Source organism: Paenibacillus sp. 01T424 (assembly GCF_056398745.1).
The window spans coordinates 1-57,671 of sequence record NZ_JBFTPZ010000040.1 but is presented as its reverse complement, the minus strand read 5'-3'; the positions used below and the strand labels follow the sequence as shown (position 1 = coordinate 57,671).

Here is a 57,671-nt window from a genome sequence, read left to right as displayed (position 1 = left end):
CGGAATACCAGGTTGGCAACCACCGTTGGCTCGTCCGTACCAAGTGCAGCATCAGATACACTTGCGAAGCTGACTGTACCAGGTGTTGCTGTATTGGTAGCGTTTGTTTCCTTAAACTTCGTTAACTCAAATGATTCTAGTGTCAGCAGTTCTTCATCATAACGAATGACGCCTTCAAGACCAACGAGATCAGATGCCTGCTCTACGTTAACAGGTACCTTGAAAATACTACCCTTCGTAACGGATTGATCCACGGCACTCAGTTGCATCCCATTCTCGCCGGGATTCGGTTCATCGTCCGGATACAAATTAAGATCCATAGCGAATTGGTTTTTGTCGCGGAACAGTTTGTCATTTTTGACGGAATACCAATTCACATTCACATTGTTGCTGCCTTCCTTGAACGTCATCAGCATAAGCATGCCTAAGTCTCGCGGCTGCATGAATTGGGCATCCACCAGCATTTGCTGGACTGAATTTCCATGTTCGCCGATATCCTCTCTCACAACAAGATCCGGATAGCCAATATGCCCCGAAAGTACCAGCACAATGTTTTCGTGTTTGCTTACGAATTCATTCCACATATCATCGCCGTTATTTGCGTCATTGATATAAGCGGTCGGGTAATCGATATGGCGGGTGCTAATAAGCTCTCCGTTGTGATACACATAATTATGAGTTTCGACGATAATTCGTTTATCTGGGTTTTCAGTCGCGATTTGATTCGCCCATGCCAATACGTCATCGTTTGGAGCAAACTCCATCGCAATGACCATATACTCCACGCCGCCTATATCGAAGTAATGGTACGTATTCTCCATTTTGCCTTCTTGAAAAGCTCCTCCGAAGGTGGATAACTTGGAATATTTGCTGTACGGAAAGTAATTGTTGTAATTCGTGTAATTGCGGGTCAAATTCGTTTTATTCAAAATCACGTCGTGATTGCCTGGTGGCGCCACATAAGGTACTATGCCATCCAAATACGAATACGCTTCAGATGCGACCGCCCATTCTGCTGTGCTCGATGCCGTATCTACGATATCGCCCACGCCTATCGCCAGCTTGATATTCATATCGTCAGCATGATCCTTGATCCATTTCATATATTTCTTCATCTCTTCAGGATGCAATCTCGTCATATACTGGGTGTCAGGAATAACAGCGATCGTATAATCACCTTCTGCAAATTCGGGCTCTAGCCAATTAGTCGATTCATTATCGTAGATGATTCCATCGTTCTTATTGGCGGAGACATCCGGATACACGCCATTAGCGGCTTGATTGAGCTTCCAGTTCCCCATCAATCCCGCTTCATTTCCTTGCAATGAAACCTTATAATTCGTTTTTATCTCTTCGTCCGTTCGGATAGTGGACCATACACGAACATCGGCGATTTGACCATTGAATGTCATCAGCGGCTTGCCGTCTGTGCCATATCCTCTAAAATCCGAACCGATCTTCAGCTCGCGTGCGGTCCTGTCGTTCGGAATCTTCGCCTTCAAAACCTCCTCTTCTAGTTTTTCTCCATTGATATAAGTACTCGCTGTATTGTTCTTGTCATCCAATACCATAGCTACATGAACCCAATCGCCGACATTTACGTTAATATCCGAATAGTAATTGATTTCACTGCTTTTATCGGCTCTCCAGTACAATTTCGGATTGCCGTTGCTGCCAATCTCAAAGTTAAACCGGGAAACATCACTATAATATTGATCTTCGTAATTCCCCAAAACTACTCCAACTGGTTGATCCTTCGGTGTATTGGCCGGTACATTTACCCAAGCTTCAACCGTACGAGGGGCATCCGATAAACGTTCCTCAGTCATTAATTCCAATTGTCCATTGGTAAAATCAGTGCCAGTTCCTTCAAATTCGCTTATGTAAGGCGTTTCGATCTCATAAGCTTTTTTGAAGCCAAGCGCTGTACCGTTAATTTTACCAGCTTTATCGACTACCATATTCGTAAGAGGCACAGAGCTGTCCAGTGACCAAGCATGCATTAAGCCTTCTTCACTGCCCTTGATTTCTATATTGACATTATCTTTAATCTCATCCAACGTACGGACATCACTCCACAATCTAACCTCTGCGACCTCCGCTCTAATGTGCATGGAATTCCTTGTGTCCTTTCCGATGCTGTGTACGTACTGAGGAGTGACCTGTGCAGCCAAATCCAGATTTTCAAAGGTGGCAATAACAGCTCCATCTTGGATAACGGTTACTCTCTTATTCACAACGTCTCTGGTCACCGCCAGATGCGTCCATTTCCCCGTCGCAATATTTGCGCCTTGGGTCGATTTATCGATCAGCTTTGAATTGGATAGTTCATAATAACGGAATTGGTTGTCGGCTTTGAGTTCAAGGTTAAATTGAGTGCCTGCATTCGCGTTGTAATTCCCGAACAAAACCTGACGCTGATTGGGGTTAACTGCAAATTTAGCGCGCATCTCAAAGGTGGACGGTACATTGCTCAGCTTCTCATTAAGTTCTACAGCGTTGCTTTTCGCCGCATTAAAGACCAATCCGTAAGGGTCGCCAGACTCCTCAGCTTGTACCGGAGTCATGAAGCCTTGCATAACCATCATGACGGCTAACGTCAATGTAATGAATAACCTTCTTTTTTTCACAATTATCGCCCTTTCTGCCATTTGATTAAAAAGATAAAATTAATACCGATCCGCATCCTGAGGTAAGGTTATCTTCTGCTTGCTTTATCGAATTGACCATTGCCTTATACGTAACCCATCCTCTCAAATCAGTTTGTCATTCCCCATCGCCCGAATCGAAGCATACTGTTGAACTACAGCAAGGTAAATTTAAGCACCTATGGTTCATGCTTTTTAAAGTATATAGAAATAATGCATTTTAAAGCAATATATTTTGCTGTTTTTAACAGTAACTTAATACTTTATGCAGTATATTAATTTTAAAAATGCAAATTATATAAAAAAAAGCCCTTCCCACTGTTAAAGTGGGAAAGGCTGCCTTGGCGATTCCTGTTCTGTCCGTCCATTACCGGTTAACTCTGTTTGTAAACGACTTTCATTCCTGAATGTTTATACTTTTTCACAATATCTTCATTAATTGAAGAGTCCGTAATAATCATATCAATCTGATCCAGCGGACAAACATTCAAATAAGAAACCTTCTCGAATTTGCTGGAATCGGCCGCAACATTAATCTGCCTGGCACTTCCTATCATCGCCTTAATAATATCGATTTCATGAATACGGAAATCAGTTAAACCTTTGTTAACCGAAATCGCATTAATCGAAATAAATACCTGGTCAATATTGTATCCGGCGATATCCTCTTCACACTTCTTCCCATATAACGCGTATTCTTGTTGGTCCAAAATGCCGCCTGGCACAATGACAGTGAAGCTCGCCTTGTTGGAGAATTGTTCGATAATACGCAATCCGTTCGATATAATCGTCAGCCTTTCGAAATTTTCGGAGAGCTTCTTGGCGATCTCCAAAGTTGTCGTCCCCGCATTTAAAGCAATGGCTTGGCCTTCGGATACATATTCGCATACCAACTGAGCGAGCTCTATCTTTTTCTCTTTGTTTCTATTCTCTCTATAAAAAAATACACTCTGGTCTCCGTGATCGTCAGCTGGAATAGCGCCTCCATGGACGCGCTTAAGCAGCTTCTTCGATTCCATATTTTCCAAATCCCGTCTGACTGTATCAATCGAAACATTGAGAACATGGACTAGATCGGTTACTTTAACAGAATCGTTTTGCTTTAATATTTCTTGTATTTTTTTGTAGCGCTCTTCTTGGAGCATGAATCCACCCGCTTCCGACAATCTGACAATTGTACAATCAATTGCAACATCAATAGTATACATTTGATAATGCCAGTTCTCAAGTGGTTGGTTCTTTGACAATCCTATTTTTTGCTTTATTTTGCGTGATAAATAAAAAAAGCCGAATCGTTACACATTCATCTTCAATTTCTTCTTGATTATTCTCGCCACAATTTCCAGAATAATAGCGAATGCCAAAATCATGTACGTAATCAGTCCGATTTCCCGTACATCGAAATAATAATTGCTGGCCATAAACATATCATAGCCGATGCCTCCAGCGCCTGCCGCAGCGCCCATCGCTAACGCAACTGCGAAGTTGATCTCGAAGCGCATAAACGTCCAAGAGATCAGATACGAGATTGAAGAGGGAAGGACAGCCTGAAACACAATCTGCCACCAATTAGCTCCGCTGGCTTTCATCGCTTCAATAACACCATCCTCCATTTCTTCGAAAGACTCGGAATACGCTTTAACCAAGTAACTCACGGAGTGGAACGTCATGCCTATAACAGCGGCCACACTCCCAAGCCCTGCCGCTACAGCAAAAATAAGTACCCATAATACCGTGGGAACCGCTCTTATGAAGGCAACGATGCTTCTGATGAGCAGCGATACTGCCGGACTCGATAGATTACGCGCAGCAAGTAAGCCAAGAAATAGAGCAATTACCCCGCCAAACAGCGTCGTTAAAAAAGCAAGCCCTAGCGTGATGACCACTTGCTTCAGCGCCTCGGCTAAAGTGAAATGCTTTGCCCTTGCTTCTAGGAACATGGTGCCGAGCGTATCGCCCGTGCCTTTCACTGCCTCCAAGAGATTTAGATCCTTGTAGTCAAACGTGAAAAACCCGAATAACGAAAGCGCTGCTAGCGTCATTAAAGTTAGTCGAATTACGAATGAAGCTTTATTAAAGGGCTTAACTATGCGATTCATGTTACATAATCACTCTCCTCACATAGCTTGATACAGACTCGATAATCATGATGGCAATGACGATGACGACTACGACTAAGGAGGCGGCACCGTAGTTCAAGCTTTTGTAATACAGATTGAATAAAAATCCAATGCCTGTCCCAGTTAGAATACCAATTAAAGTCGCTTGTCTAATATTCGTTTCGATCGTGAACAAGATCCAGCTCAGCAACTGAGGAATACTCGATGGAATGACAGACTGTGCAATGATAGCCAGATAACTCGCACCTGTAGCCCTTAACGCTTCTACGGAGCTGTTGCTGACTTCATCAATAGACTCCATGAAAGCCCTTGTAAGAAAACCGAATGAGCCGAAAAACAAAGCCAAATAACCCGTCAGCACGTTCATCCCGAAGGAGAACAGCAATATCATCGACCAAGCTGCTACGTCGATATTACGGAATATTGTCGCAATCCAGCGGCTTGCCAGGCTGAATACCCCGTTTATACCTGTCGTCTGCGAGCCTAGGACTGCGAAAGCCAGTGCAAATACCGATGCCGTGGTCGTTGCCGCGATGGAAACCAATAGCGTCTCTATGAGCTTTTCCAGTATATCCGGCAGTTTCATCATCGATTTCTCATCCGGATAAAAGTTGCTGACCGCCCATTGCACCGCTTTAGGAATAGAAGTAAATCCCTTTATCACATCATACTCCGTAATTATTATCGCCAGCATCGTAGCGCCAAGCATCAGTGCGCAGAACAACAGGGTGTTCAGTCTTTTTCGCAGAAAAAAGTTATCCCGCATTAAGGCCACCGTTCGAATCAAGCAACACATCCAGCTCCGAGCCATATATGTGATGAAGACGCTCCTTCGTCAATCCCTCTGGAGTACCATCGTATACGACCGTTCCTTTGTTGACTCCAATGATGCGATCCGAATATTTCAGTGCTACATCGACTTGGTGCAAATTGACGACGACAGTAATTCCCATAGTGGAGCAAATATTGCGAAGATGCTCCATAATGACTTTGGAAGCATTCGGATCCAATGATGCGATCGGCTCATCGCATAAGAGCATCTTCGGATCCTGTATCAGTGCCCGCGCAATGCCTACGCGTTGCTTCTGGCCGCCGCTTAACTGATCACAGCGTTTATAGACTTGCYCCTCCAAGCCCAGGATCTGCAGAACACCGTACGCCTTCACCTTCTCCTCCTCAGTATAAATACCGAGCACGCCAGCCAAGGTAGACTTATACCCAAGCCTTCCATGTAGAACATTCTCGAACACACTCAACCGGTTAACCAGATTGTAATGCTGAAAAATCATTCCGATTCGAGTCCTTAGCCTCTTCAGCTCTTTCTTATTTATTGCTAACACATTCTTGTTATCGAATAGGATCTCCCCGCTGCTTGCTTCAATCATTCGATTAATGCAGCGAAGGAGAGTCGATTTGCCCGCCCCTGATGGTCCGATGACAGAAACGAACTCCCCTTCATTCACAGCGAAGTTAACATTCGATAACGCCTTTGTATCCGAGCCGTATTGTTTCGATACATGCTTGAATTCCAATAACGTTGTCATGAGTAACTCCTTTTCTCTTTCCCAGTTGTTTTAAAAATGGCCGTATGACGCGATGCCGAATAAAATTTCTTATTTAGCCATTTCGCGAACCGGGTTGAAGAAAGCGTCGTCCACCGGTACAAATTTCTCTTTACCCGATTTTTTCTTAAAGATGCTCGTTCCTTCGCCATCTTTCGGAAGGAAAATTTTCTCGTTATTCGTTACAGCGTCAGATGTGAATATTTCCAATAATTTCTGTTGGTCCTCTTCACTAAGTGTGTTTTTGTTAACTGCAAAAGGCTGGTTTAGAACAGGCGTAACAGAGATTAAAGTGAACTCTTTGTTCGCTAGTGTATTGAACGGTTCTTCCGCACCTTCTTTCACTTTGTATACTGCACCTGGTTTATTCGCATCGCCGGATACAAGCTCTACATAGTTCTCCACGCAAGTATCGCAGAATGCTGCAATGTCGGCTTTGCCGGACAAGAGGTTGACTGCCGCTCCTTGGTGCGATCCGCCAAATAAAACCTCACTGAACAATTTGTCGTCTCCGCCTTGCAGAAGATCTTCAGTCGTCAACGTCTTGTACTTGTCCATTTTGCTGAAGTAGCTGATAATGCCTGCCGATGGAACCTTGAATCCGGATGTAGAGGAATTCGATACGAATGAAAATTTCTTGCCTTCCATTTTATCGAGAGCGAAATCGCTGCCATTCATGTATTCAGATTCTTCGCCTTTGTTAACTGCGAGCCAGCTGTAATAAACAGCATCATCGAGCGTTCCGGACTCACCGCTTTGCACAAATAAAGACTGAACCTGATCGTTCTTTGCGTTAGCATCAATGTAGCCTTGCGCTCCCATGTAACCAATATCCGCGTTGCCGTTTGCGATGGCTTCAATCGCGATAATATAGTCGGTCGTCGTTTGGTGTTCTACTTTTTTGCCTGTTGCTTCTTCAATAATTTTCGAAAACTCGTCGCGTGCGTCTTTCAACTCGGCTCCCGATTCATTCGGATACCAGACCATCGTAATGGTGTCTTTCGATTTCGCCGGTTTCGAACTGCTGCTGCCATTCTCCGCTGAGTTATTGCTTCCGCATGCCGCAAGAACAGTAATTAGTACAAAAGTAAGAACGATCGATAATGCCTTTTTCATCATCTAACACTCCTTTGTTTTTTGTATATCGAATGCTTATATCAAGCGTAGCCGGCTGTTCTTTGCGTAATGGAAGTACAAGCCAAACATGACGCTGAGAATTTAAAGCAGTGAAACGAGCATATGCTTCAGTTCTTCAGGCGAAATAGGAGCGGGGTTGTTGTCCATTCTTCCTTTTGTGTATGCTTGGGCGATAATGGCTTCAATTCCTTCTTCAGTAACGCCGTAATCGTTCAGATTGCCCGACAAGCCGTATAGTTCATAAATGGATTGAACAAACCGTTGCACGCCTTGAACATCCTCCGCTCCGAACGCATGAAGAAGCTTCCTCGGCTCTACTAACGTAGAATAGTTATGCTTTAGAACAGTGGCTAACGTCACGCTGGCAGCAATACCATGATCAATGCCGTAGGATAATGTCAACGGATAAGAAATGGAATGGCAAGCGGTCGTTCTCGTATTGCTGAAGGCCAGACCTGCAAGCACGCTGCCTAGTGACAATTGCTCTCTGCAACCAAGCTGCTCAGGACTTTCTTTCAGCAATGGCAGCGCATTCCGAATTCGTTCAATCGCTTCCAGAGCATACAAACGGGAGATTTCGTTAGTATGAACGGACCAATAGGCTTCAGTGGCATGGCATAACGCATCCAGAGCCGTTGAAACGCTCAAGCGGAGCGGCATGGTCAAGGTTAGCTCAGGAAGAATCAAAGCCGCGCTTGCAAACAAACGTTGATCGGATACCGAATACTTGCAGCCGAGCTCCTCATCCCATATCGTTGCCCAGCTCGTTACCTCAGACCCCGTTCCGGAGGTAGTCGGAATGCCGATCCATGGCGCGAATCCTGTTTGTTTACTATATTGCTCGCCTGTGATTGCCTTCCTAACATCCTCTGGGCAGTCCAGATTTAAGCGCTGCAGTGCCGCTAACGTTTTTGCTGCGTCCATTACACTTCCGCCGCCAATCGCGACAATCAATTCATAATCGAATGAATTAACCTGCTGAATAAGTTGATAGATATCCTTAATGTCGGGATTATTCAATGTGACTTCATGAATAAAAACGTCTTTCTCGGTTAAAATGTCCTGAACAGGCTTCAAACATTCGGATTTATCGACTTCAAACCCTCTAGTTAAAAGCAATACGCGCCGTACCCTAGCATACTCGTGCTTTAACTTATCGCAGAGCGCGCCAAGAGATGCTTCGCCGAAATAAATAGATACCGGATTAAAGTAATGATTCATCGGAGCTCCCTCGCTAGACCGCTTAGTTCAAGTTCTTTTATAACGGCTGGAAGCTGGGATATTGAATTAATAATGAAATCAGCTCCCGCTTTTTCGAACGATTTTCTCGTCTCGTCCATGCGCGCTTTCAGCGCGCCTGCGTCCATCATCTCTACCTCTGATTGTGTCAGTCCGAGCTCACTGCTGCCCGAGATGATAGCCACTGTCCATACGCCTGCGTTCTTTCCTTCATAAATGTCAGATACCGTGTCCCCGACCTTCATCACTGAAGCGGGAGGAAATATCCCGAGTTCTGTCATATTACGGAATATCATATACGGATAAGGGCGTCCCGCTTTCACCTCATCTGAAGCAATCATGAAGTCAGGCGAATATCCTTTGCGCCTTGCCTCAGGCACGATAACATCCATCATTCCTTTGGTGTAGCCTGTAGTCGAGCCAATAACGATCCCCGCTTCACGGAGAAGACTAATCGTCTCCAACACTCCTGGTATCGGATCCGTATACGCTTTTAACGACTCCATCAAGGTCGATTCAAAATCGGAATATAATCGATCGATATCTTCTTTAACAGGTTCAGTACCGTACTTGTCAATCCATTGTCCCCGTACCCTATCCATCTGCAATATCGCTTGAATATGATCCCACTTCAACATGCCCATAGGTTCTCTTGCTTCCCGATTTGTGATGGGCACTCCCGCTTTATCGAATGATTCCAAAAATGCGTGCATTGGGGCAAAGCAACCATAGTCAATGACCGTTCCTGCCCAATCGAAAATGACCCCTTTAATGCGCTCGTTATTGTTGTCCATTACGTCTCCTCATTTCATTAACTTCGTCGAACAACTCTGATTATAGAGAATAATTCAAAAAGCCGCAATATAATTTGCTTTATTTTACGTACTTTTAACAATTCAATGCTTTTTTATGCTGTTTTAACATTGCGAAAACATAAAAAGCTGCAAAACGTGGGTTAAAACCACTCAATACTACATTTTCCTGATCAAGTGCTGCAAAAAACTGAGTAGTAATTAAGGCATCATAGGGAAGAACAAGCTTTCTTCCTGAGGGTTGTTGGTTATTGCCATCATTTTTTTCAAATACAACATTATGATTTATCCATTTATTATTAGAATGGAAAGGCTATTAGCTAGAACTAGAATGCTTAAGAATATAAACAAACAAAAAAACCTCCCCGCAGTACCCTGCAGAGAGGTCCCCTCTCATAAAATATCTTCTCATCTCGCTTATCCTTAAGTATTTCACGACTTCCAGGAGCCGCAGCGAATGCATAATCTCACGCTCCAGCAGATACTAAAAGCTAACCTCATTCTTTTGTCTAATTTTCTTGTCATCCAACATCGAACGCCCTGCCACGTAGGTATAGTCTCCGAAACACTAAACACAAAAAAGCCGCGATTTACGCGGCACTTAATGAGATAAAGTTGTTGTCAACCGACACATGGCTGTGACAAGTCAGGTTATGAGATACTAATGAGCTCTTTGCATTTATAAAATTAAAACGTATTATAGATATTTTCACATTCTTCTCCGGTCGGTTCATAAAAGCAGTGCTTCTTCCATCGTCCTGCGAGCGGCTGATTATACCAAGTTGGCGGACATGGACCGGGATTTTCGAACGATCCTGGACGGAAATACCATAAGGAGAATTTGGCTGGCCAATTCCGCTCCCCATTCACTGCCCGTTGCGCCAGACGGCGTTCCCTGTCTCTTGCATTTTGATAGTACAAACTATGTTGCAACGCTTCGAACGCATGCTCCTGGTTGATCATTTGAGGAATTGTCCGGATATCTTTAAAATCGGAGCAATTCCCTCTTATTCGGTTAATGCCAACATTTCCAACAAGCAGCATTCCCATTTCGCCTTCGGTCTCAGCTTCAGCTCGAAGCAACCTTGCCAACATGTTAATATCCTGTTGCCTTGCTTTTACGACTGCCATTGACTCACCTCTTTAGATTTCTAGACTCATCATATTGTAGGTGAAGCGAATGTGTTACTCTGGCATAAGAAAGAGCGATAATAAATTGCCCACCACACTCTTCTGCCCGTTAGTTTAATGAAATATTGGTTGCTTGTTAAGATCTACAGTCCACTAATTATAAAAAGGATTACGTCTATTTCCAAAAGGTCCAGCTTGGCTGACAATCACTTTCTTAACTGCAACCCATTCAGTAGACTGATGAATTGTTTTTTCGTCGATGCCTCTTTATCATGCTTCGAGAATTCCAATACATATATTATTTTTTCTTGAATAGGTATGACTGCGAAATAGACGTCATGTGTGCCGGTCAGGCCAGAGGCGGCCGTACCGTTATCCGTGTCGAGCGTATAGAGCTTGCCGCTTCCGATGGAAGTATCAATTACTTCTTCATCTGTAATTTCACTATGGTTCGGCTTATACATGTTAAAGCTGAAATCGACAGTATACGGGTACGTGACAACACTTCCGAGATTGATTCCATTCTCGTCGGTGAGGGATGCGCCAAAGTGGTCTTCCGTATTCAGGCTCCATCCCTTCGGCAGGGTCAATTCCAAATTGGAGATGCCGTTTTCGATCATTGAATTTGGTTGGCTTGATTTCGAATGTTCCCCAGAATCAATGGTGTTTTCGATATTCTGGTTTGGCGAAACAGATAAGTTGGTATGGTTATTCTTTGAGGCGATATCTTCCTGGTTATCAGAACAACCAGCAAGAACGAAAACCAGCAGTTGAACAACCAATAGCAGTTGCGTTTTTGTCATTCTTAGACTCCTTTTAGTTATTGAACTCAAACTAGAAGTAGAGATGGTGGATAAACAAATACATAATTTACATATTGGAAATATTCTGCCGTTAGTATGGATAAGGGTCGCCATGTAGTATCTCTTCTAAAATTGAACAATCGTTCTCCATTAGTACAACCCATTTTAATTCCTAAAATTCAATCGGTTTATTGTTTTTGTCAAAATACTGAATACCGCCAGTTCCTGTAGGAAATATAAAGCACTTCTGATTTGGTTCTTTTGTAAAGGTTCCTATTCTGGTTGTATAAGTGTTTATTTTATTTAAAATACTCTCATCGATGATAAATTCAACTAAGTATTTGTCAGAAAAACCTCCAATGAATCGCTGTGGAATCTTTGTCCCCTCTACATTCTCCCAATGTTTCGAAAATGTTCCATTACCTGATTGATCCMAGTAGAAACCTACCTCTGTATCGTTCTTATATGCAATTGCTGTGTACTCCTTGTACTTCACCAACTCAATTACGTTAATGTTATTGTCACTAATAAAGGCCTCAATAACTTTATCATCTGGTCTTACTGGTTGTGATATACATCCAATAATGAGGGTAGCAACAACTATCATTGTTAGAATTAATTTTATAGGAAACAGTTTACCCACCACCCAAATGATTTGCATTTGGCCTTTAATTTTTATCAACAATTGCATCACTCTTAGTTTAATAAAAATGAACAGGCTAACACTCACCTGCTCAACATTAAGTATGATTCAACTATCGTTCTCCGTCAGTAAAACAAGAATCCAACATTTTTTTATTCGAGCACTCCTTTCCAAAAAGACCGTTAAAACAAGAATTAACTCCCTGTACTAGAGATCATTGTTCCCGTAAATATAGACGCACATCGATAATAAAAGGTTCCTTTTTTTTAAAGTTCAATATTAAGTTGTACTGCCCTTTATTTGAGTAACAGCGGCTAATATTCTAAAAAAAGTGCCTTTAATTAATTGGTCAAAAAGCCGCTATAATGACCACCTGATAGTCGGGATAGCCAAATTTAGAAACCAGCATCTGTAGCTATAAGGTGTATGCTTTTAGTGTGTTTGGACTAAATCCCTTAATCTGCTTTTCGACTACATACAGTTTCCTTAATTCACCAAAATTCATAATAAAACTTCCCATTAGACCTAATAATTCTAGAGTTGCTTTTAATGAGAAGTTTTAATATAATTTGCGTTCCCCATTAGCACAATGATTCTCTTAAATCGAAGTTTGATCTATACTTCTCCCCAAAATATTTCAGTTTCATAATCGAATAGAACAAAACCATCCTAATTATTCCTATCAAATAGATTTCGCAGATCCGTCATCATCGGTTTGTAATTGGGATGCCCAGGTACAGGGCTGTAGGAAGATGATAGCAACCGGCCTCTCAAGCCCTCGAAATCAAACTCCTGGCTCATTCTGAATCGCACCTCATGCATCGTACCTTCCTTGAAAAAAGAGTGAAGCATCGACTGAGAAATGTTTTTATGATTAACTTTTACGTAGTCGGTTCCGTATGTATGGAGCAGTTGATCGTACTCTTCACGAAATGTAGTACCGCTTGTAAGACGGGAATTCCAGATTAGTATTACTCTCCCGCCCGGCTGTAGAATTCTACGAAACTCGGTTTGCGCTGCTAAGCGATCAAACCAGTGAAACGCTTGTGAGCAGACAATAAACTCAACCGACTGATCAGGTAATCCAGTAGATTCTGCAGAACCTGATATACTCTGAAAGTTCGGATTGCTTTCTAACATTTGCTCGGCGGCTACCCGCATTGCCTGATTCGGCTCGACCGCAATCACATAGCTTCCGCGTTCCAGAAGTAGTTTTGAAAAGATGCCTGTACCGGAACCGATGTCAGCTATTTTACTGTTCGAACGCAAACCGACGTAGTCGTACAAATAATCAACAGCCTCTTTCGGATAGCTCGGGCGATACTTCAAATATGAATCAACCCGGTTCGAAAAGCTTTCTTTACTGTTCATCTCACGTCACTCTCCTAGTATTTCTTACTTTCATTTAGTGAAGTGTATTTTTTAATTATTAAACTCTTGTGTCACTTCTCTTAAGTCGTTCCTAGGGCATTATATTTCATTTACTTTTATCCAAAAAGTGTAACTTGCGGTTTTCTAATTTCATGTTTTTGATTTGATCATTTCCATGCTAACCTCCCTATATGGAGAATCGCTTTTCTCTTAAATGCTCACGTTTTCTTAGATTTTGACCAAGTATTCTTCTTCTCAAATAGCATCTAGATGGAACGAAGTTGTGAATGAAGAAAATTATAGGGCTGGTAAAAGCACCAAAAGTCTCTACTTAGACCACCTTCCGTAAAAAATAGTTAATTCGGTAAAGTATGGTTGAACCTTTGAATCTCCACATATGCTCATGTTGATTATTTCTCCTAGTAAGCCATAGATGTAAAAAAAGAAATCAGCTTTCGAATGGTATTTTAAAAAAAAGAAATCGTCTGTTTATATATTTTTGAAAATCAGGATTAAATTTCTTCTATAGAAACTTGTTTTCTAGGACTAAATATGTTGTTTCTTAGCAAAATACACACCGCACCCAATATCAATGATAGTAATCCCCCTACTACAATGTATTGTGTACCGATAATTGATATAAATAATCCACCTACAGCTGTACCAATTGTTGTTCCTATATTAGCAGATGATAAAAATAATCCATTAGCGAAATCAGGAGCTTTGGGAGCTGCGGACGTGATCCAATATTGAGCGATATTACCTCCAATACCAGCTAATATTCCCCAAACCAAAGTAATGATAGCCATAGGTACAGTGAACTGTCCAAATGAGAATAACAAGATGTAAACTGCTCCTAATGTGAAAGGAAAAATTGCTACTGTTTTGATAGCATTTTTAGTAAGTAACTTCCCAGCCACAATGTTTCCAATAACATTTGCCCCACCGTATACTACTAACATTAAACTAATCGTTTTCCCTGAAATATTAGTAATGGTTTCAAGATACTCAGCAAGGTAACTGTAAACCCCAAATATTGCTGAATTTATAAAAACAACTGCGGCAATGGAAATCCAAGTAATGGAATTTTTTAATACGCTTAACTGTGATCCGTAAGTGAGTCTTTCCTTAACAGGCATAGATGGTACAAATAGCAATGTAGCAAGGAATGTTAAAGCATTAATGATAGCAAAGAATAACATGGCCATTTCAAACGAAGTTTCACTAGCTATAAAACTAGTAATTGGCACACCAAGTACCATACCTGCAGATACTCCCAACATTATTTTGGAAACAGCTTTTGGAGCTTTTTCATTGCTTACTGAGTTAGCAGCTACTGTCAATCCCATTGAACAATAAATGGGATGAAAAATAGCTGGAATCACACGAGCAATTAATGCAATTGTAAAGTTAGATGCAATTATCGAGACTAAGTTACCCAAAACAAACACACCAAGTACAAGTAACATTGCCTTTTTGCGATTTATTCCTGAAAACAATAGCGGCATACTTGGAGCAGAAATTGCAACCACAAGTGCAAAGAGACTCACAAACAATCCAGCTTTCGATACACTGACATCATAATAATCAGCAATCAAAGGCAATATACCAATAACACCCATTTCAGTATTCAAAATACCGAAAACTCCTACCGCCAATATAAATATAAGCAAATTACTTCGTTTATCCATAAAAAGCATCTCCAGCCTTCCTTGTATCTTTACTATTTTCTAAACAAAGCAACAATAACTCTTAAAGTCGACTTTAAGTCAAGCGATAATCTAAAATCACTAGAACAAGATGAGAAAGCGCTGTTGCATTAAAGTGTACTTTAAGGTCTATAATAAAACCTAACTGATGATCACATTAATAAGAGCAAAATAATTATAAGGATATATGGAGGATTCAAATGGAAATTCATATCAAAGAAGCAGCAGATAAGATAGGTTTGCCTGCACATACACTCCGTTATTATGAACAAGAAGGTCTTTTACCTTTTATAAAAAGGGATGAAAATGGAAATCGTATTTTTAACGAAGCAGATTTATTATGGTTAGAGCTTATTGTATGTTTACGAAAAACTGACATCCCTCTTTCAGAGTTACGTGCAATCGTGGAGTTAACAAAAGTAGGAGATAGCACAGCCTCGCAACGCAAACAGATATTTGAAAAGCATAAAGAAAAAATGATGGAGAAACAACGAGACTTGGATAACGCTTTTATCAAAATTGATTTGAAAATAGAATACTACGATGTATTAGAAAAGAAGTACTACAAAGAAAATCTTAAATAAGAACTTTTTTAATAATTTTCAAAAAGCCCTTGCCTTAAAGTCCACATTAAGGATTAAGCTAATCTTGCTATTAAAATAAGTTGATCCGAGTTACTTCTTCAATCAACTTATTATTTTACCAAAGAAAGGATTGTATTATCTATTATGTGTAATAATCATAAAAACATTTCTACAACACGTGTTCTAAGTGTCCCAAGTGCAAAAGCACCATTTGAAAAGATCATTATTGAGCGAAGAGATTTACGGCCAAACGATATCTTAATAGATATTAAGTTTAGTGGCATTTGCCACTCTGATATTCACAGTGCATTCGGTGAATGGGGTGGCGGAATATTTCCCATGGTTCCTGGTCATGAAATTGCCGGAGTCGTAAAAGCAGTAGGGACAGAAGTCACCAAGTTTGTTGTTGGTGACCGTGTTGGCGTTGGCTGCTTTGTTGATTCCTGCGGAGAATGCGAATATTGTCTCAGTGGAGAAGAGCAATATTGTACGAAGGGTGTAGTCAACACATATAACGGTCTAGACTATGATGGTAATCCAACATACGGAGGATATAGCCAAAAAATCGTTGTAAAGGAAGGGTTCGTTGTCCGTATCCCAGACGGTCTGAATATGGATGTGGCTTGTCCACTATTATGTGCCGGCATTACGACATTCTCTCCTTTAAAACACTGGAATACTGGCCCAGGTAAGAAGGTTGCCATTGTCGGAATGGGAGGTCTTGGCCACGTAGCAGTTCAATTTGCTCATGCCATGGGTGCTGAAGTATCAGTATTGAGTCGCTCTATTGATAAGAAAGAAGAAGCATTGAAATTTGGCGCAGATCATTACTTTGCTACAAGTGAACCTGCTACATTTAAAGAATTAGCGGGGCGTTTTGATTTGATCTTAAACACCGTGTCTGCAAATCTGGATGTTGATGCGTATTTATCACTACTGCGCGTTGATGGGACACTTGTAAATGTTGGTGCACCAGCCGAACCCGATAAGTATCATGTATTTTCCTTAATTATGGGTCGTCGCAGCATTTCAGGTTCACTTGTTGGTGGAATTCGTGAAACACAGGAAATGCTTGATTTCGCAGCTGAACACGGTATTTCCCCTATGATCGAAGTGATAAGTGCAGACCAAGTCGAAGAATCGTATGAGCGTGTTCTCAAAAATGATGTGCGGTATCGGTTCGTTATTGACATTTCTACTTTATAACTCGCAATGATCTTTTATATCCACTTAAACCGGACCTGATGAAAAGAAAAAAAGCCATCGTTTAGTTTGATCAAAACGATGGCTTTTTGCTATTTGATTACCAACTATAAGTCCTTTGTAACACCGTGTCATACTAAGATCGTTCTTTCAACGACCAATAAATCATACTTATCCGTTAGTTCCGACGGAAAAAACTTAAGACTCTCTAGCAATCCTTAAGCGGAATGGAAAATTCAACATAAAAAGGATGAAGTTCTTCATTCAAGCAAAGCTCAATTCTTTGCCTGAAATTTCCCCAACTCACCATCTCTAATGCTGTTTCGATTGGAAAAAATCCTACTTCTAAAGACTCAGCGGTAGTTGTTAATTCTCCTCCGACCGGTCTGCCTAAAAATAAAGTGTTACAAATACTACTACTTACATTTTGAAAAATACCACAAAACTTTGTCACTTCTATATCTATACCGCTCTCTTCCTTTGTTTCCCTTATCGCTGCATCTTTCAATGATTCACCTTCTTCAACCTGCCCTCCTGGCATTTCCCAACCTCGTTTAGGTCCTTTTATCAATAATATTTCGTTACGCTCATTAACTACAATTGTTGCCGCAGAAACTATATGTTTTGGAGCCACTATATCGTCCTCCCCTTTTTTAAAATAACAAAACTAGATTACCACTAATTTCCTATAGCTGTATACTGCCCTTTTGGGGCAGACCGACGCAGACTGCGTATTGACGCTAAACATTTCCATTCATAGCTTTCTCTCTGGTAAAATAGAGAAAATCATATTTTACTTAGGAGGCAGGCGGCAACGATGGAACAAGAGCTAAGCGCACAGATATTGCAGTGGCACGAGGATGACGAACACCAGCAGATCGTAGACACTCTGATGAAGATTCCTCCAGCGGACAGGGATTACGATATGATCAGCAGCATAGGTCGGGCTTATAACAATCTGAGTTTGTATAAAAAAGCACTGGAACAGTTTGCTATCATTGCTGAGCAGGGAAAAAATGATCCGTTGTGGTATTTTCGCGTAGGCTATTCCTACTATTATATGAAGCGGTATGAGGAAGCGGCAAGTGTGCTAAGCACCGCGCTAGAGCTGGATCCTAACGATCAGCATTCAGCCAGATTGTTAGACTGGAGCCATAGCAAATGGCAAAAACAACAAAAAGCTGAATCCCTGCGCACACTCAGCAAACAAATGAAAGACCAGGGAGCGATTCCTTTTGAAGGTATGGATCTCGACAGCTTCTGGGAAGACAGTAACTATGCTAGAGAACAATATGTCTCTGATCCGCCTACAGATGAGCTGATTTCTTCTGTAGAAGAAGAACTCGGCTATAAGCTACCGGCAGCCTACATCGCTCTTATGAAGCATCAGAACGGTGGCATTCCCCATAATACATCCTTTCCGACAGATGAAGCTACCTCTTGGGCTGAGGATCATATTGCTATAACAGGAATTATGGGGATCGGACGCGACAAAAGCTACTCTATCTGCGGTGATCTCGGCAGTCCATTCATGATTGAAGAATGGGGATATCCGGATATCGGTGTGGTAATTTGTGACTGCCCTTCGGCAGGGCACGATGTTGTGATGCTGGATTACCGTCGCTGTGGCAAGGACGGCGAACCAGAAGTCATTCATGTCGATCAGGAAGATGATTACGAGATCACATTTCTGGCACCCAACTTCGAGTCGTTTATCCGCGGTCTGGTGAATGATGAGGATTACGACWCTACTGAAGAAGATAAAGAGAACGATCTGCGCAAAGTGGCTGAAGGAAAATTCTCTCCACTGCTCACGGAACTCTGCGGTCAGGCCTCTGATGTTGACGGGCTGGAGTCCAAAATACGCAGTGTCTGTACCCGGATCGTCCAGGAGAAGAACCATTTCTCATTTCATGCGGATGAGCGGTCTCATCTCATGTACGATGTCCAGTTCTGGCTATATACCAACGCTTACCCGACTACCAGCCGTCAGCAGTATCTGGATACCTATCAGCAAATGATCGCTTTCGGCGGTGAATTCGGCCAAGGAGGGTACGCTCCTGGCTTCATCAGCGATTGGCTGGATGGGCGAATCGCGGAAGGCCTTATCGTTGAGGAGAACAGGGTTCTCCGCTTCACGGACGAGGCACGCAGTGCGGTTATAGCAAAGCTTTCCGCGGAAGCAGAAGCTGCACAGTCATTGTCAGCTGAAGGAGAAACGAAGGATGTGGCCCCCTTTACCATCGTGAAACAAAATAATGGCGGCAAATCTGTCATTCTGACGGTCGGTAGCTATTTGGCCGAACTATTCGACACCCGGGCAGACGAGGGGTTCGAAGGCAACGGTTACGATTGGGCTTCATTGGCGGCGGTGTTCTTGAATGAGCGGATGCCGGAACTCGCGGAAACGATTCATTTTGACCCGGAAGCAGATATGTTCTGTGCCTACTCGAGTAATGGAGTCGCATTAGAACAGTTCGCATGGGCGTTCAAATTCGCTTGTGAGGATGAGGTGCTTATTTACGATCTATTCACTCGCGCAGAATTGGATTGAGCTAATCATTCGGACAATTCCAGTTATGAATTATCCAGTATTAAATCGCCATTTAGATCAACATCCTCGAAATTATCATTTTTCAAATGAATGATAGAGCTTTTAATACTAGCACCTAACTTCTAAATTTTTATAATTATTCATCTTATTTACTTTTAGCACTGTTAGGTCTACGATCAAGAAGCAGCCGATCGTTGTCATCGGCTGCCTCTTAATTTACTGCCATCCGACGAACTAAGCCTCGCAGATCTGTCTGTTAGCTGCTTTACATTCTTCTTCGATTAACTTATAGATCATTATTTTTTCATTATCAAAACCAATAAACTCTTTTGATTTATGATGATAGTTGTATGGATTTATTTTCTCGTCTTCGAACAGTAAACGTCCACTATTTATATCATATATTTTCATTCCTGTTTCCTTTAAACAAGAGAACAAATATGTATCCATAAAAATATTACCTGACGATATTGGAAACTCCTTAACTACATTTCCTGTCTCCAGATTAATCACTCTGAAAATCCACCCATGTCGCTCATCCTCATCAATGAAATCATAATTATTTCTACCTACTAATCCAATCTCGTTATCACTTACCCAGCATAATGGATCGTTCCAATCCTCTTTTCCACTCCAGAGATTTTTTTTGCTCGTTCCATCTTCCGATTCCCATCGATTTTCTATCCATTCAAGAATGCTCCAACCTGTCACACACCCCGCAGGGTGCCACACCCATCCATTATCAACAATCCATTTATTATCAGGTGAAACTACGAGTTGGCCATGAAAATAATCTAAATAATGTTCTGAATTACTTGATTTGCTTTCAGTTAATTCATATTCCGGATCATTTCTATCAGTTAGTACTTGATAATCGATTGGATTTGTAATATCCAGTCGATTCCATTTTGTACCATGAATTAATAAAAGTTGAGCATTATAATTGACAAATGCAACCGGAAAAATGGTTTGTTCATTATAATAATCATCACGATTAAATCGCATTATGGTCTTCATTGAAGTAATATCTATTACAATTCCCTGTCTACCAAAAGTATTAAATACAGCAATTAACTCAGCATTTGGCGAGACAAGTAGAGACACTTTCTCTTCAAATATTATTTCTTCATTATCAAAAATAAATAGCTCTTTAAACACATTCTCATTTGTATCCAACTCGATAATTTTTCTGGTAGTAGTAAGAATCAGAAATTTGTTATATTCATTAATTATTGGTTGTATGTCAATAATAAGTTCTTCATTTCCCTGTATTGTTTTTGTTTCAAACTGAAATGTTTTTGACATTGGGTCACCCTACTATAATTTATTTAAATTCAGCTAACGTCATATTTACGAACTTCGAGAACGTTCCATATATAACGTATTCGAGAATTTCATTAAACTGACCTGCCCATTAGCTTAATAAAATGAGCAGGCCACCGCAGCGCCTGCTCATCTATGCGTTATTCAACTAATATTTCTTACCAATCAACATTTTAAAGTCCATAGTGACTTTTTTCAGATTCATCTGTAACACTTTTTCTATGCGTTCCTTGGAAGTCCCCCAGGATAATGGCGTCATACCGAGCAATGGTTCGATTAAAGGTTCATTCAGGTTTACTTGATATTGAATGCTTTTAACATCCAATAACTTGAACTGTTCGTTGAAGTGGTTAATTGTATGTGAATTTGAATAAACCCGTTTATCTGACCCCTCGTAAAAGATTTCTCTTAATTCTTTTAGATAATCCTGTTCAGGGACGATTTTAATCACCAAACCATTATCACCAATCAATCTCTGAAATTCTGAGTAATTTGCCGGTGAAAGAATGTTTAAAATAAATTTAAATTGCTGATTTGCAAACGGACAGTTTGCAATGTCCGCCACACACCAAATAACATTTGAATATTCAGCTGCAGCAAAACTAATTCCCTCTTTTGAAATATCAATCCCTACAGCCAAAAGAGGGTTGAGTTTTTTCTTATTTATTTCTATTTGTATGTTATTTAAGTGAGAACCTTCTCCACAACCTGCATCCAGTATGCTTAAAGGTTCATCGCTCGGGAGTTGACTCATTATAATCTCACTTACCGCTGCATGTAAGGGATTAAATAAACCACTTCTGCTTATTACCCTTCTATACTCGAAGATTTTTTTATCATACTTAGTATTACTGGTTCCAGACAATAGGTTTATATATCCTTGCTTGGCTATATCAAAACAGTGCTGATTGCAACAAACTAAACTTTGTAAATGGATCATTTGCATCTGTTTTTTACATAATGGGCATATAAATATCTCCTGAGAGTTTTCAATTTTCTCAGCGCTCATCAACTTTTTACTTTTTTCGAACACAAAAAGCACCCTTCCATTCGTTTTAGGTGAATGAAAAAAGGTACAGTCAAATAAACCCTAGCTAGTTTGTATAAAAAAGCCGGGTTATGTGAGCTGCACCTTTCACTACCTTAAACGAATGAACTTGATGATCATGGTTTGAATCTCCCACATTTTAATATTTTAAAACACTTTTATATTAGCATAACTCGCTTGTATGAGAAACCTTAGTACTAACTGCCCGTTAACTTAGAAGAGGCAACCGATCGATGTGATCGGCTGCCTCTTTGTGATGATTGAACTATTGTTCTTATTAGAATTAAACGATCGAGCGACTCTAGAGTATATTGTTCTTATTGGCTGCCCTGCTCAGCTTCCGACTCTACGTTCGTAAACCAGAACGTATTACTGGTTTCAGAATCGCATCCGGTTAGCTTGTAATGGGAGCCTAACTCCTTGTCCTCCTCGAGCTCAATGCCTCGGCACAACGTGCTCGGACGACCTGCATTGCTCCCGAACCCGTCACGCGAGTTGTCGTACGTATACGTAATCACTTCAGCCCCGTCATAGACTAACTCATAGAAGATCGGGTCACCTTCAATCGTATACTGCGTAATACGCACTTGATCCGGCACGCCAACATCTAGATTCGCAAGAAACAGCTTCCACTTGTCGAGATTGTACATTTTCCCGTGAACGTTCACGATATCGCCGTTCTCCGCTGCTTGGTCGGCATCATAAGGGTTAGACACAGCGGGAAACGCTTCCGGCTTCGCTAACGGCGTAAACGTCTCCCCCGGTGCAGGAGCAGTAGTAGGATTAGTCATATTGTCACTAGGTCTGCCCGACTTCTCACTGCAGCCCGATAGCAGCACTAATACTGCCGCTAATGTTAACACCCATTTAATCATGAATTATCACCTCACATTTAAGAACGTTATATCGAGTACGATTGTTTCAGTCGTACATGCGCTTTTGTTTCTGCAGCTGCCGTCGTGTTTTATTGAGCTATCACGTCCCGTTAACGTAATGATTTACTGCCATCCGACGAATTACTCTCGTAAGTGTCCTCATGAATCCGTTAACTCGAAATGCCTCTGCTGACTGAGGATCGGTGAAAACGATCTTTTGCGTGAACATATATGAAATCCATTTTACGTAGCTCTAACCGAATACCAATTCTTATTCAGTTTTTTCACTTCCATAAAGTTTCCGCCAAAAAGCATTTCATCAGGGGCGCTATCATTAGCGGTATAAATAAATCCAGCCATATTACCTAATATTCCACGATAGGAAAAAAAAAGAATTTGAGCACTCTGTCCGTATCCATGAACCACGATCTCACCACCGCCTTTGGAAAGTTTCTTATATTCCTCTGGCAAACGAATCAATATTTCATTATCAGATACATTCGGTTTCAGTGTGCCATCCAATACCATTCGAACTACATCTTCTCTTTCTTCCTTATTGAAGCGATAATCTAAATCTAAAACTATTGAGGTAAAAGGAACAATTAACATCAAAATAAAAATAAATAGATTCAACAAAAAAGGTATTCCTCTTCTTGCCCTATTGAAGGATTTACTTACGACAAAATACACAAAAACAATCAGTGAACAAATCAAGAAAATAATATAACCCAGTATCTCAATAAATGGCGCAAAAAAGGAAGTGAGGATATCAGCTAAAGTAAAGCGATAGATATTCAGAAGCAATATTATCATTGATCCAATTATTGCAATCGAAAGCATGAAATAGAATATGATTTTCGATTGATTATTCTTAATTCGCTTTATTTCATCCTCTATGAGATTTAATTCATCCTCCATGAGACACCTCCATAACAAAAGTTTTTAAGTGAATTTCCTAGATCGTCTTATTTACGAACTTCACGAAATTTCCATATTTATGGTATTCGTTACGCGAACTAAATAATCCTGTTCGTTCAATGAAACGCTAACACAAGAAATTGTTTCACCATTATTATACATTTAATTAAAAAATGGCATCAAATTCAAGCGTCGTTTTTATCGTGTTGATCAATTTTTCACTATCATTTTGAATGCTTTTTTTCATGTTCATTTAAATTTTCTACATTACTCTGACAGATATAGCTTTACTTGTTACATTTCGAACAGTTTTACGTATTAACCAAGGGAAATATTTAAATGTGTTTGTTTATTACGCTATAGTAAACGTTTGATATAAAATTTTTGGAGGTTTGATATGCCAGATTTGTTGTTGTTGCTATTCTTGTTTAACTTATCCTTATTTCTCCTGCACGAAATGGATGCAATTCGACGATCGGAATGGAAACTATTTTTTGTTCTACAAGATATGGATGATGCAAAAGCCTATAAAGTGTTCACCCTTATCCATCTCCCCCTGTACACCATCATACTCGCTTTACTTTTTAGCCAATATCAGACGATTACGTTTTGGGTGATAGACATCTTTCTCATGATCCATGCGATCCTGCACTTATTTTTCGAAAAGCACTCCCGCAACGAATTTAAAAATACATTCTCTCGTTTAATCATCTATCCGATGGGAATTCTTGCTGCTATTCATTTATTATTAATTGCGAATCCTTAATTTCTCACTTAGGTCTTAGCGATTGTACAAGGAAGGTATCTCCGGTATCGGTCCTCTCATATAGCTTGCATCTGGCTTATGTAATGGGAGGAACAGCTATGGCTTTTTTTGAAATGTAATAAATTGACCCAGTAGCAATTATTCCGTATAATTACTCACTGCCCCAGTATCCAAGCAGCTTTTTCATTGCTCAAACCTGCCCGTTAGCTTAATAAAAAGAGCAGGATACCGTAGTACCTACTCATCAATGTCTATTATTCAACTATCGTTTCCCGTTTGATTAACGCCAGGATTTGTAAGCCCTCTTTTCCCATTAACCTATTTGATTGTAACTTTCGCCTAGGTTTTTAGCAAAATTATGCAATGTAATACCGCCGATAATTGCCAAGAACACAAGAATACCAACAAAAAGTAAAATTCGTTTTTTCATTCTATTATTAGCTCACCTCGTTTATTAATCCTGAATATGTAATAATTTAGACTCTATCTGCGATAAAAGGTTACGCTATCCTGCCCTTCAGCTTAACGAGAAAGGAGCAGTTGCCATCGACTAACTGCTCTATGGTCCGTTCAACTTTCGTTCCCTGTTAGTTAAATAAATTTGTTGTCTGTTTTTATTGATTGTCTTCGTCGCTTTTGTACTCCAAAATATCACCTGGCTGACAATCCAAGGTTTTACATATCGCTTCTAATGTTGATAAACGAACCGCTTTTGCTTTCCCATTTTTAAGAATGGAAAGATTCGCCATAGTAATTCCAACCCTCTCCGAAAGCTCCGTTACGCTCATTTTTCGTTTTGCTAACATCACATCAATATTAATAATAATTGCCATATGCTCCACCTCAGACCGTTAAATCATTTTCTGATTTTATATTAATAGCTTCTTGTAAAAGTCTTTGGAGAACAGCAGCAAAAACGGCGATCACCATAGAGGCGAAAATAATGACCAATCCCATTGGTATGAAACTTGGATGGTCAACTCTCTTCCCCATGAGATAATAAAGTGGCATACCTAGCAGGTACAAGGTACTGATTGTGATGGCACAGTATTTTATATTCTTTAAAGCTTTTACCGATAATTCCGAGAACGCCTGGTTCTTATCAATATAGCTTAAAAGTTTAAAAGCTTGATACAAAGCAAAATAAAAAGGAATCGCCGCTGCGTACATATCGATTAAGACGAGAGATTTCATATAAGCCTTTTCTGGATACAATTCTCCAGCAAAATTCCCAATCTTAGGCACTAAAAATATGTACATAGCAAGAATTGGGATTCCAATAAGAATAACAGCTATCTTCAAAAAGAGTGTTTTTCCTCGTTTCATAAACTGCACCTCACTTGTTTAATGTAAGTTTTTACTTTACCACAAATTTTATCGTTTTACGATAAAATAATATCGTTTTGTATAAAAATAAAAAGCATTTCTCATTACAAAGAAATGCTCTTACTTTAAAATGTTAAATTTGCAACTTGTTCAACAAAACCGCCCGTTAGCTTAATGAAGGGCTTCCGCTTGGAAGCCCTTTGGATGTTCAACTATCGTTCCCCGTTAGCTCAACGTTTAATTGTATTCCCCTTTAAATGGCTTTTTAAAATCCCGTATTTGTTTGTTATTTTGATCGTATTCAGCCCAATAGAACACATCTCTAAAATCTATTTTTGCAATGTTGAGATATTTTTGAAGCTGTTCAATACTTCCTTCAGATAAAAACAAAATTGATCTAATTAATCTCAATATAAACTCTTCTTCGGTGTGGAAAAAACTTTGATTAGTTAATAGGTCTTCAACAAAATCGTATTGATCCTTATATTCCTGCTGTATTTTTTCAATAATATCCAAAGGAAGAATTAAACTCATATTTCAACTCCGAGCTTAATGGATTTTTGAAATTAATGGTACTACCGCAGTTTCTCATAACGTCTTATTTGCGATGACCGTAAATTTCCCATATCTGAGGTATTCGTGAAGAGATCAAACTATTAGCTAGAATAGTTTAACAAAGAAAGGGAGCAGCTGCCGCAGCAAACTACTCCATGTTTGTTCAACTATCGTTCCCAGTTAGTTAAATATTAATTTGCCGAATAAATCATTCCCTCCTATTAAAACTTTGCTGTCGATTCAATAAAAGTTAGTGAGAGTTTATGCCGTCATTTGTCTAACATTTTTGAAAAGTACTTAGGAGCCTCCTTAAAACCTTGTCTCTCATAAAATTTATGAGCATCTATTCTTCTGGAATGACAATGAACTTGGATACTGTCACATCCCCTTTTTCTGGCAGAGGCAGAGGCAAATCCCTCTAATTCCTTTCCAATTCCTTTACTTCTAATTGAGGAGTCCACAACAAGATAACTAATTGATGCGATATCTCCTCTATTTCCTAATTGCGGGATATAATGAATGGAAATACAGGCAATAACACGTCCTTCATCTTCATAAACCATTAATTCTTCGTTGGGGTCAGTAAGAAGTCTTTCCATGTTCTCTTTAATAAAAAATTCGGTTTCCGGGTAGCCTAATTGCGTCAATAGTTTTGCTATATCTTTCCTATCCTCCAATTTTGCAACTCTTATCATAAATTTCATCTCCACTCATCTAACACTTTATAGGGTGTCGCTCGACATAAATCATAATTTGGTTTTGATATGCTTAAATAACTATCGGCAACTGTAACCCTTCACCATAAGCATGGCATTATATTAGCGAAATTACTAGAACCACGGTGTGACTATTTCAATGCAGGTGTGGCTTATTGTTGCTAAACCATAACTTATAAAAAATGCCAACTAGCGCTTTTACGCAATTTATTTAATAAGAAAATCCATAACAAGGACCGTCTGCTTTCTTGTTTTTATTGAGTTAAACTGCCCATTAGCTTAACAAAAAATGGGAGCAGCCGCCACAGCAAACTGCTCATAGGTATGTTCAACCATCGTGTCCCGTTAGCTCAATGATCTGAAGAAATTGTTTTACTCAAGTTATTCCTCAGAAATCTCTACGTACGATCTAAACCTAATTTGACGCCGAAATTGGGCATTCACCTTGCCTAGGGCGAATATCTTAATGGGGAAGTACTTTTATAAAATTGAGGTGATACACTTGGGATACTTCGTTACTGTGGAACCGGGCGTAAAAATATTTATCGAGGACATCAATCCGAAGGGAAATAAAACGATACTTTTTATTCATGGATGGCCGCTAAACCATAACCAGTTCGAATATCAGTTCAATTACCTTCCGAAGCTCGGATATCGTTGTATTGGAATGGACTGGAGAGGATACGGCAATTCGGATAAACCATTCGACGGTTACGGTTTCAATAGATTAGCAGATGATCTTCGTATGGTCATCGAAGCGTTACAATTAAAAAACATAATATTAGCAGGACACTCTACCGGAGGCGCGATCTCGATTCGTTATATGGCTCGTTACAAAGGGTACGGGGTATCTAAACTCGTCCTGATCGACGCTGCGTCTCCATCAAGCGTTCCCAAAGAATTTACGAATAAAATCATCGAAGAAACAAACAATGACCGTCCGAAAATGCTGCAAAACCAAACGGAGATTTTTTTCTTTCAGTACATTTCTGAACCAAAATCCGAATGGTTCTTTCTAATGGGTTTACAAGCTGCGAATTGGTCGACTTCCGCTATTATGGTCACGCTAAGAGACGAGAATGTTTACAACGATCTTGGACAGATCGATGTGCCCACATTAATTATTCATGGAATTCATGATAAAGTCGTTCCGTTTTCCCAAGCTCAGGAAACAAATAAGCTGATTAAAAATTCGCAATTAGTTTCATTCCAATACAGCGGCCATTGCCCTTTTTTGGAGGAGCGTGATAGATTCAACCAACTATTATCTTCTTTTGCATAATGCACATTCTATCTAGGGGTTCCAGCGTTTCATTAGTCGAAAAGTCATTAAGTGCTTGATATGTTTGTTTTTCATCCATTAATTAAGTTCACTTCCCCTTTTATTACCAGTAGCTGTCTTCACTTGCTTAGTGACTAAAAAAACCCCCTTCTAACGAAAAGTATTATATAAAACCAGAATGGTAACAGCATGTTGCTAGGAGGGAAAAATTTATGACTAACCAACTCACTGAATGTATTAATCACTCAGCTCAAAATAATCCCAATATAACTTCTATTATGGCCGAAATGATCGCAACTATGGAGAATGACGCAAAACTCAAAAAAGAAATTCTTTTTAAAGTTGATGAAATCAGTATGGAGATTTTCAGAAAAGATAAACTTTGTTATGACGTAGTGAATGCTACTCGTAATAACGGTGATTATTACAAAGCTATGATGTTATGGAAACAATTTAGAAATGAAGTAGAGATTGCCCTAGGAGATTTGTATAAGCGAATTCAATGGACAAGGTACCCTGACGAGTGGAGTGAGACATATGAGCTCCTAAAGCGTCGAGCAGCTTTACATGATGATGAGGTGGAACGATTAGAGCGGCAAGAGTTATTGAGCGTCTAATCAGTTCTATAAATTGGAACAGTCATCTCTTATCACACTCAATTCGAGCTCGACCCCGGGTAGTCTTGCGCTCGGGCTACATGTTTGAATTTTGCGATGTCAACACCAACAATTAAAGTAGAAGAAGTGATTTGATTAATGCGTTCATTTATCTTGTAGTCTCCTTGGTTTGATTTGAATCCGGTGGCTGACGAGCAACTTGGACCCAATAACATCATACCAAGGAGTCTTTTTGTTACTCAAACCTCGTATTTCTTCATAATAGGAATGCTGCCCGTTAGCGTAATGACGAAGGGCTGCCACGCGGCAGCCCTTTAGTTTTCAACTATCGTTACCGTTAGTGGAAAATCTTGTACGGCACGGCTATTTCTCCAACACATAGCGGGCTGCGATAATACCTGACTGGAGCGTTCGGCTGGACAGCAGCTTGAGCCTGATTTTCTCACCGCCGCCGTGGAATGCCGATTTTCCGCCGCCCAAGATGACTGGACAAATCGTCAGCAGGAATTCGTCGATCAGGCCGAGCTCAAGCAACGTCTTCGCCGCCCCCGGACTGCCGAAGATAACGAGATTTTTGCCTGGCTGCTCCTTGAGCGCCTTGATTTCATCTGCAATATTGTCCTTGATCAGTACCGTATTGTTCCATTCGACAATGTCCATCGAGCCAGAAATGACGATCTTCTTCACATCCTGCAGCCATTTGGCATGCTCCATATCGTGCCTCGACGCATCCGGATTGTCCAGCATCGCGGGCCAGTAGCTCTCCATCATCCGATACGTCRTTCGTCCGTATACCGGTGAGCCGACTTCGGCTACGACTTCCTCGGCGTATTTCTCTAATTCCTCGTTGTACGGAATCCAATCTAGTCCTCCGTTCGAATCCGACGCATACCCGTCCAGCGATACATGCATAAACAATACGAGTTTTCTCATGTTTGCTTCTCCTCCGATTTCTAATTTAGTAATTCGATTATTTGGCAGTAGGCCGTGTTTCGTCCTTCTCTTACGTTTACTATAAATCATTACGTTACGTAAGGGTCAAGTGGAAATCTGAAGACAAAATTATTGCGTATCTGTTCGTTAGCTTAACCAATTTACGGATTCACCAAGACTCTAACATCGAAAGCTGAAAGAGACTTTAGACCAATTTTATTTAGATATGATAGACGCAATTCCAGATCATTAATCAATTCGCAATAATTATCTAATACTTGTTTGTCGAGGCAATTACGTAATTTCTGGACAACTAATAGTGATTCTGAGATCGGCATTCTCAACACATCTGAAAGGGAACTCCCCATAACCAAGCGTTCCTGTTCCAACAAGCTTTCGGTACAATTTGGACACTTTCCATGTTCGGAGAATAATTTTATTGCCCAAAGGTTTCCTTTACTAGTTGTTCCTGTATCACGCATATGTTTCAAATCGAAAACGCACCCACGATAATAGTTTTTATGTTCCCTTTTCTTGTAAACGTATGTTACAGGTTCCTTATCATATCCATAAAGTAAAATATCGATAAATTGCTCATCTTGCTCAACAAGTGGGCTTTCAACGTCAATCCCGATCATTTTAGCCAGTTCTCTAATCTTTACAACAGGTCCGCAGTTAGTCCCCGCCCATAAAAGCACAGCTCCTTTTTTAAGCGAGAGTTCAGTTGCGACCATACGACTTGAATCAATATCACCAAGGACAGTACCTGTACCGTTACATGTAGTGCATGTTGGAGTGCTTTCTGGTAAAGACCAAATGCCATTTTTCTCTCTGGCCTCACCAATATTCGCATACAATGACGAAAGATGTTCTAAGACTCCGGTAATTGTACTAACAAGAGACCCTGGTCTTTTGGCGTTAAACTTTCTATGGGAAAGTCCAAATTCCAATTAAAAACACCCCTTTGGCTGTTTGCTCAATACTCTTAAATTATACCGACCACTTGTTATTATGTAAATATTTACCTCTAAACTATCATGCCCGTTAGTTCAATGAAAGACTGAATAATTAAAGGCATCCAACAATACTATTGAACCTGATTAACTAAATTCTAAAAAAAATCGGTGATAACGTTCTCTCCGACGCTCTCCGCGGAGCTGAGCATAAACTTGCGTGGTCGATGCTTTTTCATGCTGAGATCGTGAATCGACCGACAGCCCAAAGTATGTAAAACGATTGATGAGCTTAAGCTGCAATTGGGTTAGCCTCTTTATTTGAGGGAATTCGAAAGAACATTGAATACTTGGGTCACATTTCGACAAAATAACTATTTTTTTATTGACAGAGTTCCAAATGATAGTAATATAGTAAATAGTGGAAATAAAAACTAGTTCTGGAGGCGTTTTTTTGAAGAGATTGTCGATTACTGCTATGATTTGCGTTTTATTGTTCAGTATAGGTGTTATTCCTGTATCAGCAGCCAATAAAGGAGCTTATATTTTTGTAGATGGAGTCCCGCTCAAATCTAAATCAGTAAGCAAGAATGGAGTTTCCTTCGTTCCTTTCAGAGAATTATTTGGAAATTTGAAAATGGAAATCGGTTATGATGCAAAACTTAAACAAGTTACGGGCAAAAAGGATGATTTAAAGATTACATTTACGATTGGCAACAAAACAGCAGTTGTGAACGGCCAGAAGAAAGCATTGCAAGCAGAACCCTTTACGCAAAATGGTAACACTTACATCCCAATTAGAATCGTTGGGGAAGCAACAGGTAACTCCGTTTATTGGTCTGCAGAAGCAAATGTGATTCAAGTTAATAGTCCATCCTTTAAAGGGGCCTCTTACACGATCGACGGTATCCCGATATTTTTCAGTGCTGATGGAGTGATATCGTTTGGTCCCGCTGCAACCAACGCCCTGAATACCCAAAAAGAGTTAGCCGAGATCGATTCCATTACCAAGACAATTGCAAATTTCCCTGAATTCCGTGTTGTTGGTGCGCCACCAACAGAGAAGGAATCCAAACTACCAGGGTATAAAGGATATCCGGATTATTTTGACGCCAATTATGTAGCTGCAGCAGAGAATAAAGAAGCATTGCCACCACTGATGAGCAAGGGATGGATTTCATTATCTATGCTGTCTGAAATCGAAGGCGTAAGCAAACTTGGCAATAGCAATGCCAACATCATTACGATAGGCAAATATGTCGGCTTCGAAATCGTCAGAGTGGATATTAATTTGACAGCGGAATACAAAAAGGCGACGGATGGCGACTTTACTTTAAGTGACATTCGTATTAAGAAATACAAAGGAACCATGTATCTGAACATTGAAGATTTAATAACAACTGGACTCATAGAATCTAATTAACACTCATTTTTTTCAATTAAGAGTCAAATCATTGCTAAATTAATCGATTGAGCTGATCATGATTGACGCTTCTAAAAAAACTAGGGCCACTTTGGGGCCCTAGTTTTTTGTTTGTTAGCGATTATCCACTTTCAATGATAATCAACGAACGCCAATTTAGCTGTCGAAAGCCTTCGATACATATTCCTGGCTGACATTAACCAAGGTAACTTGAGTTTATTTGTTTCAGGCTATTCATAGGTTGCATCGAGGAGTTTGTTCATTATTTTAGCTTTATCAATTGCCACAATAATTTTGTCAAACCTATTCATCGTCCTTTCTGTGGCAGTTCGTAACTATTTCGGCTACCTACAAAACGGTTTCTTCCTGCTCCTATACCGACTATAAAGAGTAAGACCGAAGCGCCAAGCAGAATGAAAAGTGGCAGATTCCAACTATTTGTCAAATCATGTAGAAATCCTATAAGGGCAGGACCGATTGCGGCAAGAAGATATCCGATCGACTGCGCCATGCCAGACAGTTCCGCTGCTTGATGCGCATTTTCAGTACGTAAACCGAAAAACATCATGGACAAACTAAAGGCGCAGCCTCCACCAATTCCGAGTATTATGATCCATAACAGAATTATATTGGAGCTTCCGTATAGAAGTCCGAGCGTTCCCGTCAAAAGCAAAATGGTTATGATGACCACTAACAAACGTTGACTAGACATGCGCCCAGCAATAACGGGCACAATAAAAGTAAATGGAAGCAGAGCTAACTGCATTATCGAGAGGTACCATCCTGATTGGTTTGAGTCAATTCCTTGCTGCTTTAAAATTTCAGGCAACCATGCGATCAACACATAGAAAACCATGGACTGTATACCCATAAACAGGGTTACTTGCCAGGCAAGAGGGGATTTCCAAACATTCACATCATTACTGGCTATCTGTTGACTCATCGTGGTTGTTTGCTTCGTTTGATTTCTTAGTTGGGGTAGCCAACAGAGAATCGATACAAAGCTTAGAATCCCCCATATTCCCAATGCTCCCTGCCATTTTAGACCTGCGTTCACGGCTAGCGGTACACTGATTCCCGATGCGATTGCTCCAAATAAACTCATTGAAATGGAGTAAATACCTGTCATGGAGCCAATTTTATTTGGGAAATCCCTTTTGATTAAACTTGGCAATAATACATTACATATGGCAATTGCGAATCCAAGAATTGCTGTCCCAATATACAGATTAGCTATGCCAGATAAAGAACGTATTACAATGCCAACAGTCAGAAAGATTAGGGCAATCAAAATGATACGTTCAACACCATACCTTCGTCCTAATTTTGGTACTAGTGGCGATAATAAAGCAAAGGCAAGCAAAGGTACCGTTGTTATCAGGCCGGCTAATGTATTTGAAATAACAACGTCATCCCTTATGAAACTCACTAAAGGACCGACTGAGGTTAAAGGAGCACGTAAATTAGCTGCAATAACAATAATGCCGAGAATTATCAGTCCGATAGAAGATGGTACGGCTTTTTTATTTTGTTTGTTCGACATTTTTCATTTCTCCTTCCTGAATTTATACGTATAATTTGTTTCCTACTGATTGAAAAAATATGAAATAACATCCGCGCGAATATTAAAAGTATATTATAGTATATTATTTTTAACAAGTGGTATTGTATAATATACATAAAATCATCTGAAAACAAAAATACAACTCTGAATTCCCGTCATGGAATTCGGAGTTGTATTAAATAAGTAGGATTTCTGACTTTTAGAAATCATACTTTAAGCATATATGGAGCACTGTTTCGCTATTCGTATGATTGGTATAAGAGTGAGGACAATCTGCACGAAAACTGATCGTATCATATTGATTCAATGTGTAAACCTCTCCATTGACTTGAATTTCAATGGAACCAGTCATTACTGTCGCAATTTCTGTTGTATTCGCATGATGACCTTCAGGGTGATACGAGCTATTCGGCTGTAAGTAAGCCCGACACATTTCAATATCGTTGCTTGTGTGTTTAAAGACTGGTTCAATGATCCAATTTTTTTGATCATTAGAAAACCGCAGTCCTTCTCCTGCTCGATACAAACTAACAGGCTCTTCTGATTTCAACAAAGCCAATAGCGGTAAAGACATGCCTTTTGAAATTTTCCAAATAATCGCCAAAGTTGGATTTGTATCGCCACGTTCGATATTCCCCAGAGTAAGTTTGCTTACACCCGTTAATTCCGCTAATTCGTCTAAGCTCATGTTTTTTTCTTTTCTGTACTTTTTCAAGGCACCGCCGATTTGTAATACAAGCTGTTTTGATTCATCGATTTCATCCATTTGATATTCACCTCAACAAAAAACAATTATAGCAAGTATACTGTTTATCTAGACTCTTTTCCATACAATTAGTATTGGATGGTGGACTATTCTCCTCTGTACAATTCTGTACACAAACAAAAAAAACCTCCCCGCAGTACCCTGCAGAGAGGTTCCTTCTAATAGAATATCTTCTCATCCCGCTTATCCTTAAGTATTTCCACCGCTTCCCGGAACCGCAGAGAGTGTATAATCTCCCGCTCCTGCAAATACTTCAAGCTATCCTGCAGATCCACATCATCCCTAAGATCAATTAGCCACTGATACGTCGCCCTAACCTTCTCCTCCGCCGCTATGTCCTCATATAGATCCGCAATTGGATCACCTTTGGCCTGAATGTACGTAGCCGTAAAGGGTACGCCGCCTGCATTCTCATAAAACAAGGCGCTGTTATGAGCCACATAATGAGCACCAAGTCCAGCAGCCTTAAGCTGTTCTGGCGTTGCATCTTTTGTCAGCTTGTAAATCATGGTCGCAATCATCTCAAGGTGTGCAAATTCGTTGGTGCAATGCCTTCCAAGACTGACTTGGCATTATGGTATCCTACTCATTTAGACAATATATAAAAAAGCCACATGTTATGCGACTTCCGTTGTATAGATATTCATATCATCAGACAGAACTAATGTTGCTCTTCAAAATAATGAACTCTGAAATAATAACTTCTTTTAATGTTATTTTCTTTTTTGTTTCGATCTATTGGAGTTAGAAAAATCACATCATCTGGGTTTTTCGCAACTCCAAACACTTCTCCTTTAAAACTTACTGTTTCTAAATCCCAAGTCAATAGACTTACCGTAGCTTTGATCAGGGCTATGGTGCCGATTGAAATCAAATCCTCTAAGTCCTCACCCGTATTATCGTATTTTTTGAGGTTGTGGACACAACCCTATGTAAATCATTGCTGCCAAGAGTGGAAAGCTATCCTCTGCAGTTCGATCCACACTAATAGTAAACACCCATTGTATAAATACAATGAGTGTCTGTCTTTCATTACTTAATCGTTTTTAGCTTAGGCGAATTGCTCTCTCATAATGATATCACCGTTGATAAGCTATTTCTCAAAATCCGAACCCAATTAGCCATTCTCCAAAGCAATTGGTCTACGGCCAGCATGCAAAGAAGCTCTTTATTAACGTTCACGTTAACCAGAAGAGGAAGATTGTCGATCGTATTGTCAAAACCTTTTATCGTGCAGCTTTGGGGGATAGGAAACGCCCGTTTCTCTAACGCTAAGAATGCGAATTGAGCAGTGGCTCAGAGCAGATGTCATCAACATCAATAGTTTGTTTTAGCACATAACCGCTGAGATACGGAAGAATGTAGAGACATTTATGATTAATATCATGAAAGAATCCCATGCGTATTATCGATCGTCTTTGCATCAGAATGTAGAAGTGTCTTTAGTTCAACTTATATTATTCGGATAGGAAGGATTAATAACCGCTTGACCGCGATGCGTCTCGCGATCGCTCTCCACGTTCGGATCCAGCACGCTGCGAATCTGGTCATAGCTGAGTTCTAATGATGGGTTGAACTCCGCAGATGCCGCATATTGCAGCAAGCTATGAAAAAGCTGGCGTACCTCCGGCTTATCTTGGTGACCAATAAGGTCGCTTGCGCATATGAGCAAGCTTCCATTGCCAACCTTAGCTTCAACGATCAAGCCGAGCTTATGATTGCGCTCAAAGTTGTCAATGACCTGCACTAGGGGACGGAACGCTTCCGGCCACTTATCCAGTATAAGCGAATGAGAGTGGGTCAGGATCGGCCACCACTGCCAGTTGCTATGAAACTCGGTTGGAAAGGCCTCGAACATGGGATGCTTCTCATCACATAAGATTCCGAGCGTTCCCGGTGCTGGAGCCGCGTTTTTTCCCTCACAGATGGATCTAAACATAGGATAACACCAAAAGTCCGAAGCAAACGCTCCGCCGATATGGGAGGATAGCTGCTCTTGATGGGGAATGAGCAAAACACGCCCGCCTTCTTCGAGAATATCGCTTACCTCTTGATTGAATTCTCTACGCAAGTGAAATTCAGCTTGTTGCGGCTTGGCTTCTGCCTGCGCCGACGGATATACCCAGATCGGATAATGATTTATAACGTCGCTGCCCTTCCATTTCAGAGTAAGCTCCAGCTTGGCGGGAGCCTCTGCTGCGGACAGGTCGATCTGCAGCGTACCCACATTTTCCAAAGCCCCTTGTTGAATATTCTTTGCCGCCATCGCTCCAGCCTCAATTAGTCGGTCTCCTTGCTTTAGCGACCACTCCAACTGCATAGCTTCAAGCGAGTCAGACCCGTAATTTGCGATTTCCAGTTCGGCGACAAACGTCTCCTCCTGGGTATACGTAAACCTCGGAATCCTTGCCAGCAGAACGATTTCCGAGCAAAACTCGCGCCACTTCTCCGGTTCTATAAAGCCTTTGGATTCCATAAACGCGTCCAATACGCCAACCAATGCCGTTCCTTGGCCCGGAAAGTCCTGCAGATCTAGCAGTTGAAACCCGCCGAAGCCCGGAGTGCGCAAAGCGGCTTCAATCTCTTCGCGGTAGCATATAACCGCGAGCTGTCCGGATGCCCGGAAGAAATGATCGGCTTGATCGAGCATTCCCGCAGCCTGAAGCCTCTCGCGAAACACTTCTAAGTTCCGTGCTTTCAGAACGCCTGTGTATTTCTCTATTTCGCCAAAGTTTGGGAAGGATTGATATTGGCCAATTTCATGGCTTATCGTAGGCACTTGAATGTCCGGAAGATTATCACGATAGTCCGTTAAGGTTGAAGGATAGCTATCCTGCACATGCCCAAGGGGCAAGTCCGCATGGGAGAAAGAAGCTCGAACCATCGATTCGCCATGCCCTGTTCGCATGGTAACCCAGAAATCAGAGTCTTCCGAGAAAGCCGGCGCCCAGAAATAGTTATTCGCCCCTTCAGCGTATAAGCGCCTGCTATCTTGTTCCCGATATTCCTTCAACAAGCTCGACATGGCGTTGCGACTGCCATGCAATTCGTTGCCTAGCGTAAACAAAGCAAATGATGGGTGATTGCCATAAGCCTTTAATATGCGCAATCCTTCCTCCCGCAAGTAGTCCGATCTCGCCTCATCATAGTCTTCATCCGCTGGATCTTGAAATGCGCCCCAATACGGCAGCTCAGGCTCGAAATAAATACCGAGCAAATCCGCGGCTATAAATCCTGCTTCTGGCGGGCAGCAGGTGTGGAAGCGATAATGATTAATCCCGTAGGACTTGGCGATAGATAGCACCTTGACCCATTCTTCCACCGTCATCGGCGCATAACCGGTTAGAGGAAAAGCCAACGCGTCATGTTTTCCTCGCAAAAATACTTTACGACCGTTATTCGTGAACTGTGTGCCTTCCGTACCGAACTTGCGCATGCCGAAGCTTACGGATTGCTCATTCCGATACAATTTCCCGTTAGCGTTCGCCTCCAGACTCACAAGCAAGCGGTATAATACGGGGTTGAACTCATCCCACAGCATGATATCTTCGCCGAGTTCATAGTGCAGTTCAACAGACTGGTTACCCGGTACGGACTGAATCATAGCGATCTTTACTGCTGTTGCAGCATTTGCGTTGCCTTGGATTGTTCCAACCATATCCATTAAAGCGATAGCTAGCTGGGTATCCGCATTGTCCATCGTATCGTTGATCAGTTGAAACCTGAGCTGAACGGACTTATTAGCAACATCGGGGAACGCCTGAATGTTGTCCAATCGGATTAAATCCGCTGCTTGAAGCTCCATTCTGCCGAGCAGTCCGTTCCAGTTCGTCTGCGTATCGGGTGATGTCATATGACCGCCTTTTATCGGCAGGCCGCTGTTATCAACCAATATGGTTAACGTATACGTGCCAGGAGTCATGATCCCAAATTCATAGATATGGGGCGCGCTTATGCTGTTCTGCATGCCTTGCAGTTCATCGCCGATCCAAACCTTCGTTACTCTTGTCCGCTCCACGTACAGCTGGATATGCTTGTTCGCCCATTCCGCCTTGATTTCAATCTCGCGTTGGTACCATGCATAACCGTTTATCGGATAAGCCTCAGTTAGGTGAGCGACTTCTTTGGCCGTGTTATATTCGCCTTTTTGATACTCCGAGGTGGTTCCTGGCAGCTGAATGTGATCTTGCAGCCGCTCGTTATACCATTTTTGATCAATGCCTTGCTTGGTCTCATCCAAGCAAAATCTCCACGTTCCCGCAATTGACTCTATCATCATTTTTTCATAGCCTCCAGCTCATAGCAAATGCCTTAATGGTAATCCCTATATTCTTGCGGCGTATAGCCCGTCGTCTTCTTGAACAAGTAGGCAAAATAAGCTGCGGTCTGAAATCCGACCTGCTCAGATACCTCATACACCTTGATGCTTGGATTGTTAAGCAGCTCTTTGGCTTTATTCATGCGTGTTTCCTGTAGAAAATCAGATATCGTTTTGCCCATCTCTTTTTTGAACAACACGCTTAAGTAACTCGCATTCAGATGATGAATTTCAGCAATTTGCTTTACTGTGATATGTTCTTGGAAATGTGCCTCCAAATATTCGGAAACCTTGCCGATCAGATTATGCCTTTGACTGGCTTCACCTTTCTTTTCGATAACCATATGGCGTTGAACGTAATCGATCACGACTTCACGAATTTGCGCCTCGCTTCTGCAATCGATCAGCTTCTGCCACATCTCCAAATTCATTTCCCCGCCCAGCTCTTTATTCCATGTCTGCTTGCGAGCCAGTTCGCTGAGCAATGCCATGCCAAACGCCTGTATATACGTAAATGGCATAGAAGGCTGAGGAAGCAGCATATCAAACACATTATTAACGTAGTCAACAACCTTATGAGCATCGGCAGCATCTTCTGTCAGCTGTAAAATCTCGGGTATAATCTCTTCTCGCAGACGAAATTGTTGGAACTCAGATTCATCTAGTCGATCATAGTGCAGAATTTGCCCGCTCTCCATCAAGCGGAATCTTGCCATCATGAATTTAACTTCCTTATAAAGCGTCGGTACATCTTCCCAAGTCGTACATACTCTGCTATTGCCAATCGTAACCGTTGAGCCGTATTGCTCCTGCATGACATTTTGGATGAAAGCAAGCTGTTTTTCAATTGACGCACGTTCAAGCGGACTTAAATTAATGTGCAAGGCCACGATTTCATCAGTGACGGTCTTTGCGATATAAACATGATCAAAATCGCTTAAACCGATATGGACCGTTCTCAAAAATCCGTTGCTGATCACAACCCTCTCTCTTGCGTCCTGCACCGAGGAATGAAAATGATCATAGCCCAGTACGATTAATCCGATTTCTTGGTTGCTTGCAGGAAGCTCCAGCAGGCTGCCCCATGAATGCAGCATCTGGGCATGAATGCCTGCCTCCCCAATAACATCGGATACGAACCGTTCTCTGACGATATCGAGACTGCCGGATACTTTCTGCTGCAGCTCCTGCGCTTGATTTTCAATTTGCTTTAACTTGGTTAATGTCTTGCGGAACCCGGTAAGCTTGCTCTCTACCTCTTCCACTTTAATCGGCTTCAACACATACGCTTGCGCCCCAACGTTCATCGCTTCCTGTACAAATTCGAATTCGTTGTAGCCGCTGATCATCAGCACTTGAAGCTGCGCCTGGATCGCTTTAGCCTCTGCAACAAGTTCAATTCCCGTCATAACAGGCATTGATACATCTGATATCAACACATCAATAGAAGTATTCCGCAATAAGTCGAGAGCTTCTTGACCGGACTCTGCGGTGAAAGGCGTATCATAGCCTAGCTCCTTCCACTTGATATAGCGCACAAGCCCCTGAACATGGGTAGGCTCATCATCCACGATCAACGCTTTTAACAACACTACATCACCTTCCTAATCTGCGGCCTATGAACACTTGCCGGTATGATAATCGTTGCCGCCGTCCATTCGTTCTCTTTGCTGTCTATGGTAAATTCATGTTTATTCTCAAAATAGAGCTGGAGCCGCTCGCGAATATTAGCAGTACCGTATCCGTTTCCGTTCCCCGCCTGCTTTCCTAATTGAATCTGTTTCAGCATCTCTCTTGAGATGCCTATTCCGTTATCGAACACCTCGAATCGAATGTTGTCTTGTTCGAGCTGCGCCGAAATTCGGATAACGCCGCCCTTCTTCCCTGTAATGTTGCCATGCAAATAACAATTTTCCACAATAGGCTGTAATAACAGCTTGATCGTGTAAAGCTCCAGCAGCTCTTGCTCGATATGCCACTCGATGGTCACCCTTCCCGGATAACGCATTTCTTGAATATCCAAATAAGCTCTGACATGTTCAAGCTCGCCCTTTATTTGTATGACATTAATTTTATTGTCCAGCGCCAGACGGTAAAAGGCGGTCAAGGCGTCTATGGTGCGCAGCTGTTTTTCGTCTTGAAGATCCAGCGCACGCCACCTTAGCAAACTTAACGAATTGTATATAAAATGAGGATTGATTTGAGCCTGCAGCGCTTTGAATGATTGCTCGCGTTCCTTGAGCTTCGCTTGCGTAATGTCTTCAACGAGCATACCCAGACGGCTGGACATCGAATTAAACAAAATTTCCAGATCGCCGAGCTCATCTTTAGCCGTATTGCGAATACTGACATCGAACTGTCCTTGACTGACATCGTACATGCGCGTGCCAAGCTTACGAATACGCCATACGACATTTTTCAGCACCGTCATAATTAAAAAAGTAGAGCAAAGCAGAAAAAAGAAAATAACAGCCACGATGCCGTATAAAATCATCTTGGACTGGCGCTCAAGCTGATCCATCTGGATCAACGCGGCCACATGCCAGTTCGAATCAATCGGCCTTACCATAAGCAGATTGCCATCCACCATTACGCCATCAGATAGGCTCGCATTATCCCAGTGATTATTCAGCGTTGTCGATTGAAACTTTAATCCGATTTTTTCTGGATCGGAGGAAACGATGATCATGCCGGAATCGTCAATAATCGATAATTCGCCTGAACCACTGAACGGCTGATTGAACAGATTGCCAAAAACCGATTTATAGTCTAACAGCATATAAATAATGCCCTGCAAATTGCCGGTCGGGCTCATCACTTTATGTGAGATGACAAGCTTATTCTTGTTCACATTGCTCCATATTAACGAGTTGGAAGCCTCGCTCGTTTGGATAAACCAATCCGTCTCATTCAAGTCAGGCTGCAAGATGCGCCCCTCTGGCTTCCACAGCAATCGTCCGTCCTGCACAAGCATCGGATTCGTGTGGTAAATCCGGAAATCATCGATACCCGGCAAGTATTTACTCGTAAATACAAATGAACGGTCTACATACTCAACCGTGTTCAGCTGCTCGAACATATCCGAGTAATTACGGCTTAACCGCGAGATTAGCTCCCCATCCGTTGCCGTACGCGTAGCAAGCACATCGTAGCTTTGCTTGCGGAATTCTATATTTTGAACGGTTTGGCGCATCGCTTCATTAATGGTGACCAGGTAATTGTCCCTGAAGCTTTCAAGCGCAAGATAGCCCGCAACAATGCCTAAAAAAATCGTTGGAACAAAAATAATGGCTCCATACAGAATTAATATTTTTCGGCGCAGGTTCATTTTCTGGGTGTATTTAATAACGATTCGTTCAAGACTGCGGCGTAATAGCATCGTATCCCTCCTTTCCGTATTGTAATCGTATTCGCAACAATGGAAAAGGGAGCAACCTCCCAGAAAGGAGTGCTCCATTTTGGTATACCGCTAGCCTTGCTCTTTCAGCAATACTTCATATTGCTCCTGCCATTCTTGCTTAACTTCAGTCCAGTGCCCACGTTTCTCAAGGGCATCACGGAAAGCCATCCAGGTTGCTTCGAACTGCTCGCCGCTTTTGGACATGATGAGTTTCGCTCTATACTCTTTGCGAATATTTTCGAGCTCAGGCAAGTATTTCTCTAGCAGACCGCCTGCCTTCGCTTTAACCAAGTCATAGGTTTGCGTGCTACGCACGGCGCCCATCTGTCCTACCGTTGCCGTGAATTTCGACGTTTTTTCGTTTCCGACTTTATCGCCTGTGCCGTAATTCCACCACGGATACCAGTCGTTATTATAGGAAGAAATCATATACAGCTCTGGCGTTACTTTCGCTTTCTGTGCAGGCTCGCCAGAATTACGCGCTTTATCATATTCTGCATCAATATAATTCCATCGTCCTAGCGGCTGATCGATCCAGCCCCAGAACTTTCCTTCTGGTCCTTCGTTAATGACTTGCTGCTGATCCGCTCCAGGCTTAAGTGAGTAATCAAGAAACTTCAAAACCGCTTCTAGATTTTTGGATTTTTTGCTAATGTAGACGTCATATCCTGGATACGGGTTGATGACAGTGTTCGCTCCAAGCTTCTCAACGCCCTCTACCTTAGGGAATGGAACGACTTGATAGAACCAGCCTGGCTCAGTCGGGCCGTCCAACGTCTCCCAGATCGAATTATCCACGTTAAAGAAGGAGCCTACGTTCATCGCTACGCGTCCAGCTTTGTTTTTCTCTTTGTAGCGTTCCTTTTTATCGGTTACGACCTCTGGGTCCACCAGATTGGAACGATACATTTTGTTCATCCATTGGTAAGCCACTTTATACTGTGGGTCGTCATACAAGAGGACAAGTTCGTCACCCTTCTTCTCTACCGGGATAATACCGCCTCCCGTCGTTACGCCAAACGTGCTTAAAACCGTATTTTCATCGTTCCAGCCTGCCGTATCGTTAGGATCCATTAAGAAGCTAAGCGGAATCAGCGGCTTGCCTGACGCGTCTTTTTGCTCTGAGGCTTTTTTCAAGTACGCTTCAACACCTTCAATCGTAGCCAAATCAGCTGTGGTCATTCCCGCTTTCTCAAGCACGTCCGTACGGACAAGCCATGTTTGCGATGCCCAGCCCGGCCATGGATTGTCAGGATTTTGGTCGAACCAGGTTGGAATGGACCAAATATGCCCGTCCGCATCCTTCATTTGGTCCAAATATTGCTTAGGAATCGCTGCAAGGTTGGGATATTGATCAGGCATATCGAAATATTGCTCGACTGACAAAATTTTATTGGAGCGAATCATCGCTGCTTTCACGATTTCACTTCGATTGAAGACAGCTGCATCTTCGAAGCCGCCGGTATTCAGCTTCAAGTTAAGCGCCGTAACTGCGTCACCTTGAGTAGCTTCAAGCACAACCTCAATGCCTGGCTCCGTTTCCTTCCAATTTTTTTGGACAAGGCTATCATTATTAACCGTTGCCGACCAGCTCAGCCATAGATTGAACTTGTTGGAGCCTTTTGTCGTTTCCGTTCCGCCTTGCGCTGCGTTCGTGCTTTTCGGATCGTTCTTCGATGCATTCGAACCGGAACATCCTGCGATGACAGATAGCAATACTACACCGGACATAGCCATTAATCCGGTCTTCTTTACCCATTTGCTCTGCATGCTTCTTTTCTCCCCTTTTCGCTTACCTAAGTTACGGTATGTGATGAAGCCCAATACCCTCATTAACGGTGGCTCTTAACCTTTGACGGAGCCGATCAATACGCCCTTTACGAAATACTTCTGAAGGAACGGATACACACATAGAATCGGAATCGCGCTTACCATTACGGTTGCCATTTTGACTGACATGAGTGTCACGTTCTGCATTTGCGATCCTCTGGCTAGCGCTTCCTGATTCGAGTTCGAGCCCAGGATTGCTGACATATCCTGCGCCGACAATAACTGCTGGAGAAACGTTTGTACCGGAATGAGATCCTGCTTAGTGACGTAGAACGCTCCGGCGAACCAATCATTCCAATGGCCGACAGCGGTGAACAATCCGATTGCCGCAAGCATTGGCTTCGACAGCGGAACGATAATTTGGAGCAATACGCGGAACGGCCCTGCACCATCCAGCTCCGCCGACTCGACGAGTGCCTCTGGAATGCCTTGAATGAACTTCAGCATGACAAACATATTCCAAGCCGAGAACATTCCGGGTATGATATAAACCAAGAAGTTGTTAATAAGCCCCAAATTATAAAGCTGAATATAAAGAGGTACAAGCCCTCCGCTGAAAAGCATGGTCAGCAAAATATAGCTCAGAATCGATTTACGGAATGGAACCTTCGTATACGATAAGCCGAATGCCACCATCAGCGTGACCATGAGGCCAGCTATTGTACCCGCGATAGTACGCAAGATCGTAATTAGATATGCGTGCTGAATCACTTCGTTACCGAGTACGATTTCATAGTTGATTAGTGTAAATGCCCGTGGCCACAAATATACGCCGCCCTTCGCTGCGTCGGTTCCCTCATTCAGTGAGATCGCCAGCATATACGCGAATGGATAGAGCACGGATAAACACAGCAGAAGCATAAGAACAATAAGAATGATTTGGGAAATGATCTCACCAGATGTACGTTTCATCGATTACCATAACCCCTCGCCATTCAATTTTCTAGATATCTGATTCGTGAGCACCACTAGAATAAGACCGATAACGGATGACAGGAGACCGATTGCTGTAGCCATTCCGAAATACCCCTGTTGAAGGCCGGTTCGAAGCACATACGTATCGAGAACGTCCGCCACCTGCATGTTCGCCGGATTCAAGAGCGGATAAATTTGATCCATGCCCACGGTAATCAAACTTGGAATGCTAAGAATGAGAACGATTGAAACCGTCGGGATCATGCCTGGCAGCGTAACATGCCGGATTTGCGCCCATTTCCCTGCGCCTTCCACCTTGGCCGCTTCATACTGCTGGGGATCAATGGCTGTAATTGCCGCGAGATAAAGAATCGTATTCCAGCCYACTTCCTTCCACAATCCGCTGGAGACGATCATCGGCCGAAACCAGCTCTCCGAGCCTAGGAAGAAGATAGGCTCTCCGCCCATTTTTGTAATCAAATCATTCGCCAAGCCGCCGTCTAACGTAAGAAACGATTGTAAAATATAAGCGACGACAATCCATGAGAAGAAATGAGGCAGGTAGCTAACCGATTGGACGAATCTTTTGAAGCCTGCGCTCACCAATTCATTAATCATAATGGCCAATCCAATTGGAGCCGGAAATCCGAATACGAATTTCAAAACCGAAATGAACAACGTATTTTTCACGACAATCCAAAACTGAGGCTCTTGCAGAAACGTGAAGTTTTGGATTCCAACCCACGCGCTGTCCCATATAGATGACCCGATCTGAAAATCGCGAAATGCGATTTGAATGCCCGCCATAGGAACATAATTAAATAGAAACAAAAGCAAAACAGCCGGTAAAATCATGACATACTGCCAACGATATTTGTATAGTTGTGCTAACATGATGTCGCATTCCTCCTTCTGTAATACATTGTAAGGGGTTTCAGTTAGGTAAACCATATAACGTTGATTGGATTTTCATCGTAATGATTTGCTCTTTGTTCGATAACAAAAATAGGCGGCCATGAGGCCATTTGTTAAAATCTTCGTCTTTTCTCTCGAGAGAGATCCGGATGAACTTGATTCTTTTCTTTAAAAACAAATCCATAATTCGAATGAGACTCGTTGGTGATTGCCTTGGTCATTGCATAAAGATAATCGGGCCGAACGGACGTTTTTCCGCCAGATCCGCATAATCGAAATAGCCTTCGTAGATCGTTTTCCCGCGATGAACAACCGAACAGCACAGCCGGCAAGACCGTCATCCACAAAATGTTGAAGAAGCTCATTGCTGCTGTAAACGTGACTGTACCACACAGCGCTAAGTAATAGTGACACCTACACATGAAAAAAATCGGCCGTCTCCGTTAAATCCGAGACGGCCTGTTTAGAACTCAACTGTTTTAATACAATACGGGTAATTTATCGAGTGTAATCGCATATTCATGATGGTAAGCCTGGAGTAGTTCCTCCTCGGAAGTCCACTCTGCAGTCGATCCAAATTCGTTTGACCAGATCATGTACCAAACCCACGGAATTCTAGTTATAGAGAGTTGATTTATGCTAGGCAGCACCCCAATCTCTCCTAATGCAACTAACTTCGGTTCTGAGGTTATGCGCATGAGTTCCTCATATTCGGGCTGTAAATCCGTATGCGTATGCTTGGGAGGGTACAGGTCTCTTGATATCACATCAGTCACATCATCACCTGCATATCCTTCCGCCAAAGGTGAGTTCCAGACCCAGATTAGATTATTCAGAGCATGGATGTGTGTATATCGGTCATACATAATACGGTACAACTGCTTTGCAACCTCTGGCCCTTTGTGACCCCACCAGAACCATTCCCCCTCGGCTTCATGGAAGGGTCTCCACAGAATCGGAATCCGATTCTCGCAAAAAGGTTTCAGGATATCGGCCATATGATCCATATCGGAAATCAATGCCTCATACTCCTCCGTTCCTTCTATTACAGCATTGGAGGCATCAAATGTTGTATTATTCGAATAGAACCCCTTATCCCAGCTTCCAAAAGGAGAGAACCAATGCCAGGTGAAGGTGATCATACCTTTTCGTTCTGCCCATTCCCAAGCGCGGTCAAGCGTGTTTCGGTTCTCATCAATCTCAAGCAGGCACTCTGGACTGCTGTTTTCATAATTAATATTCGGCGAATAACTTAACAGCTCAAAGCCACAAAGCGCAGGAAGCCTCCCCGTAACCTTTTCGATGTACTGGAGTTCCTTTTGCAAATTGGTTTGCGTGTGTTGACCGGTAATAATAGCTTTGCCAGCTATCCCGCTTAAGTACTGTAGTACTGCTTTTACTTCTTTAGAAGCATTCGGATTGCAAGGTACCATAGCAGCGAGATTCGGATTTCTCATGGGTCACTTCCTCATTAGGTATAGATTTGGCATTAAATCAGACAGTGCATAAAAAAGGGCCGTTCCGCCTCCGCTGGGACGGAGAATGTCCCTTAACTTTTCAATCAAAATAAATTACTTGGAAGACCATTAGCCCCCAGGATAACAGCTGGGTCGTCATTTGGAAGGGACATCGTGTATGCCGCTCCGTATGCTCTCATTTTGAATTCTTCTTCTTGAGGGAATAGGTCTTTCCAATGCTCGATATTATAGGCTTTCAGAGCTTCTTTTTCCGGTTCACTGTAATTCCCTGTCAGCATCTCCGAATAATTGCGAGTAAAATAATATAAAGTTGAATCCTTGAAGTCATTGCCGACGACCGACCCGAAGCTACCTTAGCTTTAAACTAGTCAGTCTTCTGCACGAAGTTTTCCGGATCGAGCAATCCAATGTCATTCATATGATTCAGCCAACGGAATTTTTTTTCCGGACGACCAAATTTCTCTAGAACATTAATGAAGTCAGGCCTTACCCAGCCTTAACTGCTTTAAGTCTGAACCATCCACTTTCATAGTCTTTCTGATGATAAGCTAGGTGTAGTCCCAATTGCATGAGCCTGTCTCCCCCATAGCTTGACTTTTCTCCATAGTTACCTGACCAAACTTCGTATTCAAGATCCGGGTTAAGCCCATCAAGCCGCAAGGTTCTTCGCGCTGCATTCGGCACGGCCATCACTTGAAAATAGTACACAACGGCTTCCTCTTTGTCTTCAGATACAAACATCCAAGCCGATTCGTTCCCTTCAAATGGACTCTTCAAGCGATACAAGTCACCCTTTTGAACTAATCCACGAATTTGCTTGTAAGTTATGACTTGGTTTTTGACAATCTCTTTGTCTTCATCGCTGAATTTGGTTAGATCAAGCTCATATCCAAAGTTTCCAGACATGGCGACGTTCCCACGAAAATCAAGTGGCGTTATCCGTCCAACTTGATGGTTAGGAACGGCTGATACATGGGCTCCAATTGCACTTACAGGATAAACAATGCTAGTACCATATTGTATCTTTAACCGTTCTACAGCATCCGTATTATCACTTGTCCAGGTTTGAGGCATGTAGTAGAGCATTCCAGGGTCGAAGCGGCCTCCACCACTTGAGCAACTCTCAAACAGAATATTCGGATATGCCGTGGTGATGCGTTCCAACAGCTCGTACAATCCTAGAACATAGCGATGGGCCGTCTCCGATTGACGTTCAGAGGGCAGTGAAGCGGAACCCATTTCAGTCAGAGCGCGGTTCATGTCCCATTTCACATAAGAGATCGGCACGCTGGAGAAGATCGCTGAAAGGGAGTCATAAATGTAATCACGAACTTCCTTTCGAGTATAATCCAGCACGAGCTGCCACCTTGCTTCGCTGCGCCTGCGTCCAGGAACATGAAGACACCAGTCCGGATGCTCCCGGTAAAGATCGCTGTCCGGCGATATCATCTCGGGTTCAAACCAAAGTCCGAATTTAAGCCCAAGCCGATTAATGCGTTCCGCCACATCAGCAAGTCCGTCCGGCAGCTTCCGGCGATCCTCGTACCAATCACCAAGAGATGAATTATCCGAATCCCTCTTGCCGAACCAGCCGTCATCCAAGACGAACAGCTCAATTCCTAGCTTCTCCCCTTCTTCCGCAATTGCTAACAACTTTTCAGCATTAAAATTAAAATAAGTAGCCTCCCAGTTATTAACTAGAATCGGCCGCTCTTTATCTCTATATTCCCCTCTGCATAGCCTTGTCCGGTACAAGCGATGATAAGTACGCGACATATCGCCCAACCCTTGCTTAGAGTAAACCATAACGACTTCCGGTGTTTGGAAACTATCACTTGGATTCAGTAGCCATGTGAAGTCAAAAGAATTCACTCCCATGCTAATTCGCGTAGTGTTGAATGAATCCACTTCAGCAACCGCTTCAAATCCGCCGCTGTATACTAAGCTGAAGCCGTAAGCATCACCATGGTTTTCCGTTGTTTCCGGAGTGACCAACGCGTAAAAGGGGTTTAATTGATGGCTGCTCATGCCTCTCTTGCTATCTATTCGAGTTTCACCTTGATGAAGAGCTCTGCGGGTCATATTACCTTCTCGAGCCCAGGCTCCAGAAAGATAGATGATTTCTAAGTCCCCTTTATCCAGGAAGTCTACACTTGCACTTAGAGCACGGAGAAGCCGAAGCTTCTTTCCCCCTTCATTACTCAAGCGTGTAGAACGGATAATGACATTCCGATCAACAAAAACAGTATAAATAAGGACTACTTTTAGACCCGAATAGGCATCCTTCAGCTCCAGCTCCAAAGTCTCTGCTTCGGCTTCATTTTCTACATAAACGGCTGGAAGTCCAGCTAATGAGGGCTTCCCCTTAATGAGCTTATAACCTACGTACTTTAACTCCGTAATTCGGGTTCCATCCTCAAGCTCTACTTGATAAGCCGGGTTACGAAAATCCCCGCTCCCGTATTGAGGGTATTCTTGGAATAAGCGATCCAATCCAGCCTTCTCGGGAGTGTGAATTAATAAATCCGCCATGGGTTCCCGATGCTTCAGGTTGCCCCCCCAATATACATGGATAGGATATCCATCCTTAATTTGAATAAGATAACTCATGCCGGCCGACTGCAGGTGAAAAAGCCCCGTATTCTCTTGAACAATGATGCCCATAAAACTTCTCCTCTCAACACTACCCTCTCAGAGCAAATGTTTTAGTGTTCTCAAAATAAAATATGGTTTTAAGCTTGGTACTAATTAATAGATTATTTGTCAACTATACAGGAATAATATATCAATACTTAATATTGAGTACATAGCTTGATGCTCACTAATTATGTTATAATGCTTGGAATTTAATATTAAGGGGTTATACCATGATTGAGTATTTGTCACGAAGCAAACAGCACACTGAATTGTATCTAACACAATTTGGAATTGAAGAATGTATTCCGAGTCATTTTTTTGGGCCAGCCATAAGAAGTCACTTTCTTCTTCATTATATTTTGGACGGAGAAGGGATTTTTGAAGTCGATGGAAACAAATATCGGCTTCAGAAAGGTCAGAGTTTTCTTATATGCCCGGCTGTCATTACTTATTATCAAGCCGATTCCAAAATCCCATGGTCATATTGCTGGTTTGGTTTTGACGGAACACTGGCAGAATTGCTCCTCAAGCAAGCAGGATTAACGAGGGTATGCCCAATACTCAACTGTGGTAAAGACGATATGATTTATAAATATTTGATGTTAATGGCCGAGTCCAATGGAAATCAAAAAACGAGAGAAACAAGACTGACCGGTTTGCTTTACTTATTATTATCCCTACTTGCAGAATATGGACCGGTAACGCCAATTGAGCAACAGGATAGTCGTGCGGAAATTTACGTAGAAAAGGTGAAGGAAATCGTCGAAACTAACTTTGCTCAGAAAATTACCATTGAGGACATTGCCCGCATCATCGGACTCAATCGAAGCTATCTTTGTTCGTTATTCAAACAACAAATGAATACTAGTATCCAGGAATACTTAATTCGTATTAGGGTCCAAAAAGCATGTGAAATGATGGGGAACGTTGAGCTGACGATAGGTGATATCTCCCGCTCTGTCGGCTACAATGACCCTTTGCTCTTCTCCAAAATGTTTAAAAAGATAAAAGGAGCTTCCCCTAAGAATTACCGATCAGAAACCCAATGATAATCCATCCTGCTGCCTTTACTAAGGTTCTAAGAGTGTATGGTCATAATAAAATCTATGTGTTCTTCATCTCCCATATAAAAGGAGTGAGCTCCCGTTTGAACAAAACCCATTTTTTATAAAAATCAATAGCATTCTCATTCTTTTACCAAACTCCTAGCCAGATCATCTTTTTGTTTTGTCTAATGGCTATTTTCATTGCTTTGTTAAAGAGATTTACCAAGCCTTTTTTCTGATATTTGTTGCTTATATAAACCAGCTGTTTAGAGTTAAATGCTCTTACCAAAAAGGCATTCATATTCTCAGGCGAATTCTGATCTTTAATGTATCGTTACTGTTACAGTCATTTAAATATTTAACTCCTTTACTCTTAGAATAAGATGAAATTGGTCTCTGCTTCGCTTTCGAAAAACCACGCTAATGCAACACTGTTCGAAATAAATGGAAACTCCTGCAGTTCAGATCGTTTTAATCATCTTGCTCATAAACACCCCGGAACCCGGATCCGGATCAAGTCTCGCATGCACGTTGGTATCTTCGAATTCATGTCAAATATATTCGACTCCCGGGCTCTGCTCCAATCTCCGATTTGTCTACAGAAGAAGTTGTTCGCGTTGAGGCTGCTGACGAAACTTATATACGCATACAGTATGGCATTACATTGTTCTTCCGCATCTTCCTAGCAGAGTGCTTTAGGTAATCTTAGCCTAATGCCTGCTCAAGCAAAGCTGGCATTTCACTGAAATCCTAAAAAAATCGCGTTATCCCATTTGGATAACGCGATTTTTATGTCCAATGAATTTGCTTCCAAGTTAACTAGATACACATTTACTCCCCGAACGCAATTAGACAGCACATATGTTACGACTTCTGATAGCTACGGCGGAAGGCACCAGGTGTCAGCCGTTCCAGCTTCTTGAAGATAGCTCCATAATAGCTAGCAGATTCGAAGCCAACTTGATGAGCGATGTCCTGCATCCCGCGCTGCACATTGTCGAGCAGCAGTTCCTTGCTCTTGTTGATCCTTACCTGATTGACATAGCTGATAGGGCGAATGCCTGTCGTCTTCTTGAACAAATGGCAGAAGTATTCCGGTGTGACACACATCAGTCCGGCGAGCGTATGCAAAGCAATCTCTTCGGCATAATGCTGGTCAATGTAATCCATGACCGGTTTTAACCGCTCATACTGCTGCCCGACGGTATCGCTGCCCTCGACAGAGACGCGCTGAATAATCTCCGTCAATAAGGTATAGAGGATGGCGGAACAGGAGTAATTGCTTAACGTTTGCTTTTGCGGCGTAAGGGCAGCTTGCAGCAACTCCCGCATTCGGGATAAAAGGTATTCGGGCGATGCGAGCGCGAATACGCATGTGTCTACAATGCCGACTGTTTCAAACAAGCTCGCTGACCCGCTGCCATCAAAGATAATCCAGTCGACTTCCCAGTTCCCCGACAAAGCATAGTATTCGTGCTTCTGACCGGGGAACAGCAGCATGCCCATGCCTTGCTTGACGATATACTCCGTTTCGCTTAGCTTGAGCTTGCCCTCGCCATTGCGGCATTGAATCCACTGATAATCGAGAATGCCTGGGTCTCGGCGAATATGCTCCTGGTCATGATGCAGACCAATGCCAAGCAAATAAAAAGGGAGCAGCTTGTCTCGAGCGGAAAGTACTGGGAAAGCGAGATTGGGATGAGGCATGCGACCAACTCTCCTATTATCTTAATATTATTATACTGTATTAATTATTTAAGATTTTAACTCCACTTAATATATCATATAATCGCAATATATTGATGAACAAAGGAGATTACAGGATGACGATTAAGATCGGAATTGATTATTATCCAGAGCAATGGACTCCCGAGCTTTGGGAGAAGGATGCTGCGCTTATGCAAGAGACGGGTGTTGCAGTTGTACGATTCGCGGAGTTCGCCTGGAGCCGAATGGAGCCGACCGAGGGTCATTATCGGTTTGAATGGTTGGATGCGGCTATAGAAGTATTCGCCGCACGCGGCATGGAGATCGTGTTATGCACACCTACCAATACGCCACCGAACTGGATGACAGCCCGTTATCCGGATGTGCTGCCAATGGATGAGCAACGTCAAATCATCCGGCCGGGTGTGCGTGGACATCGTTGCAACAACAGCTATTCCTTGAGAATGCTGGGCTCTAGATTTGTGGAAGTGATGTCACAGCGCTATGCGAAGCATCCCGCCGTCATTGGCTGGCAAATCGATAACGAGATGCACTACCAGGAATGCCATTGTGATACGTGTAATCGTGCATTTGTCGCTTGGCTGCAGAAGCGTTATTCCAGTCTGGAAGAGATAAACCGGGAGTGGGGCATGGTCGTCTGGAGCGGAGAGTACAGCAGTTGGGCCGAGGTAACAACGCCGCTCGGTACCAGCAAGCCGATGAACCCTTCTTATCTTCTGGAGTACAAGCGATTCTGCTCGGACAGCGTAGGCTATCTGCTGGGATGGCAGCTTGAAATTCTACGCAGAAACTGTCCAGGCAAATTCGTGACGCATAACATGTGGCAATTCCCGAATAGCCTGGACTATTATGATCTCTACAAAGAGCTGGACTTCGCCTCTGTCGATTATTATCCGAATGAGCTGTATCGCGATCATGGCGATCGGTTTCCGAGGAACGGAGCGCTGACACTGGACTTGGTTCGCGGCATAAAGCGCCGCAATTTCTGGGTAATGGAACAGTTGAGCGGAGCGCAAGGCGCCTGGATGCCAATTCAGCGTACCCCTTATCCCGGACTGATCCGAGCTCGTTCCTGGCAGACAATCGCCCGCGGCGCCGATATGGTCGTCCATTTCCGCTGGCGGAGTGCTGCCGTCGGAGCCGAACAGTTCTGGCATGGACTCATCGACCATAGCAATGTTCCTGGACGCAGGTTCAGGGAGTTCGCGGAGCTTACTCGCGAGGTGAACCAGCTAGGATTACTACTGGCAGGCTCCACAATCGTTACCCAGGTTGCGATTCTGCATTCGCATGATCAGCATACGGCGCTTTCTCTTCAGGCGCAAGCGGAAGGGGGGATGCACTATATGGACAACTTGTCCTCTATGCACAATGCATTTCTGAAAATGGGCGTCGGTACGGACGTTATCAACTGGACCGAGGAGCTCGATGGCTACAAGCTGGTCATTGTCCCTTCCCTCTTTCTGTTAAGTGAAGAAACAGCGCAGCGGCTGGAGCGATTCGCAGCCGGGGGTGGCACGGTCGTCCTCACCAATCGGACAGGCGTGAAGAACATGAGGAATGTATGTGAGATGCTGCCTCTGCCAGGGCTGCTTGCGGAAGCGGCGGGTGTTGTCGTGAGTGAATATGATGCAATCGGCAACAGCGAACATCGAATACGGAACTCGGAGGGACAAACATTCGCTGCGAAGCAATGGTGTGATTTGCTGGAATTGCGAGGAGCAGAACCGATTGCCTGGTATGACAACGACTTTTACGAAGGTGTGCCGGCAGTTACTGTCAATAAGCTTGGTGAAGGTGAAGTGTACTATGTCGGCACTTGGCCGGAGCCATCGTATTTCTATCAGCTGTTCGAAGGGATATTGAAGGAAAAAGGCTTGGCTCCCAAGCTCCAACTGCCAGAAGGTGTGGAGCTGTCGATTAGAACGAAGGGTGAGGTAAGCTTCCTGTTCCTGATCAATTTGACGAATGAGCAACGAGAGGTTACTCTCGATGTTCCCTATCGCAGCTTGTTGACGAGCGAGATATCGGAACAGAAGATGACGCTGCCAGCTCTGGGAGTAGATATTCTAACTTTATAAGATCAGTGGCTTGCATCTTTGCTAAGGTCTGTCACACAAGGCGGAATACCTAGAGGGACAGCTTTTTAAGCTGTCTATGGACGCGTGTTAAAATGAAATGCTGAATGGGCATCGCCTTCATCGATATGCTACTTTGTATCTCATTTTACAAACGTTGTATTAATGTTCTCGGCTCATCCTTCTTCAGACTCACTATAACATACGATTTCGAGTTGTTTTGCTGGAAATGTTGACAAGCTATTTGTCAGAGTTTCATCCGCCCAAAGCATTCGTACCTAAATATGAATAAAGACAATTGATCTTATATGATCAATTGTAAGCTGTAGAGAAACCCAAGCTTTTTCCGATGCAATGGGTTTCTCTTTTTTTAAGACACGGTTTGAAGAGAGGTTAAAGGAATATTCCCTAGATTGCCCTCCTTTCTAGGAGTAGGGCAATCTTTTTCATGTTCTGCACGGCTGCGGTCATGAGCGCTTGCATAGTCGCATTCCGCAATCCCCTCAAACGGCAATAGCGAAACCCGTCATAGCGTTTTGAAAGATACACTTGTCAGAAGTTGCGGAAATAAAAAAAGTTACTACTGCTTGCATACAACGGTTAGCTCTAACGGAGAACTTTAGTTCTTTCGGAATGACCACCAGGTTATCCTATCCGTTTGCTTAATAAAAAGAGCAGGATACCTTAGCCCTTGCTCATCAATGAGTATTACTCAACTATCGTTCCCGTTAGTTCAATCAAATACTCATTTAATTAATTTTACGGCATCTTTTTATTTGGCAAAAATACAAATTTCGCATCAATAATAATGTGTAAGACGATTGGAATCCATAAGACGCCTGTTCCCACGAAAAGAAGAAACAAAATAGCACCTAAGTAGGTAGTAAGTAATACCCCTTTCCAACCTTGATATAAATGAACAATTCCAAATAGCAAACTAGAAACAATACCAATTGTGATGACAGACAGTTCAAATGGAAGATGATTTAAATAATATACTACCACTCCTCGGAAAATGATTTCTTCGCAGACTCCTGCAGAAATAGCTACTAAGAGAAAAAGTAAACGTTCTTTAATTGTTGAGGGTAACAAAAATTGAATGCTTTCATCAGATAGAGCATCAGATAATATTTTTCTTAATTTTTTTGAAAAGATAAGAATCAAAGTAAACATTCCAATACAAATACCTATTCCTAATCCAGCAGCCAATAAAAATTCTAATTGAAAAGGAAATAAGGGTTTATCAAGAAAAAATAAGTCGATTAGGGAACGTTGTGTAATTACCCAAAAGACAAATACAATTATGACCAGTAACCATTGAGTAATCATAATTCCAATGAACAATTTCTGCTTATTCACAAGATTTTGTTCGACCTTTTTCATATAAAAATAATCCCAGATTGGATAACCTACAGCAATTATTAGCAAAAGTGCGGTTAAAAAAAGCATCTCTATCACCCCTTCATTTATTATACACTACAACTCAACGATCAATTTTATTGACTATCAAATACTTCCTTTCTATTAAACTAACCTGCCCGTTAGCTTAACAAAGAAATGGAGCAGCTGCCGCAGCAAACTGCTCCATGATTGTTCAACTATCGTTACCCGTTAGTTCAACGAGGTAAGAGATTGTTTTCAAAAATGATACTGGCTACTTCTGAAGGTTTCTCCACCTTGTTATTCAGTGGCTCAACACTTAGAAACACTGCAAACCCCGCCAGCGCAGCAAATTGAGTGCCTCCCGATTGTCCCCTACCGTCTCGCAGAAACGCATTTTGGAGGCAACATCGGGCGAGCCAAAGGCGCTGGATTATATTTTATTTTCGAGGATGTCCTAAGTATCACTAACAGAGCGCGGTGAGTAAACAGTACCACTGGCACTCTGATTTTAGTGATCAGAAAAGGGTAGGAATCGGAGGACACGATACGGCATCGATGAATCGCGGATCGATACCATAGAAGTACCAGTATGATCCGCTCCATCTATACCCAGCAACACCGTCCATATCGACAGATGTCGGATAAAACCAGAAGTTCTCGCCAGACCTAAGCCAAATATAAGTGTACTGGTAAACGCAGTCGACGATATAAGAAACAGCGGGTTTCGGCGGGATGAATGCGGGAGGAGGTGACTGCGGCGGTTGTCTCATGGGTCCTATATTTCGCATTTGAACCATAACATCACTCCTAACGGAAGATATTCATGATATTACATGAAAGTGTATCTTATACTATGTAGATGAATAACCACTTGACTATACGCATGCCTAGTCATAACCATTTTGCACGGTCAACCGCTGCAATTTCTGTCCTGAAGCTTAAACTCCAGGGAATTGCTGTTATTATGTGTACGATTTCCATTTCACAGGGTACTTAAAAATTTCTCAAACTATTGGCTGAACTCTCCTGCCCGTTAGCTTAATTAGTGAGTTCAGTTTACAACTTTTATGTTTATCTTCTTCACCTTCTCCCTGCAATCTATCGGGAATGAGTTCAAGTTCTTGTCAAAATCTGGAATGGGATAAAGTTCTTATCATTTGTTTTTGAGAGGAACCTTATCCCACAAAATAAAAAAGCCACGATTTTCGCGGCATTAGAGTATTTGTAATTGCCTAAAGATTTAATTCCATCCAATAATCTGCTTCAATAAAACCAAACTTTTTATATACCGGACTACCTAATGTCCATCCAATAATCTGCTTCAATAAAACCAAACTTTTTATATACCGGACTACCTAATGT

The 57,671-nt window shown here is 42.1% G+C and carries 46 protein-coding genes and 5 pseudogenes (1 of these 51 running past the window's edge); 9 read left to right on the top strand and 42 right to left on the bottom strand.

The features are described from left to right. The 13 genes from AC1DPK_RS25740 to AC1DPK_RS25680 all read right to left on the bottom strand — a co-directional run. Positions 1 to 2,630, bottom strand: partial view of a LamG-like jellyroll fold domain-containing protein gene (locus AC1DPK_RS25740; protein WP_477512061.1) — the 5' portion only. Its footprint begins 346 nt before the window's first position; the window shows 2,630 of its 2,976 coding nt (coding positions 1-2,630); the start codon lies at positions 2,628 to 2,630; its stop codon lies off the left edge, out of view. A 392-nt stretch (positions 2,631 to 3,022) separates the two neighbouring features. Beyond that, positions 3,023 to 3,895, bottom strand: coding sequence for a DeoR/GlpR family DNA-binding transcription regulator (locus AC1DPK_RS25735; RefSeq protein ID WP_477512060.1), 873 nt, complete (start codon positions 3,893 to 3,895; stop codon positions 3,023 to 3,025). 48 nt (positions 3,896 to 3,943) lie between these two features. Next, entirely contained in the window at positions 3,944 to 4,747 is an 804-nt protein-coding gene (locus AC1DPK_RS25730; protein ID WP_477512059.1) for a PhnE/PtxC family ABC transporter permease, read from the bottom strand. A gap of 1 nt (position 4,748) precedes the next feature. Further along, positions 4,749 to 5,534: a PhnE/PtxC family ABC transporter permease gene (locus AC1DPK_RS25725; protein WP_441884619.1), complete on the bottom strand. Its 786-nt coding sequence runs from the start codon at positions 5,532 to 5,534 to the stop codon at positions 4,749 to 4,751. After that, complete coding sequence (phnC, locus tag AC1DPK_RS25720) at positions 5,524 to 6,312, bottom strand: phosphonate ABC transporter ATP-binding protein (protein ID WP_477512058.1); 789 nt, start codon at positions 6,310 to 6,312, stop codon at positions 5,524 to 5,526. The genes AC1DPK_RS25725 and phnC overlap by 11 nt, the downstream gene beginning before the upstream one ends. A 69-nt stretch (positions 6,313 to 6,381) precedes the next feature. After that, positions 6,382 to 7,446 (bottom strand): PhnD/SsuA/transferrin family substrate-binding protein, encoded by a 1,065-nt coding sequence (locus tag AC1DPK_RS25715; RefSeq protein WP_441884539.1) that lies wholly within the window; start codon positions 7,444 to 7,446, stop codon positions 6,382 to 6,384. 102 nt (positions 7,447 to 7,548) lie between these two features. Continuing rightward, a complete protein-coding gene (locus AC1DPK_RS25710) occupies positions 7,549 to 8,688 on the bottom strand; it encodes a phosphonoacetaldehyde reductase (RefSeq protein ID WP_477512057.1) in 1,140 nt (379 codons plus the stop codon). Beyond that, complete coding sequence (gene phnX / locus AC1DPK_RS25705; protein WP_477512056.1) at positions 8,685 to 9,500, bottom strand: phosphonoacetaldehyde hydrolase; 816 nt, start codon at positions 9,498 to 9,500, stop codon at positions 8,685 to 8,687. The genes AC1DPK_RS25710 and phnX overlap by 4 nt, the downstream gene beginning before the upstream one ends. Positions 9,501 to 10,205: 705 nt before the next feature. Continuing rightward, complete coding sequence (locus tag AC1DPK_RS25700) at positions 10,206 to 10,649, bottom strand: cell wall hydrolase (protein WP_076270629.1); 444 nt, start codon at positions 10,647 to 10,649, stop codon at positions 10,206 to 10,208. Positions 10,650 to 10,855: 206 nt separating this feature from the next. Next, on the bottom strand, positions 10,856 to 11,452 hold the full coding sequence (locus AC1DPK_RS25695) for a hypothetical protein (protein WP_477512055.1): 597 nt from the start codon (positions 11,450 to 11,452) through the stop codon (positions 10,856 to 10,858). 172 nt (positions 11,453 to 11,624) lie between these two features. Next, on the bottom strand, positions 11,625 to 12,137 hold the full coding sequence (locus tag AC1DPK_RS25690) for a hypothetical protein (protein ID WP_477512054.1): 513 nt from the start codon (positions 12,135 to 12,137) through the stop codon (positions 11,625 to 11,627). A gap of 627 nt (positions 12,138 to 12,764) precedes the next feature. Continuing rightward, complete coding sequence (locus AC1DPK_RS25685; protein ID WP_477512053.1) at positions 12,765 to 13,466, bottom strand: class I SAM-dependent methyltransferase; 702 nt, start codon at positions 13,464 to 13,466, stop codon at positions 12,765 to 12,767. A gap of 512 nt (positions 13,467 to 13,978) precedes the next feature. Further along, positions 13,979 to 15,157, bottom strand: a complete 1,179-nt coding sequence (locus tag AC1DPK_RS25680; RefSeq protein WP_477512052.1) for an MFS transporter — start codon at positions 15,155 to 15,157, stop codon at positions 13,979 to 13,981. A gap of 218 nt (positions 15,158 to 15,375) precedes the next feature. Here AC1DPK_RS25680 and AC1DPK_RS25675 point away from each other — a divergent pair, with 218 nt between their 5' ends. Next, complete coding sequence (locus tag AC1DPK_RS25675; RefSeq protein ID WP_441911906.1) at positions 15,376 to 15,759, top strand: MerR family transcriptional regulator; 384 nt, start codon at positions 15,376 to 15,378, stop codon at positions 15,757 to 15,759. 144 nt (positions 15,760 to 15,903) lie between these two features. Beyond that, on the top strand, positions 15,904 to 16,965 hold the full coding sequence (locus AC1DPK_RS25670) for an NAD(P)-dependent alcohol dehydrogenase (protein ID WP_477512051.1): 1,062 nt from the start codon (positions 15,904 to 15,906) through the stop codon (positions 16,963 to 16,965). Positions 16,966 to 17,170: 205 nt separating this feature from the next. On the opposite strand, the gene AC1DPK_RS25665 is transcribed toward AC1DPK_RS25670, so the two are convergent. Then, positions 17,171 to 17,599 carry an NUDIX hydrolase gene (locus AC1DPK_RS25665; RefSeq protein ID WP_430063174.1) on the bottom strand — a complete coding sequence of 143 codons (429 nt, stop codon included), beginning with the start codon at positions 17,597 to 17,599 and terminating at the stop codon, positions 17,171 to 17,173. Between the two features lie 387 nt (positions 17,600 to 17,986). Here AC1DPK_RS25665 and AC1DPK_RS25660 point away from each other — a divergent pair, with 387 nt between their 5' ends. Further along, on the top strand, positions 17,987 to 19,516 hold the full coding sequence (locus tag AC1DPK_RS25660) for an Imm51 family immunity protein (protein WP_477512050.1): 1,530 nt from the start codon (positions 17,987 to 17,989) through the stop codon (positions 19,514 to 19,516). A gap of 234 nt (positions 19,517 to 19,750) precedes the next feature. On the opposite strand, the gene AC1DPK_RS25655 is transcribed toward AC1DPK_RS25660, so the two are convergent. The 4 genes from AC1DPK_RS25655 to AC1DPK_RS25640 form a co-directional block, all read right to left on the bottom strand. After that, positions 19,751 to 20,821 (bottom strand): hypothetical protein, encoded by a 1,071-nt coding sequence (locus AC1DPK_RS25655; RefSeq protein ID WP_477512049.1) that lies wholly within the window; start codon positions 20,819 to 20,821, stop codon positions 19,751 to 19,753. A gap of 166 nt (positions 20,822 to 20,987) precedes the next feature. Further along, the gene (locus tag AC1DPK_RS25650) at positions 20,988 to 21,872 is read right to left on the bottom strand and encodes a putative RNA methyltransferase (protein ID WP_477512048.1); all 885 of its coding nucleotides are present in this window, start codon (positions 21,870 to 21,872) and stop codon (positions 20,988 to 20,990) included. A 332-nt stretch (positions 21,873 to 22,204) separates the two neighbouring features. After that, complete coding sequence (locus tag AC1DPK_RS25645; RefSeq protein WP_477512047.1) at positions 22,205 to 22,762, bottom strand: DUF4362 domain-containing protein; 558 nt, start codon at positions 22,760 to 22,762, stop codon at positions 22,205 to 22,207. A 243-nt stretch (positions 22,763 to 23,005) separates the two neighbouring features. Beyond that, positions 23,006 to 23,680: a hypothetical protein gene (locus tag AC1DPK_RS25640; protein WP_441884512.1), complete on the bottom strand. Its 675-nt coding sequence runs from the start codon at positions 23,678 to 23,680 to the stop codon at positions 23,006 to 23,008. 397 nt (positions 23,681 to 24,077) lie between these two features. On the opposite strand from AC1DPK_RS25640, the gene AC1DPK_RS25635 reads away from it, so the two are divergent. Continuing rightward, on the top strand, positions 24,078 to 24,446 hold the full coding sequence (locus AC1DPK_RS25635) for a DUF6713 family protein (protein ID WP_477512046.1): 369 nt from the start codon (positions 24,078 to 24,080) through the stop codon (positions 24,444 to 24,446). Between the two features lie 614 nt (positions 24,447 to 25,060). Here AC1DPK_RS25635 and AC1DPK_RS25630 read toward each other — a convergent pair. The 4 genes from AC1DPK_RS25630 to AC1DPK_RS25615 all read right to left on the bottom strand — a co-directional run bounded on the left by AC1DPK_RS25630 (position 25,061) and on the right by AC1DPK_RS25615 (position 27,022). Continuing rightward, positions 25,061 to 25,279, bottom strand: coding sequence for a helix-turn-helix domain-containing protein (locus AC1DPK_RS25630; RefSeq protein ID WP_430062057.1), 219 nt, complete (start codon positions 25,277 to 25,279; stop codon positions 25,061 to 25,063). A 10-nt stretch (positions 25,280 to 25,289) separates the two neighbouring features. Then, positions 25,290 to 25,772 carry a DUF2975 domain-containing protein gene (locus AC1DPK_RS25625; protein WP_477512045.1) on the bottom strand — a complete coding sequence of 161 codons (483 nt, stop codon included), beginning with the start codon at positions 25,770 to 25,772 and terminating at the stop codon, positions 25,290 to 25,292. A gap of 237 nt (positions 25,773 to 26,009) precedes the next feature. Next, positions 26,010 to 26,306, bottom strand: coding sequence for a hypothetical protein (locus tag AC1DPK_RS25620; RefSeq protein ID WP_339208316.1), 297 nt, complete (start codon positions 26,304 to 26,306; stop codon positions 26,010 to 26,012). Positions 26,307 to 26,596: 290 nt separating this feature from the next. Beyond that, positions 26,597 to 27,022, bottom strand: coding sequence for a GNAT family N-acetyltransferase (locus AC1DPK_RS25615; RefSeq protein ID WP_477512044.1), 426 nt, complete (start codon positions 27,020 to 27,022; stop codon positions 26,597 to 26,599). 523 nt (positions 27,023 to 27,545) lie between these two features. Between AC1DPK_RS25615 and AC1DPK_RS25610 the strand changes: the two genes are divergently transcribed. Then, positions 27,546 to 28,325 carry an alpha/beta fold hydrolase gene (locus tag AC1DPK_RS25610; RefSeq protein WP_441884615.1) on the top strand — a complete coding sequence of 260 codons (780 nt, stop codon included), beginning with the start codon at positions 27,546 to 27,548 and terminating at the stop codon, positions 28,323 to 28,325. Between the two features lie 212 nt (positions 28,326 to 28,537). Further along, positions 28,538 to 28,942, top strand: a complete 405-nt coding sequence (locus AC1DPK_RS25605) for a hypothetical protein (RefSeq protein WP_441884505.1) — start codon at positions 28,538 to 28,540, stop codon at positions 28,940 to 28,942. 363 nt (positions 28,943 to 29,305) lie between these two features. On the opposite strand, the gene AC1DPK_RS25600 is transcribed toward AC1DPK_RS25605, so the two are convergent. Further along, positions 29,306 to 29,875, bottom strand: a complete 570-nt coding sequence (locus AC1DPK_RS25600; protein WP_477512043.1) for a dihydrofolate reductase family protein — start codon at positions 29,873 to 29,875, stop codon at positions 29,306 to 29,308. 161 nt (positions 29,876 to 30,036) lie between these two features. After that, on the bottom strand, positions 30,037 to 30,825 hold the full coding sequence (locus AC1DPK_RS25595; RefSeq protein ID WP_477512042.1) for a hypothetical protein: 789 nt from the start codon (positions 30,823 to 30,825) through the stop codon (positions 30,037 to 30,039). 457 nt (positions 30,826 to 31,282) lie between these two features. Between AC1DPK_RS25595 and AC1DPK_RS25590 the strand changes: the two genes are divergently transcribed. Then, positions 31,283 to 32,251 (top strand): copper amine oxidase N-terminal domain-containing protein, encoded by a 969-nt coding sequence (locus tag AC1DPK_RS25590; protein WP_477512041.1) that lies wholly within the window; start codon positions 31,283 to 31,285, stop codon positions 32,249 to 32,251. A 307-nt stretch (positions 32,252 to 32,558) separates the two neighbouring features. On the opposite strand, the gene AC1DPK_RS25585 is transcribed toward AC1DPK_RS25590, so the two are convergent. The 13 genes and pseudogenes from AC1DPK_RS25585 to AC1DPK_RS25525 all read right to left on the bottom strand — a co-directional run bounded on the left by AC1DPK_RS25585 (position 32,559) and on the right by AC1DPK_RS25525 (position 50,101). Beyond that, a complete protein-coding gene (locus AC1DPK_RS25585) occupies positions 32,559 to 33,794 on the bottom strand; it encodes a CynX/NimT family MFS transporter (RefSeq protein ID WP_477512040.1) in 1,236 nt (411 codons plus the stop codon). 220 nt (positions 33,795 to 34,014) lie between these two features. Beyond that, positions 34,015 to 34,581, bottom strand: coding sequence for a helix-turn-helix domain-containing protein (locus AC1DPK_RS25580; RefSeq protein WP_441884495.1), 567 nt, complete (start codon positions 34,579 to 34,581; stop codon positions 34,015 to 34,017). Between the two features lie 158 nt (positions 34,582 to 34,739). Continuing rightward, positions 34,740 to 35,126, bottom strand: a pseudogene (locus AC1DPK_RS25575) (manganese catalase family protein); the annotation flags it as partial. Between the two features lie 284 nt (positions 35,127 to 35,410). Next, positions 35,411 to 35,500 (bottom strand): annotated as a pseudogene (locus AC1DPK_RS25570) (flagellar biosynthesis protein FliA); the annotation flags it as partial. A 528-nt stretch (positions 35,501 to 36,028) separates the two neighbouring features. Continuing rightward, the gene (locus AC1DPK_RS25565) at positions 36,029 to 38,860 is read right to left on the bottom strand and encodes a sugar-binding domain-containing protein (protein ID WP_477512039.1); all 2,832 of its coding nucleotides are present in this window, start codon (positions 38,858 to 38,860) and stop codon (positions 36,029 to 36,031) included. A gap of 32 nt (positions 38,861 to 38,892) precedes the next feature. Continuing rightward, on the bottom strand, positions 38,893 to 40,491 hold the full coding sequence (locus tag AC1DPK_RS25560; protein WP_477512038.1) for a response regulator transcription factor: 1,599 nt from the start codon (positions 40,489 to 40,491) through the stop codon (positions 38,893 to 38,895). Beyond that, positions 40,491 to 42,278 carry a cache domain-containing sensor histidine kinase gene (locus AC1DPK_RS25555; RefSeq protein ID WP_477512037.1) on the bottom strand — a complete coding sequence of 596 codons (1,788 nt, stop codon included), beginning with the start codon at positions 42,276 to 42,278 and terminating at the stop codon, positions 40,491 to 40,493. The genes AC1DPK_RS25560 and AC1DPK_RS25555 overlap by 1 nt, the downstream gene beginning before the upstream one ends. Positions 42,279 to 42,368: 90 nt before the next feature. Continuing rightward, positions 42,369 to 44,069 carry a type 2 periplasmic-binding domain-containing protein gene (locus AC1DPK_RS25550; protein WP_477512036.1) on the bottom strand — a complete coding sequence of 567 codons (1,701 nt, stop codon included), beginning with the start codon at positions 44,067 to 44,069 and terminating at the stop codon, positions 42,369 to 42,371. Positions 44,070 to 44,144: 75 nt separating this feature from the next. Next, positions 44,145 to 45,041 carry a carbohydrate ABC transporter permease gene (locus AC1DPK_RS25545; protein ID WP_477512035.1) on the bottom strand — a complete coding sequence of 299 codons (897 nt, stop codon included), beginning with the start codon at positions 45,039 to 45,041 and terminating at the stop codon, positions 44,145 to 44,147. Between the two features lie 3 nt (positions 45,042 to 45,044). Then, positions 45,045 to 45,938: an ABC transporter permease gene (locus AC1DPK_RS25540; protein ID WP_477512034.1), complete on the bottom strand. Its 894-nt coding sequence runs from the start codon at positions 45,936 to 45,938 to the stop codon at positions 45,045 to 45,047. A gap of 500 nt (positions 45,939 to 46,438) precedes the next feature. Further along, positions 46,439 to 47,416, bottom strand: a complete 978-nt coding sequence (locus AC1DPK_RS25535) for a glycosyl hydrolase (protein ID WP_441884480.1) — start codon at positions 47,414 to 47,416, stop codon at positions 46,439 to 46,441. Between the two features lie 131 nt (positions 47,417 to 47,547). Beyond that, positions 47,548 to 47,769, bottom strand: a pseudogene (locus AC1DPK_RS25530) (ABC transporter substrate-binding protein); the annotation flags it as partial. Between the two features lie 154 nt (positions 47,770 to 47,923). Then, positions 47,924 to 50,101 (bottom strand): alpha-galactosidase, encoded by a 2,178-nt coding sequence (locus AC1DPK_RS25525; protein ID WP_477512033.1) that lies wholly within the window; start codon positions 50,099 to 50,101, stop codon positions 47,924 to 47,926. Between the two features lie 203 nt (positions 50,102 to 50,304). Here AC1DPK_RS25525 and AC1DPK_RS25520 point away from each other — a divergent pair, with 203 nt between their 5' ends. Then, complete coding sequence (locus AC1DPK_RS25520; protein WP_477512032.1) at positions 50,305 to 51,123, top strand: AraC family transcriptional regulator; 819 nt, start codon at positions 50,305 to 50,307, stop codon at positions 51,121 to 51,123. Positions 51,124 to 51,152: 29 nt separating this feature from the next. On the opposite strand, the pseudogene AC1DPK_RS25515 reads toward AC1DPK_RS25520, so the two are convergent. Together AC1DPK_RS25515 and AC1DPK_RS25510 are read right to left on the bottom strand one after the other, a co-directional pair. After that, a pseudogene (locus AC1DPK_RS25515) lies at positions 51,153 to 51,445 on the bottom strand (GNAT family N-acetyltransferase); the annotation flags it as partial. Positions 51,446 to 51,984: 539 nt separating this feature from the next. Then, positions 51,985 to 52,827 carry an AraC family transcriptional regulator gene (locus AC1DPK_RS25510; protein ID WP_477512031.1) on the bottom strand — a complete coding sequence of 281 codons (843 nt, stop codon included), beginning with the start codon at positions 52,825 to 52,827 and terminating at the stop codon, positions 51,985 to 51,987. A gap of 116 nt (positions 52,828 to 52,943) precedes the next feature. On the opposite strand from AC1DPK_RS25510, the gene AC1DPK_RS25505 reads away from it, so the two are divergent. Continuing rightward, the gene (locus AC1DPK_RS25505) at positions 52,944 to 54,929 is read left to right on the top strand and encodes a beta-galactosidase (protein WP_477512030.1); all 1,986 of its coding nucleotides are present in this window, start codon (positions 52,944 to 52,946) and stop codon (positions 54,927 to 54,929) included. Positions 54,930 to 55,334: 405 nt separating this feature from the next. Here AC1DPK_RS25505 and AC1DPK_RS25500 read toward each other — a convergent pair. From AC1DPK_RS25500 to AC1DPK_RS25490, 3 genes and pseudogenes are all read right to left on the bottom strand, one after another. Beyond that, a pseudogene (locus AC1DPK_RS25500) lies at positions 55,335 to 55,466 on the bottom strand (transposase); the annotation flags it as partial. A 219-nt stretch (positions 55,467 to 55,685) separates the two neighbouring features. Then, entirely contained in the window at positions 55,686 to 56,375 is a 690-nt protein-coding gene (locus tag AC1DPK_RS25495; RefSeq protein ID WP_477512029.1) for a CPBP family intramembrane glutamic endopeptidase, read from the bottom strand. A gap of 449 nt (positions 56,376 to 56,824) precedes the next feature. Further along, positions 56,825 to 57,106 carry a transporter gene (locus AC1DPK_RS25490; RefSeq protein ID WP_477512028.1) on the bottom strand — a complete coding sequence of 94 codons (282 nt, stop codon included), beginning with the start codon at positions 57,104 to 57,106 and terminating at the stop codon, positions 56,825 to 56,827. Between the last annotated feature and the right edge of the window lie 565 nt (positions 57,107 to 57,671).

Excerpts from the sequence above, each read along its gene's own strand:
- AC1DPK_RS25730 (WP_477512059.1), bottom strand. The coding sequence starts at position 4,747 with ATGAATCGCATAGTTAAGCCCTTTAATAAAGCTTCATTCGTAATTCGA.
- AC1DPK_RS25725 (WP_441884619.1), bottom strand. The coding sequence starts at position 5,534 with ATGCGGGATAACTTTTTTCTGCGAAAAAGACTGAACACCCTGTTGTTC.
- AC1DPK_RS25715 (WP_441884539.1), bottom strand. The coding sequence starts at position 7,446 with ATGAAAAAGGCATTATCGATCGTTCTTACTTTTGTACTAATTACTGTT.
- AC1DPK_RS25710 (WP_477512057.1), bottom strand. The coding sequence starts at position 8,688 with ATGAATCATTACTTTAATCCGGTATCTATTTATTTCGGCGAAGCATCT.
- phnX (WP_477512056.1), bottom strand. The coding sequence starts at position 9,500 with ATGGACAACAATAACGAGCGCATTAAAGGGGTCATTTTCGATTGGGCA.
- AC1DPK_RS25700 (WP_076270629.1), bottom strand. The coding sequence starts at position 10,649 with ATGGCAGTCGTAAAAGCAAGGCAACAGGATATTAACATGTTGGCAAGG.
- AC1DPK_RS25695 (WP_477512055.1), bottom strand. The coding sequence starts at position 11,452 with ATGACAAAAACGCAACTGCTATTGGTTGTTCAACTGCTGGTTTTCGTT.
- AC1DPK_RS25685 (WP_477512053.1), bottom strand. The coding sequence starts at position 13,466 with ATGAACAGTAAAGAAAGCTTTTCGAACCGGGTTGATTCATATTTGAAG.
- AC1DPK_RS25680 (WP_477512052.1), bottom strand. The coding sequence starts at position 15,157 with ATGGATAAACGAAGTAATTTGCTTATATTTATATTGGCGGTAGGAGTT.
- AC1DPK_RS25675 (WP_441911906.1), top strand. The coding sequence starts at position 15,376 with ATGGAAATTCATATCAAAGAAGCAGCAGATAAGATAGGTTTGCCTGCA.
- AC1DPK_RS25670 (WP_477512051.1), top strand. The coding sequence starts at position 15,904 with ATGTGTAATAATCATAAAAACATTTCTACAACACGTGTTCTAAGTGTC.
- AC1DPK_RS25655 (WP_477512049.1), bottom strand. The coding sequence starts at position 20,821 with ATGTCAAAAACATTTCAGTTTGAAACAAAAACAATACAGGGAAATGAA.
- AC1DPK_RS25645 (WP_477512047.1), bottom strand. The coding sequence starts at position 22,762 with ATGATTAAATGGGTGTTAACATTAGCGGCAGTATTAGTGCTGCTATCG.
- AC1DPK_RS25640 (WP_441884512.1), bottom strand. The coding sequence starts at position 23,680 with ATGGAGGATGAATTAAATCTCATAGAGGATGAAATAAAGCGAATTAAG.
- AC1DPK_RS25635 (WP_477512046.1), top strand. The coding sequence starts at position 24,078 with ATGCCAGATTTGTTGTTGTTGCTATTCTTGTTTAACTTATCCTTATTT.
- AC1DPK_RS25630 (WP_430062057.1), bottom strand. The coding sequence starts at position 25,279 with ATGGCAATTATTATTAATATTGATGTGATGTTAGCAAAACGAAAAATG.
- AC1DPK_RS25625 (WP_477512045.1), bottom strand. The coding sequence starts at position 25,772 with ATGAAACGAGGAAAAACACTCTTTTTGAAGATAGCTGTTATTCTTATT.
- AC1DPK_RS25620 (WP_339208316.1), bottom strand. The coding sequence starts at position 26,306 with ATGAGTTTAATTCTTCCTTTGGATATTATTGAAAAAATACAGCAGGAA.
- AC1DPK_RS25615 (WP_477512044.1), bottom strand. The coding sequence starts at position 27,022 with ATGATAAGAGTTGCAAAATTGGAGGATAGGAAAGATATAGCAAAACTA.
- AC1DPK_RS25605 (WP_441884505.1), top strand. The coding sequence starts at position 28,538 with ATGACTAACCAACTCACTGAATGTATTAATCACTCAGCTCAAAATAAT.
- AC1DPK_RS25585 (WP_477512040.1), bottom strand. The coding sequence starts at position 33,794 with ATGTCGAACAAACAAAATAAAAAAGCCGTACCATCTTCTATCGGACTG.
- AC1DPK_RS25580 (WP_441884495.1), bottom strand. The coding sequence starts at position 34,581 with ATGGATGAAATCGATGAATCAAAACAGCTTGTATTACAAATCGGCGGT.
- AC1DPK_RS25565 (WP_477512039.1), bottom strand. The coding sequence starts at position 38,860 with ATGATGATAGAGTCAATTGCGGGAACGTGGAGATTTTGCTTGGATGAG.
- AC1DPK_RS25555 (WP_477512037.1), bottom strand. The coding sequence starts at position 42,278 with ATGCTATTACGCCGCAGTCTTGAACGAATCGTTATTAAATACACCCAG.
- AC1DPK_RS25550 (WP_477512036.1), bottom strand. The coding sequence starts at position 44,069 with ATGCAGAGCAAATGGGTAAAGAAGACCGGATTAATGGCTATGTCCGGT.
- AC1DPK_RS25545 (WP_477512035.1), bottom strand. The coding sequence starts at position 45,041 with ATGAAACGTACATCTGGTGAGATCATTTCCCAAATCATTCTTATTGTT.
- AC1DPK_RS25535 (WP_441884480.1), bottom strand. The coding sequence starts at position 47,416 with ATGAGAAATCCGAATCTCGCTGCTATGGTACCTTGCAATCCGAATGCT.
- AC1DPK_RS25525 (WP_477512033.1), bottom strand. The coding sequence starts at position 50,101 with ATGGGCATCATTGTTCAAGAGAATACGGGGCTTTTTCACCTGCAGTCG.
- AC1DPK_RS25520 (WP_477512032.1), top strand. The coding sequence starts at position 50,305 with ATGATTGAGTATTTGTCACGAAGCAAACAGCACACTGAATTGTATCTA.
- AC1DPK_RS25510 (WP_477512031.1), bottom strand. The coding sequence starts at position 52,827 with ATGCCTCATCCCAATCTCGCTTTCCCAGTACTTTCCGCTCGAGACAAG.
- AC1DPK_RS25505 (WP_477512030.1), top strand. The coding sequence starts at position 52,944 with ATGACGATTAAGATCGGAATTGATTATTATCCAGAGCAATGGACTCCC.
- AC1DPK_RS25495 (WP_477512029.1), bottom strand. The coding sequence starts at position 56,375 with ATGCTTTTTTTAACCGCACTTTTGCTAATAATTGCTGTAGGTTATCCA.
- AC1DPK_RS25490 (WP_477512028.1), bottom strand. The coding sequence starts at position 57,106 with ATGGTTCAAATGCGAAATATAGGACCCATGAGACAACCGCCGCAGTCA.